The organism is Alkanindiges illinoisensis DSM 15370, from assembly GCF_000619845.1.
GTDB classification, from domain to species: Bacteria; Pseudomonadota; Gammaproteobacteria; order Pseudomonadales; family Moraxellaceae; genus Alkanindiges; species Alkanindiges illinoisensis.
In genome coordinates, this window is record NZ_KK211037.1 from 1 (window position 1) to 57,671 (window position 57,671).

General features: G+C 50.2%; 40 protein-coding genes and 1 pseudogene (1 of these 41 running past the window's edge). 30 read left to right on the plus strand and 11 right to left on the minus strand.

Going from position 1 to position 57,671, the window contains the following annotated elements:
• From Q337_RS19260 to serB, 4 genes and pseudogenes are all read right to left on the minus strand, one after another.
• Window positions 1-104 (minus strand): annotated as a pseudogene (locus tag Q337_RS19260) (biotin synthase BioB); the annotation flags it as partial.
• A gap of 6 nt (window positions 105-110) precedes the next feature.
• The gene (locus Q337_RS0114280; RefSeq protein WP_026472160.1) at window positions 111-599 is read right to left on the minus strand and encodes an SCP2 sterol-binding domain-containing protein; all 489 of its coding nucleotides are present in this window, start codon (window positions 597-599) and stop codon (window positions 111-113) included.
• Between the two features lie 297 nt (window positions 600-896).
• On the minus strand, window positions 897-1,226 hold the full coding sequence (gene aciT / locus Q337_RS0114285) for an AciT family ciprofloxacin tolerance protein (RefSeq protein ID WP_026472161.1): 330 nt from the start codon (window positions 1,224-1,226) through the stop codon (window positions 897-899).
• A gap of 624 nt (window positions 1,227-1,850) precedes the next feature.
• Window positions 1,851-3,065 carry a phosphoserine phosphatase SerB gene (serB, locus tag Q337_RS0114290; RefSeq protein ID WP_026472162.1) on the minus strand — a complete coding sequence of 405 codons (1,215 nt, stop codon included), beginning with the start codon at window positions 3,063-3,065 and terminating at the stop codon, window positions 1,851-1,853.
• Window positions 3,066-3,152: 87 nt separating this feature from the next.
• Here serB and Q337_RS17930 point away from each other — a divergent pair, with 87 nt between their 5' ends.
• Window positions 3,153-4,469: a hypothetical protein gene (locus Q337_RS17930; RefSeq protein WP_034280587.1), complete on the plus strand. Its 1,317-nt coding sequence runs from the start codon at window positions 3,153-3,155 to the stop codon at window positions 4,467-4,469.
• Between the two features lie 120 nt (window positions 4,470-4,589).
• Here the strand turns inward: Q337_RS17930 and Q337_RS0114300 are convergent, their stop codons facing one another.
• Complete coding sequence (locus Q337_RS0114300; RefSeq protein WP_026472163.1) at window positions 4,590-5,162, minus strand: TMEM165/GDT1 family protein; 573 nt, start codon at window positions 5,160-5,162, stop codon at window positions 4,590-4,592.
• 149 nt (window positions 5,163-5,311) lie between these two features.
• Between Q337_RS0114300 and Q337_RS0114305 the strand changes: the two genes are divergently transcribed.
• The 12 genes from Q337_RS0114305 (at window position 5,312) to Q337_RS0114365 (ending at window position 16,726) form a co-directional block, all read left to right on the plus strand.
• Window positions 5,312-5,575, plus strand: coding sequence for a hypothetical protein (locus Q337_RS0114305; RefSeq protein WP_026472164.1), 264 nt, complete (start codon window positions 5,312-5,314; stop codon window positions 5,573-5,575).
• A gap of 171 nt (window positions 5,576-5,746) precedes the next feature.
• Complete coding sequence (gene ribBA / locus Q337_RS0114310) at window positions 5,747-6,853, plus strand: bifunctional 3,4-dihydroxy-2-butanone-4-phosphate synthase/GTP cyclohydrolase II (RefSeq protein WP_026472165.1); 1,107 nt, start codon at window positions 5,747-5,749, stop codon at window positions 6,851-6,853.
• Window positions 6,854-7,251: 398 nt separating this feature from the next.
• Complete coding sequence (gene ribH / locus Q337_RS0114315; RefSeq protein WP_026472166.1) at window positions 7,252-7,722, plus strand: 6,7-dimethyl-8-ribityllumazine synthase; 471 nt, start codon at window positions 7,252-7,254, stop codon at window positions 7,720-7,722.
• Window positions 7,723-7,726: 4 nt separating this feature from the next.
• A complete protein-coding gene (nusB, locus tag Q337_RS17935) occupies window positions 7,727-8,185 on the plus strand; it encodes a transcription antitermination factor NusB (RefSeq protein WP_051526913.1) in 459 nt (152 codons plus the stop codon).
• 39 nt (window positions 8,186-8,224) lie between these two features.
• Window positions 8,225-8,581, plus strand: a complete 357-nt coding sequence (locus Q337_RS0114325; RefSeq protein ID WP_026472167.1) for a hypothetical protein — start codon at window positions 8,225-8,227, stop codon at window positions 8,579-8,581.
• 112 nt (window positions 8,582-8,693) lie between these two features.
• Window positions 8,694-9,635 (plus strand): thiamine-phosphate kinase, encoded by a 942-nt coding sequence (thiL, locus tag Q337_RS0114330; protein WP_026472168.1) that lies wholly within the window; start codon window positions 8,694-8,696, stop codon window positions 9,633-9,635.
• Window positions 9,628-10,161 carry a phosphatidylglycerophosphatase A family protein gene (locus Q337_RS0114335; protein ID WP_034280591.1) on the plus strand — a complete coding sequence of 178 codons (534 nt, stop codon included), beginning with the start codon at window positions 9,628-9,630 and terminating at the stop codon, window positions 10,159-10,161. Before thiL ends, Q337_RS0114335 begins: the two co-directional genes overlap by 8 nt.
• Window positions 10,162-10,197: 36 nt before the next feature.
• Window positions 10,198-11,562, plus strand: coding sequence for a bifunctional UDP-N-acetylglucosamine diphosphorylase/glucosamine-1-phosphate N-acetyltransferase GlmU (gene glmU, locus Q337_RS0114340; RefSeq protein ID WP_026472170.1), 1,365 nt, complete (start codon window positions 10,198-10,200; stop codon window positions 11,560-11,562).
• 12 nt (window positions 11,563-11,574) lie between these two features.
• On the plus strand, window positions 11,575-13,413 hold the full coding sequence (glmS, locus tag Q337_RS0114345) for a glutamine--fructose-6-phosphate transaminase (isomerizing) (protein WP_026472171.1): 1,839 nt from the start codon (window positions 11,575-11,577) through the stop codon (window positions 13,411-13,413).
• A 27-nt stretch (window positions 13,414-13,440) separates the two neighbouring features.
• Window positions 13,441-14,862, plus strand: coding sequence for a deoxyribodipyrimidine photo-lyase (gene phrB / locus Q337_RS0114350; RefSeq protein WP_026472172.1), 1,422 nt, complete (start codon window positions 13,441-13,443; stop codon window positions 14,860-14,862).
• Between the two features lie 173 nt (window positions 14,863-15,035).
• The gene (locus Q337_RS0114355; RefSeq protein WP_026472173.1) at window positions 15,036-15,788 is read left to right on the plus strand and encodes an FKBP-type peptidyl-prolyl cis-trans isomerase; all 753 of its coding nucleotides are present in this window, start codon (window positions 15,036-15,038) and stop codon (window positions 15,786-15,788) included.
• Window positions 15,789-15,988: 200 nt separating this feature from the next.
• Entirely contained in the window at window positions 15,989-16,726 is a 738-nt protein-coding gene (locus Q337_RS0114365) for an FKBP-type peptidyl-prolyl cis-trans isomerase (RefSeq protein WP_026472174.1), read from the plus strand.
• Between the two features lie 201 nt (window positions 16,727-16,927).
• Here the strand turns inward: Q337_RS0114365 and Q337_RS0114370 are convergent, their stop codons facing one another.
• Together Q337_RS0114370 and Q337_RS0114375 are read right to left on the minus strand one after the other, a co-directional pair.
• Window positions 16,928-17,806, minus strand: a complete 879-nt coding sequence (locus tag Q337_RS0114370) for an SDR family oxidoreductase (RefSeq protein WP_026472175.1) — start codon at window positions 17,804-17,806, stop codon at window positions 16,928-16,930.
• Between the two features lie 184 nt (window positions 17,807-17,990).
• Window positions 17,991-19,406, minus strand: a complete 1,416-nt coding sequence (locus Q337_RS0114375) for a dihydrolipoyl dehydrogenase (protein ID WP_026472176.1) — start codon at window positions 19,404-19,406, stop codon at window positions 17,991-17,993.
• A 268-nt stretch (window positions 19,407-19,674) separates the two neighbouring features.
• Between Q337_RS0114375 and Q337_RS0114380 the strand changes: the two genes are divergently transcribed.
• From Q337_RS0114380 to zupT, 4 genes are all read left to right on the plus strand, one after another.
• A complete protein-coding gene (locus Q337_RS0114380) occupies window positions 19,675-21,117 on the plus strand; it encodes an aldehyde dehydrogenase family protein (protein WP_026472177.1) in 1,443 nt (480 codons plus the stop codon).
• 219 nt (window positions 21,118-21,336) lie between these two features.
• Window positions 21,337-22,863 (plus strand): sodium-dependent transporter, encoded by a 1,527-nt coding sequence (locus Q337_RS17940; RefSeq protein ID WP_084494871.1) that lies wholly within the window; start codon window positions 21,337-21,339, stop codon window positions 22,861-22,863.
• The gene (locus Q337_RS18690) at window positions 22,860-22,961 is read left to right on the plus strand and encodes a methionine/alanine import family NSS transporter small subunit (protein ID WP_084494872.1); all 102 of its coding nucleotides are present in this window, start codon (window positions 22,860-22,862) and stop codon (window positions 22,959-22,961) included. The genes Q337_RS17940 and Q337_RS18690 overlap by 4 nt, the downstream gene beginning before the upstream one ends.
• A gap of 200 nt (window positions 22,962-23,161) precedes the next feature.
• Complete coding sequence (gene zupT / locus Q337_RS0114395) at window positions 23,162-23,971, plus strand: zinc transporter ZupT (RefSeq protein WP_026472178.1); 810 nt, start codon at window positions 23,162-23,164, stop codon at window positions 23,969-23,971.
• An 87-nt stretch (window positions 23,972-24,058) separates the two neighbouring features.
• On the opposite strand, the gene Q337_RS0114400 is transcribed toward zupT, so the two are convergent.
• Complete coding sequence (locus Q337_RS0114400) at window positions 24,059-24,238, minus strand: hypothetical protein (RefSeq protein WP_026472179.1); 180 nt, start codon at window positions 24,236-24,238, stop codon at window positions 24,059-24,061.
• 187 nt (window positions 24,239-24,425) lie between these two features.
• On the opposite strand from Q337_RS0114400, the gene fmt reads away from it, so the two are divergent.
• The 9 genes from fmt (at window position 24,426) to Q337_RS17945 (ending at window position 50,148) form a co-directional block, all read left to right on the plus strand.
• Complete coding sequence (gene fmt, locus Q337_RS0114405) at window positions 24,426-25,427, plus strand: methionyl-tRNA formyltransferase (protein WP_026472180.1); 1,002 nt, start codon at window positions 24,426-24,428, stop codon at window positions 25,425-25,427.
• 80 nt (window positions 25,428-25,507) lie between these two features.
• Window positions 25,508-26,791, plus strand: coding sequence for a 16S rRNA (cytosine(967)-C(5))-methyltransferase RsmB (gene rsmB / locus Q337_RS0114410; RefSeq protein WP_026472181.1), 1,284 nt, complete (start codon window positions 25,508-25,510; stop codon window positions 26,789-26,791).
• Window positions 26,792-27,342: 551 nt separating this feature from the next.
• Window positions 27,343-29,976, plus strand: a complete 2,634-nt coding sequence (locus Q337_RS0114415) for a DUF11 domain-containing protein (protein ID WP_026472182.1) — start codon at window positions 27,343-27,345, stop codon at window positions 29,974-29,976.
• Between the two features lie 27 nt (window positions 29,977-30,003).
• Window positions 30,004-32,700: a hypothetical protein gene (locus Q337_RS19045; protein ID WP_051526915.1), complete on the plus strand. Its 2,697-nt coding sequence runs from the start codon at window positions 30,004-30,006 to the stop codon at window positions 32,698-32,700.
• 4 nt (window positions 32,701-32,704) lie between these two features.
• Window positions 32,705-39,325, plus strand: coding sequence for a prealbumin-like fold domain-containing protein (locus tag Q337_RS0114425; RefSeq protein ID WP_169733773.1), 6,621 nt, complete (start codon window positions 32,705-32,707; stop codon window positions 39,323-39,325).
• Between the two features lie 373 nt (window positions 39,326-39,698).
• On the plus strand, window positions 39,699-40,145 hold the full coding sequence (locus Q337_RS0114430) for a hypothetical protein (protein ID WP_228133154.1): 447 nt from the start codon (window positions 39,699-39,701) through the stop codon (window positions 40,143-40,145).
• 34 nt (window positions 40,146-40,179) lie between these two features.
• Window positions 40,180-42,882, plus strand: coding sequence for a beta strand repeat-containing protein (locus Q337_RS0114435; RefSeq protein ID WP_026472186.1), 2,703 nt, complete (start codon window positions 40,180-40,182; stop codon window positions 42,880-42,882).
• A 104-nt stretch (window positions 42,883-42,986) separates the two neighbouring features.
• Window positions 42,987-49,013: an SdrD B-like domain-containing protein gene (locus Q337_RS0114440; protein ID WP_026472187.1), complete on the plus strand. Its 6,027-nt coding sequence runs from the start codon at window positions 42,987-42,989 to the stop codon at window positions 49,011-49,013.
• A complete protein-coding gene (locus Q337_RS17945) occupies window positions 49,000-50,148 on the plus strand; it encodes an OmpA family protein (protein WP_051526916.1) in 1,149 nt (382 codons plus the stop codon). Before Q337_RS0114440 ends, Q337_RS17945 begins: the two co-directional genes overlap by 14 nt.
• A gap of 149 nt (window positions 50,149-50,297) precedes the next feature.
• Here the strand turns inward: Q337_RS17945 and Q337_RS0114450 are convergent, their stop codons facing one another.
• Together Q337_RS0114450 and Q337_RS0114455 are read right to left on the minus strand one after the other, a co-directional pair.
• On the minus strand, window positions 50,298-50,810 hold the full coding sequence (locus Q337_RS0114450) for a hypothetical protein (RefSeq protein WP_026472188.1): 513 nt from the start codon (window positions 50,808-50,810) through the stop codon (window positions 50,298-50,300).
• Window positions 50,811-50,942: 132 nt separating this feature from the next.
• Complete coding sequence (locus Q337_RS0114455; RefSeq protein ID WP_026472189.1) at window positions 50,943-51,875, minus strand: LysR family transcriptional regulator; 933 nt, start codon at window positions 51,873-51,875, stop codon at window positions 50,943-50,945.
• Window positions 51,876-52,061: 186 nt separating this feature from the next.
• Between Q337_RS0114455 and ilvD the strand changes: the two genes are divergently transcribed.
• On the plus strand, window positions 52,062-53,768 hold the full coding sequence (gene ilvD / locus Q337_RS0114460; protein ID WP_026472190.1) for a dihydroxy-acid dehydratase: 1,707 nt from the start codon (window positions 52,062-52,064) through the stop codon (window positions 53,766-53,768).
• A 146-nt stretch (window positions 53,769-53,914) separates the two neighbouring features.
• Here ilvD and Q337_RS17950 read toward each other — a convergent pair whose 3' ends face one another.
• Window positions 53,915-55,036 carry a flavodoxin family protein gene (locus Q337_RS17950; protein WP_051526917.1) on the minus strand — a complete coding sequence of 374 codons (1,122 nt, stop codon included), beginning with the start codon at window positions 55,034-55,036 and terminating at the stop codon, window positions 53,915-53,917.
• Window positions 55,037-55,277: 241 nt separating this feature from the next.
• On the opposite strand from Q337_RS17950, the gene Q337_RS0114470 reads away from it, so the two are divergent.
• The 3 genes from Q337_RS0114470 to Q337_RS17955 all read left to right on the plus strand — a co-directional run.
• Window positions 55,278-56,582 (plus strand): hypothetical protein, encoded by a 1,305-nt coding sequence (locus Q337_RS0114470; RefSeq protein ID WP_026472191.1) that lies wholly within the window; start codon window positions 55,278-55,280, stop codon window positions 56,580-56,582.
• A 178-nt stretch (window positions 56,583-56,760) separates the two neighbouring features.
• On the plus strand, window positions 56,761-57,186 hold the full coding sequence (locus Q337_RS0114475; protein WP_026472192.1) for a MarR family winged helix-turn-helix transcriptional regulator: 426 nt from the start codon (window positions 56,761-56,763) through the stop codon (window positions 57,184-57,186).
• 4 nt (window positions 57,187-57,190) lie between these two features.
• Window positions 57,191-57,671, plus strand: the 5' portion of a protein-coding gene (locus Q337_RS17955; protein WP_051526918.1) for an alpha/beta hydrolase family protein. The gene runs 422 nt beyond the window's last position; the window shows 481 of its 903 coding nt (coding positions 1-481); it begins with the start codon at window positions 57,191-57,193; its stop codon lies beyond the right edge, outside the window.

Sequence of the window (57,671 nt, forward strand, 5' to 3'; positions counted from 1 at the left end):
TCAAAATGCTGGCGGTGCACAGTCTGGGCAGTAAACAGCAGGTCATTAAACGGCTGTCCATAAATCTGCGCCACTTCACCTCGTGTCCAGTCTGTGCGTTGCATGAAAACTTATCCTTTTAAAGCTGCTTTCTTGTCCATGATAAAACGCTGTGCCTGCTTGATTTTTTTCAGCACAGGTTTTGGAATGTTGGGGGCAATCAGCTTGGCCGCCTGGTTAAACCACATCAGTAAGGAAAAATCACCTTCCATCTGGATTTTGCCAGACTGCATGCCGGTCATAAATACAGTGGGATCACCTTTTAACAGGGTTTGTACTGCAAACAGGCTATCTTCAAAACGCAAGGTAAAATCCGGCTTGGCTGCTGTGCCTGATGCCATTTTGACGTGTTCATCCTGAATAATAAAATGGCGAGAAATACCATTTTTGCTTTCCAGCTGTAAGGTGAAGTTACGGCCATGCAGCAGTTCAATAAACTTGGGGCTGGTTTTGGACAGTTGCTGCATGCGCAGGCCTAAAGCCACCAGTAGCAGATCAAACGGATCGGTGCTGACATTAATCAGGGGTAACTTGATAACGGGAAGGGATGATAGATTCATGATTTAACTCTTGATATTTAAATTCTGGCAAATAGCTGATAATCACTATGGCTTGCATGCTAGCGCCTGTGGCTAGCCTTTGCAATGAATTGACAAGTCAAAAATGAAGCAAGCCAAATGAACCAGCAGGGTGCTTTATCATGCTATCAACCAAACCCGCAGGCTAGGTGATAAGTTTTTCATTTATGTTGTTTTTTTTAAGTCTATTTTTCTAACATTTCACTCAAAATAACTGGCTCATGCTGGCTTAACGGGGTCATTGGCCCATTGGCCACAGTTAAGCCAGCATGATTGATCTTAGTGACCTGACAGAGAGCCAAGGTCATCATCATACACTGGCGTATGTTCAATGCAGCGTTGCTGGGTTACCACAGACTGTTCATTGGTCGCAGCAAGCCAGGTGGCAAGCAATGCCAGTGCTGCACCTACGCCGGTCATATAACCCTGAAAATCGGTAAAACTAAACAGGTACTGGCTGCACACCCGGATAATTTCCAGGAAACACCAGAACAGCATTCCTGCCAGCATGAAGCCCAGCCAGCGGCGATACGGAGAAAAGAATATGATGATCATGCCCAAGGCCACCAGACCACCACCAATCATTGTGCTCATTTCACCATTTAACATGATGAACCCTCCTGTACGGGTGTGCGGGACACCGTAATCTAAGTTGTTGCACTATTGTGCAGCATGACATCACCACCAGACCCCATGTTGTGCTGCAACAATGCGTTTTCAGGTTTTGTTTATCTGTTTTTAAGTAGCGTTAATTTAATTAGCAGCTATTTTTTCAGTAACTCACCCTCATGACGTGGCAGGCTTCCCGGCGAATTATCATCTAATAATACAAGATGCCAGTTAAGGCAAAATGCCGGTAAAACCAGAAATGCTGCGTCATGGCGCTATTATGCGTAACTGCATAAATTTGAAAAGAGGTTAAAATGCCTATTGCGTCATGGAGTGACGCGTAGGCTAAATGTCATTACATTTTTACAGGCTTCAAAGCTTAAAAAAGCACTTATGTAACTGGATTTGCCTGTCATTACATTCACTGACCAGCAAAAAATTGCCAAAATATTTTTTTTAAGGGTGAAGCAGTCATTTGATTATTTTATTAGCAATGAGCACGTTACGCGATTTATGACAAAATATTAAAATGGATTGTAACCGTTCTGAAACCAATAAAAATATTGTGTAAAAAATAATCAGTTTCAGAACGTAAAAACCTTATAGTCTATGTAGATTAAAGGTTTACAAATCTTTATCACGAACGCCAAGCAGATATAATATTCCGTCTAGACCCACGCTGGAGATGGCCTGACGTGCATTTTCCCGTACTAATGGCTTGGCACGAAATGCTACCCCTAGTCCGGCAATGGACAGCATGGGCAAGTCATTGGCACCATCTCCTACGGCAATCACCTGTTGCAGGCTGATGCCATGCTTTTCGGCCAGTTCACGCAGTAATTCAGCCTTGCGGTTGCCATCCACCACCTGCCCAATCACTTCACCGGTGACAATGCCATCCACGACATCCAGCTGGTTGGCATACACTTCATCAATGCCTAGCTTGCGCTGTAGCATCTCAGCAAAATACTGGAAACCACCCGATAAAATCGCTGTGCGATAGCCCAGTGCCTTCAGCGTGGCAATCAGCCGTTCAGTGCCTTCAGTGATGGTCAGGCGTGCGGCAATTTTTTCCAGCACTTGGGTGTCCAGCCCTTTGAGCAATGCCACCCGTGCGGCAAAACTTTGCTTAAAGTCTAGCTCACCCTGCATTGCACGTTCGGTTATTTCAGCAACCTGTGGGCCAACCCCGGCTTCCAGCGCCAGCTCATCAATGACTTCCTGCTCAATTAAGGTAGAGTCCATGTCAAAGCACACCAGCCGACGGTTGCGGCGATAGGCATTGTCTTCCTGCACAGCAATATCAATCGACAGGTTAGTGCTCAGTTTCAGACAATCGGCACGCAGCGCCTGTGCATCCAGTAGCTGACCGCTTAAGCCAAATTCCACACAGGCCTTGCGATGCTGCTCGCTATCACTGTCATCCATGCCCAGACGGCCAGATAAACGGGTAACAGTTTCAATGTTGAAGCCATGCTGGGAAATAATTTGCGTAACAGCCTGCAAATGTGCCGCGGTCAATTCACGTGATAGCACTGTCACAATATATTTGGTTCTGCCGCCTTCTTTGACCCAGTGCTGGTATTCCTCAAAACTAATCGGTTTAAAGTACAAGGTCAGGCCAATTTCGTGTGCCAGCAACAGCATGTCTTTCATGGCCAGCGCGGCCTGAGTGGGCTGATCACTGGCCACCACAATGCCCAGCGTCAGTTGGTTATGGATGACCGCTTGTCCGACATCTAAAATATCCAATTGATGGGTGGTCAACACCTGCATCATTCGGTTAAATTGGTTAGGTTGATCAGGGCCTAAAAAAGAGATAAGAATTATTTCACGCATTAATCGTCTCAGGCTTGAGAAGCAAGTCGTGTAGAATCATAATCTATTTGTCATCCATTTGCCTGTTTACACAGTAGGAACTTTCACTTGAACGCGCCTCGCCAAGGGCTGTATGCCAGCCTGCTGATTATTAGTTTTGCCGTGCATGTCATCCTGATGGTGCATACGACCAACCACCAGCTGAGTCATACACGCGCCATTCAGGGCGATTTAATGACACGACAGCTGGCCGATGACAGCCTTGCCATGCTGGCACCAGTGGATACGGTGTCGCTGGCATTAATGGCCAATCGCTACACCAGCCGTCCCGATGTAGCATCCTTAAAAATCATGGCTGCGGATGGCCGGGTGCTGACCAGCAGTGGCAATGCGCCCACACGCTCAGGTGAGGTCTTTAAAAAGAAAGTCTTGCTGGATCAAAAGAGCATTGGGCAAATTGAACTCACGCTGATTCAGCCCAGCATTGGTGAAATGATTCGTACCCAGTGGCTACCTATATTGCTGTCATTAATCACGCATCTGTTACTGTGGCTATTGTATCGCGTGGTAGCGCGTCCAACCCGGCGCGAATATCTGGCGACACTGGCGCGTGAGCAGCAATTGCAGGAACAACTGCTAGCTTTAAAACTGCATGCAGAACAGGCACAGAAAAATGCAGTGATGGCACGGGCAATGGCCAATCCTGCTGAAATCCCGAAACCTGCTCAAGCCAGCTCTAGCAACGATGGCTCAACGACAGAAACACAGGACAGTGCATTTATCCTGCGGATTGGTTTTGTTGACCCCAAGCAATTGCTGGGCACTTTAAGTCCCGGCCTGGCGCGTCCGTATTTTAGTTTGTGCCAGACCTTGCTGGAACAGGCAATCCAGCAAAACCGCCAGCATTTTGATGCGCTAGGCGGCAAGCCGGTAGAATGTAAAATCGTACAGCCGTTTGGCGAAAGTGGCGCGATTGTGAGTGCATCAGGCAACAATCCGCAAAGTGCGCTATTTTTGGCCCAATTGGCGCAGTTGTTTAACTTGCTGACCGAAGTGGTGTATCGCCGCCACCGTGACATCAAGCGCTTTGCCTTGCATACCCGCACGGCGCTGGCTGAGCCGCAACACAACCAGCCTGCGCAGGCACTGGCACAAAGCCTGATTCATCAGGTTGATGCCAACCAGCTGGCCGTGCACTTAACCGATGATCAGGTGTTGAACCTGCAACAGTATTTCCAGCTATCCCCGTTTGATAGCCCAACCGATGCCCAAACCCGTGAAGCATTACTGGTCACGGCTATGAATGTTGAGGGAGCGCGGTTTGTCAGCAAAGCCCGTGAACGGATTCTGGCCGGAGATAAGCCCGCCAGTCGCCCAGTTGTACAGCAGCCCCAAACTGATGCCACAGCAGAACTGGAAGACTAACGGGCTAATTGCAACTACCTAGAACCAGGCTGCAATAACAATGAGTTTAAAAAAAGCCAGTTTCAAGTAGACTGGCTTTTTTAATGAATAGTCTGGACATGAGCAGACTAAAAACAGGCTTTAAGGTGATTTAAACAAAAACACACTGATGCCAATCAGCAGGAAAATCAGCGCGGCAATCCGGTGAATCAGGCTGATGGGCAGACGTCCCGCCAAACGGTCACCAATAAAAACAGCCGGTGCATTGGCAATCATCATGCCAAGTGTCGTGCCAGCCAGCACCAGCATTAGACTGTCAAAACGTGCAGCCAGTGCCACCGTGGCAATCTGGGTTTTATCACCAATTTCAGCCAGAAAAAACAGCACAAAAGTGGCGCCAAATACACCAAAGCGCTGCCAGCGGCCAATACTGTCTTCTTCATCATCCAGTTTGTCGGGAATCAGCATCCAGCCAGCCATGGCAATAAAGGAAATGCCCAGAATCCAGCGCAATACTTCGGCATTTAAAAAATCGGCAAGCCATGCTCCCAAGGCTGCAGCCAGGGCATGGTTAAACAGGGTGGCCAGTAAAATGGCAATCAGGATTGGCAGCGGCTGGCGATAGCGGGCAGCAAGCAATAAAGCAAGGAGCTGGGTCTTGTCGCCCATTTCTGCAAGCGCCACAAGGCCGGTAGAAATCAAAAAGGCATTCATGGTGAGGTTCCGGGCTGGCACAATAAACCAGTGATTTTATCTTTTGCCAGCCCAGACGTGCCGCACCAGTCCAGAATGATTGGACTAGCGTGAAACAAAGATAAAATCAAAGGTCTTGCCAGTCCTGCCGGATAATAGCTGTACGATGCTTGAGGCAAACATCTGCATTATTCCAGCAGCAGGATTACAGCCGCCATGCCAGTTCAGCCCAGATAGTGTGGCTGTTAAGCAAGTATGTTGACGACTGCCAGTGTGAACCTTTAAAAGGCCAACACTGCGGCTACTCCCCAGTGATGGCTCATTATAGAACAACCCAGACTGATAAAACAAATCAAGATGACCGGGAAAATGCAGCCAAAAACCGTAAGCGGTTTAAGCGCTATTATAAAATGCCTGTACATTTTGCAGCATAAAGGCGTTCAGACGCTGTGATGCTAACCAGTGCGTTAACATGAAAATAAGAATATGTCGACTAAAGTTGGGCAAAACAGCGAAAAAATCGGTAGAATAGCCCGCCAAACGTTTTTTTAATCCAGTGCAAGCCTTAACAATGCACCGGATAGTTTTTTATCAAGGTAAATTTCATGCAGCTCAACAGCGTTGAAGAGCTAATTGCCGACATCCGTGCCGGTCGTATGGTCATTCTAATGGATGACGAAGACCGTGAGAATGAAGGCGACCTCATCATGGCCGCCAGCCATGTGCGTCCGGAAGACATTAACTTCATGATCACGCATGCGCGCGGTCTGGTGTGTCTGACCTTAAGCAAGGAACGCTGCCAGCAGCTGGATTTACCGCTGATGGTGGAGCGCAATGGCGCCCAGCATGGCACCAATTTTACCCTGTCCATTGAAGCCGCTGAAGGTATATCCACTGGAATTTCGGCAGCCGAGCGGGCACGTACCGTACAGGCCGCGGTAGCCCCACTGGCCAAGCCAACGGATATTGTACAGCCGGGCCATATTTTTCCATTAATGGCGCAGCCAGGTGGCGTACTGCATCGGGCAGGTCACACTGAAGCAGGCTGTGATCTGGCGCGACTGGCGGGTCTTGAGCCAGCCTCGGTCATTTGTGAAATTATCAATGAAGATGGCGAGATGGCACGCCGTCCTGACCTTGAAGTGTTTGCGCAAAAACATGGCATCAAGATTGGCACCATTGCTGACCTGATTCATTACCGCATGACCAATGAGCAAACCATTGAGTGTCTGGATGAGCAGCAACTGGATACCGAATATGGCCAGTTCCGTTTGCGTCGCTACCGCGAATTAGGCAGTCCCGACATTCATGTTGCATTAATTAAAGGCAACCCGGCGGAAGGCGTGAGCACCGTACGCGTGCATGGCTTTAATCCGGTGCGTGATTTGCTGCATGTACAGCAGGAGACATCCGCATGGCATCTTGACAGCATTTTAAAAACCATTGCTGGCAGTGAGCGTGGTGTGCTGGTGTGGATTGGTCAGCCGGTACTGGAAGATTTGGGTACAGCACTGGCGAATATTGCTAAACAGGATGGCAAACCTTCTTCCAAGGCCTTGTCGCAGCAATACCGCACCATTGGTGTGGGTGCACAGATTTTGCGTGATGTTGGGGTGCAACAGATGCGCCTGCTGAGTTCACCACTGCGCTTTAATGCTCTGTCCGGTTTTGATCTGGAAGTGGTGGAGTATTTGGCACCTGAGCGAGGATAAGCAGCGATTGATAATCGCTGCCCGAGCGCAAGAGAAAATCTATGATTTTCTGTGAGGATAAATCGGAGCACTGTTCCGTCCGAGCGCAAGATGAGCAGCTGCGCTGCGAGTTTGAAGATAAAGCGGAGCGCTACGCCTTGCGACATATATGTCTCAGATGCTGCGAGTGATGAGAAACATATTTCGCAAGTGTGGTTTTCTGTCAGGCTAAAGCGCTGCCTTAAGGGCAATGCAGATGTTCTGCATTAAGTATCGTGAAGCCTTGCTTCACAGCATGCAGAGATAAATCATCTTGTTTCGTAACTTTACTTTCAATGCGCTTAAAGCGTGGAAAGTAAAGCCAGCTTGATCAGGCATTTACATTATTAACTGGTTATTAATCAATTTTGAGGTTAAACATGAGCATTCGTACTGTTGAAGGTCAGTTGCATCAGGGCAGTGAAGACCGTTATGCCATTCTGGTGGGCCGTTTTAACAGCTTTGTGGTCGAGCATTTGCTGGACGGCGCTGTAGATATGCTAAAACGACACGGCGTGAATGAAGCCAATATTACGATTGTGCGTGCACCAGGTGCCTGGGAATTGCCTGTTGTGGCCAAAAAGCTGGCCGCCAGTAGCCAGTATGATGCCATTATTGCGTTGGGCGCTGTTATCCGTGGCAGCACCCCGCATTTTGACTTTGTGGCTGGTGAATGTGCCAAGGGTCTGGGCGTGGTGGGTCTGGAATATAGTCTGCCGGTGATTAACGGCGTACTGACCACTGACAGCATTGAACAGGCGATTGAACGCTCAGGAACCAAAGCCGGTAACAAGGGCAGTGAAGCCGCAGTCACTGCCATTGAAATGGTTAATTTGCTCAAGGCGATTTAATGACATGAGTGAGCAGCAAGACAGCTTTAAGTATCCCACTACATTTGCTGCCAAACGCAAGGCACGTCGTTTTGCCTTGCAGGGCTTGTATGAATGGCAAATGACCCATAACCCGGTACATGAAATTGAAGCACGTACCCGTGCTGAAAATGCCATGCACAAGGTTGATATTGGCTATTACCACCAGTTGTTAACGCAGGTGATCCAGCATACTACAGCACTGGATGAGCTGATTAAGCCATTGATTGATCGTGACTTAAGTGCGCTGGATGGTGTGGAACTGGCCACCTTGCGTCTGGGTGCGTTTGAGCTGCGTGACCGGCTTGAAGTGCCTTACCGGGTTGTGATAGATGAAGCCATTGAACTGGCCAAGCATTTTGGTGCAACTGATAGTCACAAGTATGTGAATGGGGTACTGGATCGATTGGCTCAGCAGTTACGGGCTGCCGAGAAAAACCAGTAAAGGAAAGCCTGATTTTAAGGCATGATTTTGAGGCAGGATATGGGCAAACTTTCTCTTGAACCGTTAAGCAAAATCGACGGTTTTGTTGCAGCAGCCATGGTGGATTGTACCAGTGGTTTGACACTGTCCACGTTGGGTGGCGGTATTGACCTTGAGCTGGCAGCCGCTGGCAATACCGAGGTGGTACTGGCCAAACGCAAGGTGGCTGAAAACTTGCAACTGGATGATAACATTGAAGATATCCTGATTAGCCTGAGCAAGCAGTATCACCTGATCCGGCCGCTGGAACGCAATCAGCAACTGTTCTTGTATCTGGTGCTGGACCGGGCCAAGTCCAATCTGGCCATGGCGCGCCACGAGCTACGTATTTTTGAAAGAGAGCTTGAGTTCTCCTAAGTGCATTGACTAAAACCGTCAGCTCAGTCTTGGCGGTTTTTTTTATGGAAAAACAGGTTGTACCAGTAAAACAGGTCATGCCAATGTTGCTGCTGAAATTTATGTTCTGCCCATGAATGAATTTGCGTTAATCCAGCAGTATTTTAAGCACGCTGCTTTAGCCACATCAAATGACTCGGCCAGTAGCGTGGTGCTGGGCATTGGCGATGATGCTGCCCTCATCCAGCCGCCTTCTGGTCAGCAACTGGTCATTACCAGTGATACGCTGGTGGCCGGTCGGCATTTTCCGCAGGATACTCCCGCGCATGCGATTGGCTGGAAGGCAGCAGCGGTTAATTTATCAGATATTGCAGCCATGGGAGCACGACCGTTTGCCGTGCTGATGGCGATTAGTTTGCCTGAGGTTGATCCGGACTGGCTGGCTCAGTTTAGCCGTGGCTTTTTTGACTGCTGTGCGCCGCTGCAAGTGCAACTGATTGGCGGTGATACCACCAAAAGTGCTGTGCTTAGTATTACAGTGACTGCACTGGGCTGGGTGGAACAGGATAGGGCGATACGGCGTGATGGGGCAAGGCCCGGTGATCTGGTGGTGGTATCCAATACGCTGGGCGATGCAGTCTATGCGCTTCATCATCCCGGCAGTGAGTTGCAGGAGCGTCTGGATTATCCGCAGCCGCGTAACCTGCTAGGTATGGCCTTGCAGGGTTATGCCAGTAGCATGCTGGATGTCTCCGATGGGCTGGCGCAGGATCTGGGTCATATTCTGGCAGCCAGTCAGGTTGGCGCGCAGCTTCATCTGGAAAACCTGCCGTTGTCATCAACCTTACAGCAATTGCCGCGACAACAGGCATGGCAACTGGCGCTGACCGGCGGCGATGATTATGAACTGTGTTTTACCCTGTCGCCCGAACATTTTGATGCGTTTTGCCAGCAGTTTGCCGGACAGTTTCAGGTGCAGGTGATTGGACAAATTATTCAGGGTTCAGGTTTGACCTTGCAGTATCAGCAACAGCCTTATGAGATGAATTTGCAAGGATATCAGCATTTTGACTAAGCAGCCTGCGCAGAAAATTGCCATTGATTTTCGTCAGCTGTCCATACTGGACAAGATTTTATACAGTCTGGGGGTGGGATTTGGCTCTGGCCTGTCTCCCAAGGCACCGGGTACAGTAGCTTCATTTGTAGTGCTGTTTTTGGCGCCGCTATGGCTATGGCTTGGCATTAGCGCCACCATCATTAGCATTGTGTTAATGACCGTGCTGGGCGTCTGGATCTGTGACCGTACCGCCGACATTATGCAGGTGCATGATGATGCGCGTATTGTCTGGGATGAATTTGCGGGGCAAAGCATTGTATTGCTGCCACTGATGGTATTTCACCAGATGCACTGGCTGGGCATTTTAGTTGCCTTTGGCCTGTTTCGCCTGTTTGATATCTGGAAGCCGTGGCCAATCCGTTATGCCGACCATCAGCTGACTGGCGGTTTTGGCATCATGATTGACGATATTTTGGCAGGAATCATTGCGGCTGCGGTATTATACGCCGGTTTAATTGTGGTCACGGGCGATACCGCAATTTAATGATTTGGGACTAATAGGTTTAGGGTTTAAACAACAATGACATTATCGGTAATTATTCTGGCAGCAGGTAAGGGAACACGCATGAATTCGCGCCTGCCCAAGGTGTTACAGCCACTGGCCGGACAGCCATTATTGGGCCATGTGTTTGCACAGGCCACCCGTTTGGGGGCAGAACGGGTCATTACCGTGATTGGTCATGGCAGTGAGTATGTGAGAAACACGTTTAGCCAGCAAGCAGTAGACTGGGTAGAGCAAACCGAGCAACTCGGCACTGGCCATGCAGTACAGGTCACGCTACCAGTCTTGCCTGCCAGCGGTCAAAGCCTGATTCTATATGGTGATGTGCCATTGATTCGTGCCCAGACCCTAAAGCAATTGCAGGAAGCCGCAGCAGGCGGTATTGCCATGATGACCCTGACGGTAGCTAATCCTGCTGGTTATGGCCGCATTGTGCGCAAGGACGGCAAGATCCAGCGTATTGTGGAACACAAGGACGCCAGCGAACAGGAACGCCAGATTACTGAAATCAACACTGGTATTTACTGCGTTGACAATGCCTGTTTGCACCGCTGGTTGCCAAAGCTGTCCAATAATAATGTCCAGGGCGAATATTATTTAACCGATATTGTAGAAATGGCAGTGGCTGACGGGCTGGACATTGGCAGCGTCCAGCCGGAATATGAATTTGAAGTGGAAGGCGTGAATGACCGCCTGCAACTGGCAGCGCTTGAGCGCCGTTATCAGGCGTATCAGGCCGAGCAGTTACTCAAAGCCGGTGTCACCCTGAGTGATCCGGCGCGCTTTGACTTGCGGGGACAACTGAGCACTGGTCAGGATGTGCGCATTGATGTCAATGTAATCATTGAAGGTGAATGTGAACTGGCTGATGGCGTGCAAATTGGCGCGGGTTGTATCCTGAAAAATGCCAAAGTGGGTGCTGGCACAGTCATTCTACCGTATAGCATACTGGATGATGTAGTAGTGGGCAGTAACGCGCATATTGGTCCGTTTGCCCGCCTGCGTCCCGGCACGGCACTTGCAGATGACGTCCATGTGGGTAATTTTGTAGAAATCAAGAATTCACAAGTGGGTCAGGGCAGCAAAGCCAACCATCTGGCCTATATTGGCGATGCCCTGATTGGCACTGGCAGCAACATTGGCGCGGGCACCATTACCTGCAACTATGACGGTGCCAACAAGCACAAAACCATTATTGGCGATAAAGCCTTCATTGGCTCCAATTCATCACTGGTGGCGCCGGTACAGATTGGCAATGGAGCAACAGTGGGTGCAGGTTCAGTAGTTACCAAAGCAGTCCCGGATGAAACTCTGGCTGTTGCGCGCGGGCAGCAACGCAATATTGAAAATTATCAGCGTCCCGTTAAAAACCCGATTAAATAAAAGGTAAAAGCTATGTGTGGTATTGTTGGGGGAGTTGCAGAGCGTCATGTGGCCGCGGTGCTGATTGAAGGCTTAAAAAAGCTGGAATACCGGGGTTATGACTCTGCCGGGGTGGCTTTGCTGGAAAACGGGCAAATTAATCGTGCGCGTGAAGCAGGCAAAGTGGCGCTACTTGAAGCCAGTGTGAAGACATCAAAAATAGATGGCAACATTGGTATTGCACATACCCGCTGGGCTACCCATGGTAAGCCTACGCAGGACAATGCCCATCCGCATATGTCCGGTGATGTGGCTGTGGTGCATAACGGGATTATTGAAAATTATCAGGAGCTTAAAAACGAGCTTGAACAGGCTGGTTATGTGTTCAAGTCACAAACTGATAGCGAAGTGGTGGCGCATCTGGTGCATCAGGCACTGCAGCAGCACAATAACCTGCTCAAGGCAGTACAAACCATTGTGCCACGCCTGCATGGTGCCTATGCGCTGGGCATTATTGATGCCAAACATTCGGATGAATTGATTGCTGTCCGTCAGGGCTCACCTCTGGTGCTGGGCCTTGGCATTGGCGAGAATTTCATTGGTTCTGACCAGCTGGCGCTGCTGCCAGTGACCAACCGCTTTATTTATCTGGAAGAAGGCGACATTGTACGCCTGACCCGCAGCGATGTTGAAATTTACCATCAGGGCGAGCGGGTAAGCCGTGCGGTCAATGAACTGGATATTAGTGTCAGTAGCAGTGACAAGGGCGGTTTTAAGCACTATATGCTCAAGGAAATTTATGAGCAGCCGGATGCCATTCAGCATACTTTGTCAGTTGGGTTGGATCACAACCAGTTAAAAGATGATTTTTTAAGCAGTGGCACTGAGGTTTTGCCAGCCATTCAGCATGTGCAAATCATTGCCTGTGGCACCAGCTATCATGCCGGCATGGTGGCCAAATACTGGTGTGAGCAGCTGATTGGCTTGTCATGTCAGGTGGAAATTGCCAGTGAATTCCGCTATCGCAGTCCGGTAGTGCTGAATAACACCCTGTTCATTTATATTTCCCAGTCCGGTGAAACCGCAGACACACTGGCAGCCCTGCGCGACATTAAGAAACGTGCAGCCGCTACACAGAAAAATATCGTGTCGCTGGCACTGTGCAATGTGCCCACTTCATCACTGGTGCGTGAAACCGACCTGCATTTGCTGACCCAGGCCGGGCCAGAAATTGGTGTGGCTTCCACCAAGGCCTTTACCACCCAGCTGGCTGCCCTGATGCTACTGGTGTTAAAACTGGGCAAAATCAATGGCTCACTGACTGCTACACAGGAGCAGGAATTGGTGCAGGCGCTGTGGCAGACGCCCAAAATCATTAACCAGTGTCTGGCGCTGGACAAGGACATTGAAGCCATGTCACGCCAGTTTGTGGAAAAACGCCACACGTTATTTCTGGGCCGTGGCACGCAGTACCCGATTGCACTGGAAGGCGCGCTCAAGCTAAAAGAAATTTCCTATATTCATGCCGAAGGCTATGCAGCGGGTGAATTAAAGCATGGCCCGCTGGCACTGGTGGATAATGACATGCCAGTCGTGGTACTGGCTGCCAATGACTACATGCTGGACAAGCTCAAATCCAACATGCAGGAAGTGCAGGCGCGCGGTGGCGAGCTATTTGTATTTGCCGATGAACATAGCGGTATTGCCAATAGTGACCGTCAGCATGTGGTGTATATTCCAACCGCCAATGCCTGGATTGCGCCAATTGTGTATAGCGTGCCTGTACAATTGCTGTCTTACCATGTGGCAGTGTTGCGCGGTACTGATGTAGACCAGCCGCGTAACCTGGCCAAGAGTGTGACTGTCGAGTAATACCATGATAAATCTGGATTAAACAGCATGCACCTGCACTGGTTTCGAAGCGACCTGCGTATTCACGACAATACTGCACTGGACGCGGCAGCCAGTCAGGGGCCAGTGCTTGCCCTGTACATCATTACGCCCAAGCAGTGGCAACAGCATGATGACGCCGCCTGCAAGGTTGACTTGTGGCGGCATCAACTCATTGAGTTATCGGCAGATTTGAAGCGTTTAAATATCCCGTTGCTGATTCGCCATTGTGACTGGTGGCAGGAGATTCCCGGTGTGTTACTGGAGATTTGTCAGCAGTACCAGGTTGAGCATGTGCATTGTAATGCCGAATATGCGGTGAATGAACGGCTGCGTGATACCGCAGTTCAGCAGTGTCTACAGCAACAGCAGATTGGTTTTAGCAGTTATCTGGATCAGTTGCTGTTTGAGCCGGGCAGTATCACTACCAAAAGCGGTGGTTATTTCAAGGTGTTTGGCCAGTTTAAGCGGGTGTGTCAGCAAGTCCTGTATGACCAGCTTCCGCAAATACTGTCCGCACCTGAGCCACAGGCAAAGTTACCCATTCAAAGCGACCCTGTCCCACAACAGATTGCCGGTTTTCAGCCGGTTGAGCCGCACATTGTGCAATGCTGGCCAGCTGGTGAAGCCCACGGCTGGCAACGGCTGGATGATTTTGCTGACGAAGCCATCAGCGATTATGCCGGGCAGCGTGATTTTCCGGCTTTAAGCGGCACCAGCCAGTTATCACCGTACCTGAGCGCAGGGATTATTTCAATTCGGCAATGCCTGCATGCGGCACTAAAGGCGGCCAAAGGCGAGCTGTTTGGCCCAGATGAAGGGATTAATACCTGGATTACCCAGTTGTTATGGCGCGAGTTTTACCAGCATATTCTGGTGGGCTTTCCACAGGTCAGCCGTCATCAGCCCTTTAAGCCGCACACTGCAAAACTGGCATGGCGGCAGGCACCCGATGACTTGCAACGCTGGCAGCAGGGCCAAACCGGTTTTCCCCTGATTGATGCTGCCATGCGCCAGCTGCAACAAACCGGCTGGATGCACAACCGCCTGCGCATGATTGTGGCCATGTTTTTAAGCAAGAACCTGCTGATTGACTGGCGACTGGGCGAGCAATGGTTTATGCAACATCTAATTGACGGTGATCTGGCAGCCAACAATGGTGGCTGGCAATGGAGTGCATCGACAGGCACAGACAGCGTGCCGTATTTCCGTATTTTTAACCCCGTGACCCAGTCACAAAAAATTGATCCGGATGGCACATTTATTCGCCAGTGGCTGCCGGAACTTGCGTATCTGGACAATAAATCCATTCATGCCCCACATTTATCGCGTAGTGTAAAAGCCGGAACACTGGATTATCCGGCGCCGATGGTTGATCTGGCAACAAGCCGTGACCGGGCCATTGCTGCATTTGCTGCCTTAAAAAATTAGGACAAGTCAGGATTTAACAAAAAATTTGCGCAAAATCATGGCAACTACTTGGCAAGGCAGATAAAAGCGCTAATCTATGCTCACGTTAGGGTAATGAAAACTGCTGGCCAGTGTGATAAAAAGAGCATGTCATGCACAGCAGGCACAATGATTGTATCAATGATGGAATTTTTATGAGTAAAGCGCTTCCCGTTGTTCTTGCAGCTATCATCATCGGTGGCGCATTAACTCCGGTTTATCTGGCCAAACAGGCCACTCCGGGTCAGCATGCCAAGACTGGTCAGACCAGCAATGCTGCCACCAGTAATATCCAGAAAATCAGCTATGCGCTGGGCTATCAGGTGAGCAGCCAGACGCCACCGGAAATGGACACCGAGCTGTTTGCTGAAGGCATGCGCGATGGTCAGGCCAAAAAAACGCCGCGTTTTACCGAACAGGAAATTAATCAGGCATTAATGGCCTATCAGCAGGAAGTGCAAAAGCAGCAGCAACAGCACCTGCAGCAACAACAACAGCAGCAACAGGCAACTGCCAATAGCGCCACTCAGGCAGGTGAGGCCTTTCTGGCAGCCAATGCCAAGAAGCCGGGAGTAATCACCACAGCCAGCGGCCTGCAATATCAGGTTATCAAGGAAGGCACCGGTGCGACGCCCACGGCATCGTCCGAAGTTAAAGTTGACTATGAAGGTAAGCTGATTGATGGCACGGTGTTTGACAGCTCCATCAAGCGTGGCGAACCGCTGACCTTTGGTTTAAGCCAGGTGATTCCGGGCTGGACTGAAGGCCTGCAACTGATGAAAGAAGGTGCCCATTACCGTTTCTTTATTCCAGCCAGTCTGGGCTATGGTGAAACCGGTGCAGGTGAAGCCATTCCGCCTAACAGTACCCTGATTTTTGATGTGACCCTGATTAAGGTAAATCCTTAAACAGGTAAGTCGTAACCATCCGGCAGCAGCGTTGGCTTTAAGCCAGTTACTGCCGGGTTGGTTGGGATTATGTTTACTGTCATTTTATTGTTTTGCTGTATTAACACCTTTTTATCAGTCATTTGCCAAGTCAGTGGCAACTAACCTGCAAGACACATCAGTAACTGCCTCAGGTTAATGAAAGTAATGGAATTGAAATCATGAAAAAAATTGTTTTGGGACTAACCTGCGGTGTATTGAGCCTGTATGGCGCAGCTTATGCAGCACCTGCCAAAAGCACAAAGAAAGCCAGTAGCAGCCCGGCCAGCAGCATTAATGAAAATAGCTCTGAACTGCAAAAAGTGGGCTATAGCTTTGGCTATATCATGGGCAAAAGCAACACCGAAGCCGTCAAGGATCTGGACGTGAATACCTTCATTCAGGGCTTCCGTGATGGCTATGCCGGCAAGCCTGCTGGCTTAAGTGAAGAGCAAATGAAAGCAGCCTTACTGGAATACAAGCACAACCAGGAAGCGCAAGACATGAAAGTCTTTGAGCAGCAGGGCAAGGTAAATAGCGACGCGGGTGCCAAGTTTCTGGCGGAAAATGCTAAAAAACCCGGTATCACTACCACGGCTAGCGGACTACAGTATGAAGTGATCAAACAGGGCACGGGCAAGCGCCCAACCGCCAAGGCCAAGGTGACTGTGCATTATGAAGGCAAACTGATTGATGGCACCGTGTTTGACAGCTCGATTGACCGCGGTGAGCCAATTACTTTCCCGCTGGATCAGGTGATTGCAGGCTGGACCGAAGGCCTGCAACTGATGCAGGAAGGCGCCAAATACCGTTTCTTTATTCCAGCCAAGCTGGGCTATGGTGAAACCGGTGCAGGCAATACCATTGGGCCAAACAGCACGCTGATTTTTGATGTTGAATTACTAAAAGTCGAAGAATAAGGCGTAATGGCAACTGTTTAATACTTAAAAAGCCACGTGCTTTTTAAGTATTAAAAAAGCTGAAAACCGGATTAAAAGTTTTCAGCTTTTTTTATGGCATATTGAATTTGCTAAGGGCTTCGATGAAAACCCCTACTGATCAGACAGCGTGTCAAACTGGCTTTTTAGCAACCAGGCTTTTGCAGTTTGAGCACAGCCAGCCTAGCCATTAACAATCGATCCGCCATTTACATGAATCACCTGACCAGTAATATAACTGGCATCATCCGACGCCAGAAATAAATAGGCAGGTGCAACTTCACTCGGCTGCCCCATGCGTCCCATTGGCGTGTCCTTGCCAAACTTTTCCACTTCCTCGGCATCAAAACTGCTGGGGATGAGTGGCGTCCAGATTGGCCCCGGTGCAACGCCATTAACCCGGATACCGCGTTTTTGCTTCATCAGGTTGCTGGACAGGCTGCGGGTAAAGGTGGTAATCGCCCCCTTGGTGGATGCATAGTCAATCAGCTCGTCATGGCCCTGATAGCTGGTAATACTGGTGGTGTTGATGATGCTGTCGCCTTCATTTAAGTGCGGCAATACAGCACGAGTGGTATTAAACATGCCAATGATGTTGGTTTTAAAGGTTTTTTCCAGTTGTTCATCATCAATATCGGTAATATCTTTTTGCGGATATTGCACCCCAGCGTTATTCACCAGAATATTGATTTTGCCAAATTGCTGAATCACCTGTTGCACTGCTTTTTTTACACCCTCATGGTCACCCACATCCTGCTGAATAATCAGGCAACGGCGGCCTTCATGTTCTACCAGTTTTTTGGTTTGTTCGGCATCGTCATTTTCATCCAGATAAATAATGGCCACATCAGCACCTTCACGGGCAAACAGCACGGCTGTCGAGCGGCCGATGCCACTGTCACCGCCACTGATCAGCGCGACCTTGCCATCCAGTTTTCCGCTACCCTTATGGCTGGCCTTGATAATTTCCGGCGCCGGATACATGGCATCCTGATCGCCCGGCTGATGGGTTTGTTCCTGTGCCGGTGCACCGTTGGGATAGTGATCAACGTTATTGCTCATTGAAATGCTCCTCATGGGTTTAATTGTTATTTACCCTAACAACAGGACGTGTAGCGTTCATTAAAGCCTGAGTGCACTTTTGGTAAGAGCATTGCAGCCCTTTGTAAGTCTTTGGGATTTATCTTTGGCCAGGTTTTTTAAAAGGATGCGCTGAACAGCATTTCAATTTTTAGTAATGAATCTCCTACGGCGCCAGTTCCGGCAATTGTGCACGTAGGCGCACCAGCGCTGTACGCAGTCCTTCTTCCAGTACCGGGTGGTAAAACGGCATGGCCAGTAACTGCTCGATAGTCAGGCCCTGCTGGATGGACCACGCCAGCAAATGCGCCAGATGTTCGGCATCATTGACCAGCAGTTCTGCACCCAGGAGCTTATGGCTTTGCGGACAGCCATACAGTTGAAGGGCTCCTTCGTTTTTATCCTGAATGGTGGCGCGGCCTTGGGTGCGATACGACACTTCGGCACAGGCAAACGGAGTGTTGGCACGGGTTAATGCCTGATGCGACTGGCCTGCCGTAGCCATTTGCGGCTGACTAAAAACAATACTCAGTCCGGTATAAGGTTCAAATGGCTTGATCTCCGGGTAATGCGCAGCGTTAATGCCGGCAATCCGGCCCGCATTGGCTGCTTCATGCTGCAGCGCTTGCGTGGTGGATACATCCCCGGCAATAAAAATGGGCAGGTTATCAAGCTGCATGGTCAGCGGATGCTGGACAGCGCCTTTGATGCCCTGATATCTGGCATCAATATTGTCCAGACCCAGCGTATTGAGACTGCTTTCACGGCCAATGGCAGCCAGCAGGTATTCGGCTTTAGCCTGCCCGCTATGCTGGTTGAGCTGGCCCGGCAGGCTGCGATGATAATGCAGTACTACCTGATCTGCCTCAAGGTACACCTGCTCAATGCTGCTGTTATCAATATAATTAAGTTCCCGAGTGAGCAATGCAGTGGCCAGCTTGCGCAAGTCAGGATTGCTCAGGCCGCCAATATTATTGCCTTTACCCATGAGAGTCACTTCAACCCCCAGCCGGGCCAGTGCCTGTGCCAGCTCAATGCCAATTGCCCCGCTACCGACCACAATCATGCTTTTGGGCAGGGCCGGAAGGTTAAAAATGGTATCGCTGGTGAGCAGTTTGTGCTTGAGTGCCTGTTGCCATTGCGGATCAACACGCGGGATAGACCCCGTGGCAATAATGCTGGCTTTGGTGTAAATGGTGTCCTCACCCACCTTAAGCGTGGTGGCATCGATAAAATGCGCCTTGCCCTGTTTTTTGTGCTCGGCAGGCCACTGATCGACCACAGCCTGCGCATGACCAGTAAAGTAGTCCCGCAAGTGTTGTACGCGCTGCATGACTGCTTTGGCATCAATGCGGGTTTGGTTAGCAATACCAAATTCACTGGCATGCTGGCTGGCCTGTGCATACTTGGCCGCTTCAATTAATAACTTGCTGGGCATACAGCCCACACGCGCACAGGTGGTATCCCAGGGGCCAGCATTCACAACCAGCACATTGCTAGTCTGTTTGACCACCTGGTTGTATGCCGACTGTCCGGCAGTGCCTGCCCCAATAATGACCACATCGTAGCTATGCTGGCTCATGCGCGTGTTATTCCTGAAAAGCTGAGAATCATGCGGGTAATATAGCGAACAATACCCGTTCTGGCAGGTTTCACCGGCAAAAATTAATAAAAGCTAAACATTGGAAGCCAATGAAACAACAGAGTTTATGCTGAATACAGCAGTTTACAATGGCTTAAACAGGATGCCGGATTTCCTCTACAATCAACGCACACACAGCAGTTTGTTTGCTGCTTAAAAAACGCTATGCTGTGCTACTGAGTAAACACCGTGCTATCAAGGACCGCAAATGAGCCAGCCATTTCAACTTAAAGCCCAGTATCCCCTGTATCTGGCTAACCAGCCCGTCGAAACGACATCATGGCTGGAGGTGACTGACAAATTTAGCGGCAAGGTGGCAAGCCGTGTGGCACAGGCCGATACCCAGACCTTAGATCAGGCGATAGCTGCAGCAGTCAATGCCGAGCAGGCCATGGCTGCATTAAAGCCTTATCAAAAACAAAAAATCCTGCAACATTGTGTGCAGCGCTTTAAAGAACGCAGTGATGAGCTGGCGCAGATTCTGGTGATTGAAGGCGGCAAGCCGATAGGGTCAGCCAAAGCCGAAGTTTTACGCCTGATCAGTACCTTTCAGCTGGCCGCCGATGCGGTCACGCAAATGGATCAGGGTGTGGTGATGCCACTGGCGGTGACCGAAGCCGCAGCCAGTTATCGCGGCATGGTGCAGCGTGTGCCAGTGGGTGCGGTATCCCTGATTAGCCCGTTTAATTTTCCCTTAAATTTAACTGCGCATAAAATTGCCCCAGCCATTGTGGCAGGTTGTCCGTTTGTCCTAAAGCCAGCCAGCCTGACGCCTATTAGCGCCATTATTATTGGCGAAGTGCTGGCAGAAACCGACTTGCCAGCAGGTGCATTTTCCATCATGCCGTGCCACCGCGATGCCGCTGATATCATGGTCACCGATGACCGCTTTAAGCTGCTGAGTTTTACTGGTTCGGATCAGGTGGGCTGGGACATGAAAGCGCGTTCTGGCCGCAAGAAAGTGGTGCTGGAGCTGGGTGGCAATGCTGCGGTGATGCTGGAAGAAGATGCCAATGTGGACAAGGCACTGGACCGCCTGATTGCGGGTAGCTTTGGGCAGGCTGGGCAGGTGTGCATTAGCGTGCAGCGTATTCTGGCCCATGAAAAAATTTATGATGAACTCAAAACCAAGTTTGTGGCACGTGCCAAAGCCTTAAAAGCGGCTAATCCGGCGTTAACTGACACGGTGGTTGGGCCAATGATCAAGGAAAAAGAAGCCGTACGGCTAAAAGGCTGGATTGATGCAGCAGTGAATGAAGGCGCAAGTTTGCTCACGGGTGGTGAAATTAGTGGGGTCATGCTGGAAGCCACCGTGCTAGAAAATGTTCATTCAGAATCCGATGTGTACCAGCATGAAGCCTTTGGCCCCGTGGTGATTCTGGAAAAATACAGTGATTTTGATGAAGGCATCGCACGGATTAACCAGAGCCGTTTTGGCTTGCAGGCCGGGGTTTATACCAACGATTTGAACAAAATGTTTAAGGCATGGGATAACCTGCATGTGGGTGGCGTGATTATCAATGACGTACCGACTTTCCGGGTGGACAACATGCCGTATGGTGGTGTCAAGGACAGTGGACTGGGCCGTGAAGGCATTCATGCGGCAGTGCTGGACATGACCGAAGAACGGGTGCTGGTGATCAAGCAGTAAGCCACTTGCTGCCAGTAAATCCAACGCCATGGCAAGATGAATTGTCCTGGCGAAAAAGCCTGTTTCAGGGTGGTCATAGCACAAATCACCACTATGAGATATACGACCAAATAACGATGAACGCCCGGGGCAGTTTTTTTGCCGAGGGGCTACAGGGCAGCAATGGGGTTTTAGGTATAATTCCTCGCTTATTGATGATATCCGGCAAGGACGTTTAGCATGTCACACGTGCGTGAAAACTGGTCAGCGCGCTCAGGCTTTATTTTTGCAGCCGTAGGTTCTGCAGTGGGTCTGGGCAATATCTGGCGCTTTCCTTATGTTGCCTATGAAAATGGCGGTGGTGCATTTTTGCTGCCTTACCTGATTGCACTGCTCACTGCAGGCCTGCCTTTGCTATTTCTGGATTATATTGTAGGGCACCGCTACCGGCGCTCGCCACCACTGGCCTATCAGCAAATTACCCCAAAAGCCGAATCACTGGGCTGGTGGCAGGTGATGGTATGCCTGTTTATTGGCATGTATTACGCCAGTGTGCTGGCCTGGGCAGCCAGCTATGTGTATTTTTCCTTTGGGCAAAAATGGCAGGGCAATCCCGAACAGTTTTTTATGCAGGATTACCTGCAAAGCAATGGCGGTAGCAGTTTAAGCTTTGAGATTATTCCGCATTTGTTTTTTCCGATTGTGGGCATGTGGGCGCTGGTGCTATTGATCTTGTATCTGGGGGTCAAGCGTGGGGTAGAGCTGTCCAACAAGATTTTTATTCCGCTGCTGATTGTGCTGTTTATGATTCTGGTGGTGCAGGCGGTGCGCCTGCCGGGCGCGGTGGAAGGTTTAAATGCTTTTTTTACCCCAAACTGGCAAGCCATGACGGATTACAAGGTGTGGCTGGCCGCGTACGGACACATCTTTTTTTCCTTGTCAGTCGGCTTTGGCATCATGGTGACTTATGCCTCTTATCTGGGCAAGAAAGCCAACCTGACTGGCGCTGGGCTGGTGGTGGGACTGGCCAATTCCTCATTTGAAATTCTGGCTGGCATTGGTGTGTTTTCAGCACTGGGCTTTATGGCACATGCACAAGGTGTTCCGGTTAAGGACGTAGTGAGTGGCGGAATTGGTCTGGCCTTTATTGCCTTCCCGCAACTGATCAGTAGCCTGGGCAGTAGCGGTGACTGGTTTGGTTTCCTATTTTTTAGCTGCTTGGTGGTGGCTGGAGTAACCTCACTGGTGAGCGTGATGGAAGTGCCGATTAGTGCCTTTCAGGATAAGACCGGTTGCAGCCGGCAAAAGGCCGTGCTGGGTATTGGGGGTGGCACCGCACTGTTGTCGATCTTGTTGTTTTCTACTGCCAATGCGATTTCGCTGGTGGATATTGTTGATCACTTTATCAACAATATTGGCATTGTACTGGGGGCCTTGCTGTCCATTACGCTGGTAACGTGGCTGATGCGCCGCAAGCTGGATGACTATACCGAACACAGCAACCAGATTTCCAGTATCAAGCTGGGCAAGCTCTGGCAGTTGCTACTGATCATCGTTACGCCCTTAAGCCTGCTGATTGCACTGGGCCTGACCATACATGAACTGCTAAACAGCGGCTATGGCAATTATCCGGGCTGGCTGGTGATGCTGTTTGGCTGGGGCAGTTTATTGTGCTGTCTGGCTGGGGCATTTTTATTGAAATATTTGCCGCGTAGCCCGGCAGCGCCAGACGCTAAACCTGATCCACACACCGGAGAACAGTCATGAATAGCAGCGCTGTATTTATGATGATACTGTCTATTGTGCTGCTGTGGGGTGGCTTGCTGGCGGCAATTATTCATTTAACCCGTCATCCTGATGAGTAAGCCCGTTTTTAACGGGTCAGCATAAATCAGACTGGTAGATTATCCCCCTGATTCACCCCCAAGGCATTGTCCAGCAAAAGCAGCACAACCGGACACGTGGAGGCACGAGACACCCAGACAACACATCCCTAATCAACTGAACTTGAAGTTTTAGGCTCTCAGGTTCATGGTGACGATACAGCATGTCTGGAATATATCTCATGCCTGAAATTGCAGCATCCACCTTAATCATTGCCTTTGCGGTCACACTGGCGGCCGGACTTGCCACTGTGGTTGGCAGCGGTCTGGTACTGGCCAGTAAAAAGCCCAGTCCGCGCCTGCTGGCATTTGGGCTGGCCTTTGCGGGTGGTGCGATGGTGTATGTGTCGCTGTCGGAAATCCTGAACAAATCCATTGCCGCATTTAACAATGTTTATGGTGAGCGGCTGGGTTTTACCTATGGCACACTGGCATTTCTGGCAGGAGTCTTTGCCATTGTGCTGCTGGATCATGTGATCCCCAATCCGCATCAGGCACTGGAAACCAGCGATCCTTTATATCAACAGCACAATACGGCTTATATCAAGCGGGTTGGCCTGCTCACGGCAGTGGCCATTACCCTGCATAATTTTCCAGAAGGACTGGCCACGTTTTTTTCCATGTTGGACAGTCCTGGTATTGGTGCGCCGCTGGCAGCAGCCATTGCCATTCATAATATTCCTGAAGGCATTGCCATTGCCGTGCCGGTTTATTTTGCGACCCGCAACAAATGGTATGCCGTGGGAGCAAGCCTGATTTCCGGGCTGGCCGAGCCACTGGGTGCGCTAATTGGTTATGCCTTACTGGCCCCGTATTTATCGCAAACGGTATTTGGTACGGTGTTTGGCATGATTGCCGGCGTGATGGTGTTTTTGGCACTGGATGAATTGTTGCCCGCCGCCAAGCGCTATGCACAGGGTCATGAAACCGTGTATGGACTGGTGAGTGGCATGGCAGTATTGGCGTTGAGCCTGATTTTATTTAAATGGTAGACACGATGCTTGCCAGTTATCGCAAACAAGGCAGCGTTAGCCTCTGGCTGCTAACCCTGCCTGAAGTGTGCTTATACAAATCGGCTTCTAGTCAGTCTGGGTTTTATAATACCCATAAGCGCCCATAGCCATAATCATGAGTACAATTCCGTAGTGATTCCAGAAATCACGCTCACGACTGGATAACGGATAAATGGCCTGATATTTTTCCTTAACGTCTGTTTCCAGCTCGGCGACGAAAAGATCAGCCTTTTTGATGCCCATCATTTCGCAGTTCCACGACCAGATATCGGCCCCAAAAAGGCCCCAGCTTAAACCCGTCGCCCGTAATGATTAATTGATTAAGTTTTATGTAGCGAAAAACATTTTCCGGTTTGAAATCTGGCATTCGCCAGTTTCTGTCAGGAGTCGGCTATAATAGGCCATTCATTAAGCATGATCCCAGAATATACCCGTGAAGCTGATTTTTGCCGGAACTCCCGAATTTGCCGCTACCGCATTGCAAGCCCTGATTGAAGCAGGCCATGAGATTGTGGCGGTATACACCCAGCCGGATCGTCCTGCCGGGCGTGGCCAGAAGCTGACTCCCTCGGCAGTTAAATCACTGGCGCTGCAACATGGCTTGCCAGTGCACCAGCCCTTAAGCCTAAAAAGCAGCAGTGAGGAAGGAGTGGCAGCCCAAGCCCAGCTTAAGGACTATGCGGCAGATGTCATGGTGGTGGCAGCCTACGGCCTAATTTTGCCCAAGGCTGTGCTGGACATTCCACGTTTTGGCTGCCTCAATATCCATGCCTCACTATTGCCACGCTGGCGTGGTGCGGCGCCAATTCACCGTGCCTTATTGGCAGGTGATGTACAAACCGGTATTACCATCATGCAAATGGATGTGGGGCTGGACACGGGCGATATGCTGTATAAAAGCAGTTGTCCGATTGCCACCACAGAAACCAGCAGCAGCCTGCATGACAAGCTGGCACAACAGGGCGGTCAGGCCATTACCACGGTTTTAGCCAGTCTGCAAACCTTGCAGGATTATCAGGCCCGGCGTGAACAGCAGGACGAAGCGCAAGCTACCTATGCGCAAAAACTGGTAAAAGCAGAAGCCCAGATTAACTGGCAACTGCCTGCGTCCGAGCTTGACCGCCAGATTCGCGCCTATCAGCCGTGGCCAGTGTCATTTTGCACGCTGTATAGTGGCAGTGAGAGTGGCAGTGGTAATGAGAATAACAGGGGCGATGCACAGGTTTTACGGATCTGGTCAGCCCGGTTGAGTGATGCACAAAGTGAGCAGCCAGCGGGCACGATCATTCAGGTAGACAAGCATGGGGTGCAGGTGGCGTGTGGCAACCGTACGGTATTACAACTCACCAGCCTGCAATGGCCGGGCGGCAAGGCGCTAAATAACGTACAAATCTTACAGGCCCAAAAAATTCAGGCCGGGCAGGTGCTGCAATGAATCCATTCAAACAAAACCAGCTACAAGCCAGAACAGCACTACAGCATAAAAAGCCACAGCCTAAAAAAGCACAGACTCAAATGGTACGCCTGAACCTGCGTGCCCGGGTCATTGTATTGTTGCAGCAGGTGAGTGAAGGACAGTCGCTTAACCAGATTCTGCCGCAAGCGCTGGAACAAACCCCGGTTAAGGACAAGGGTTTGTTAAACGAACTGGTGATGGGCACACTGCGCCACTGGTTTGCACTAGATGCCCAGATTCAGCCCATGCTGGCCAAGCCCTTAAGTGACAGCCGGGTACATATTGCCCTGCTGCTGGGCCTGTACCAGTTATTGCAAACCCGCATTCCGGCGCATGCCGCCATTAGTGAAACGGTTGAAGCCATCAAGCAGCTTCGGCTGGATAAGGCCAGTGGTCTGGTCAATGCACTGTTACGCCGTGCTACCCGTGAAATGGAAAGCATTCACGCTAGTTTTACCCAGCATCATGGCTTGCCAAAATGGCTATATCAACAACTAAAAAAAGACTGGCCACAACAGGCTAATGACATTAGCCAGACCTTGCGGCAAACAGCGCCACTAACCTTGCGCATCAATAGCCGCCAGCGGTCACGCAGTGGCTATTTGCAGGCGCTTGAGCAGCAGAACATTGCGGCAACGCCCTGCCAGTTGTCCAGCGATGGGATTGTGCTACAGCAGGCGGTGCAGGTGACAGAATTGCCCGGGTTTGCTGAAGGCTGGTTTTCGGTACAGGATGAGCATGCCCAGCTTTGTGCGACTTTTTTGGGCAGTTTAAATGATCAGCGTGTGCTGGATGCCTGTGCCGCGCCGGGTGGCAAAACCGCACATCTGCTGGAAAAAAATAGTCCGGCCTTACTGGTGGCACTGGACAATGATGAAAAGCGCCTGAGCCGGGTACATGAAAACCTCAATCGTTTGCAACTGGCTGGCCCACAGGTCAACGTCATTACTGCGGATGCTGCCATATGGCAAGCGGACACCCTGTTTGACCATATCTTGCTGGATGCGCCCTGTACGGCCACAGGCGTGATTCGTCGTCACCCGGATATTCGCCTGCTACGCCAGCCTGGTGATGTACAGCAAACCGTACAGTTACAGGCAAAACTGCTGGATCACTTGTGGCAACAATTAAACGTGGGCGGTAGCTTGCTGTATGTCACCTGTTCCATTTTAAAGCAGGAAAACCAGCAGCAAATGCTGGCATTTATGGCACGCCATCCTGATGCCCGGTTGCAGCTGCTCACTATTGAAGGCGCAATAGCACAGGAGGCCGGAATTCAATTGTTACCGCAACCGCAGGGCGGCGACGGTTTTTATTTTTGTGCTTTAAGCAAAACTGCTTGAATTGAAGATAAAGGGCTACTGCGCTGTGGTCCTTTTATGCACAAATAAATTTATTTTAGGGACTGATTAACTGACAGGTCATCAGTTTTTAAGCCAGCCGATATTTAACCCGTCAGTTAAATAAAATATAAGTTTAAAAATATCTCCTCTGCATCGCATTATCCACACCCAAAGGCCCGGTTTTTAACTCCTAAACTTAACAAGATCACCAAAGCTATTGAAAAAGCAAAATTTTTTACTGAAAAAATTTGTTGATAAATTGATCAATCAGGCAGCATACTGCATGCTGATAGTGTAATAACAAATTTAACCCATTTAAACAAAAAATAACGAAGCGTTACCTATCTGTTGTATTGGTTATTTTATCGTAAAAGCATGTATCCCAATTGATAAAATTAAGTGGATCAAATAAAGTTTATCCTGACACAAATGTTGCTCGTAATTTGCAATAGTTCACATTTTTCGTGAGGCGATCTCACCACCCTTAATAAACTGGAATGAGGTAAGGCATGCGCAGGCCTTGGCATCTTAAAACACGGGTTAGCACAACAATGATAAAAACGACTGGGCTAACCGGCCTCCTGTTACTGATCACTCAGGCAGCTCAAGCTCTGCCGGTTCCCGGTAGCCAGATTACCAATATTGCCAGTGGTGATTATGTTGATGAACAGGGCAATGTACAGGTTATCAATTCCAATCCGGTATCGCTGACCATCCAGAAAGTCTATGCACTCACCCTGCAACAAAACCAGCAGCAGGTTGCAACTCTGGGTGCCCCGGTGGCTTTTCCGCATTTACTCACCAATACCGGGAACAGTGCGGACCAGTATTTGCTGACTCTGACCCAGCTGAGTTCAGCCTTTAATATGATGGGCCTGTCGATCTATGCCGACCGCAATCAGGATGGCGTTGCAGATGACAATGTCAACCTGAACAACACGCAGGTGAGTCTGGAATCCGGTGAGTCACTGGCCGTGGTGGTGGTGGGTTCAGTCCCGGTCAATAGCACCGCCGCCAGCCAGTCCAGCATTAGCCTGCAAGCTACCAGCCAGCAAAATCCGGCCTTAAACCAGCTGGTCACCGATGTGGTCACTGTGGTGGACCAGGCGGTGATTAATGTCACCAAGTCACAAAGCATTAGTAGTGGCAGCAATGGTGCCATTATTACTTATACCTTTACCTATACCAATACCGGAACTGCGGCCGGGCGTTTGTCCTTAACTGACCTGCTAAATGCCTCACTGCAATATCAGACTAACAGTGCGGTTTGGTCTAGCGGTACCACCTTAACCGATGCCGATGACAATGAAGGCAGCGTAAATGCCAACAATACGGGCATTAGTTATAAACTAGTGGGCAGTAGCCAGATTGAGTTTGGGCTGGACAGTATTGCGCCGTTAACCAGTGGTTCGGTAAGCTTTAAGGCAGTGGTTCGTAGTACGGCCGACAAGAAAATCCCCAATACCGGAAACTATAGCCAGTATAACGGCAGTAATACTACGCCAGTAAAAACCACCACCACCAATACTGTGGTGTTTACCCGTCAGGACCAGCTGGGTGTGGTACTTAACAACACCTCACTGTCCAGCAGCAATAACGGCAATCCGGCCAGCAGCCCGGACAACCTGATTGTTAAAAACGGCGTGGTGGCCGGACAAGAAGTCAGCTTTGACAACTATGTCTGGAATACTGGCAATACCAGTGATACCTATAATTTAAGCTACTCGGCCAGCAACCTACCTGCCTGTGCACAAGTACAGTTTTTTGCCGCTGATGGCAGAAGTCCGCTAAACGACAGCAATGGTGACGGACTGGTGGATACCGGTGCGCTGGCCAGTGGTCAGGCGCGCCTGATCAAGGTGGTGGTGATTACCACGCCCACCTGTAGCAGCAATAATGTAATCAATATTGATGTGCAGGCGCGTTCTGCCACCAATAGCACGGTGTCTGATCCGGTGCGCAACCAGATCAACCAGATTGCCACTCAGGGCGCTACCGATTTGTCCAATGCCAATGGCAGCGGTACTGGCGTTGGTAACATTGACAACAATGGCAGTGCATGGCTGGCCAAGTCTGTAGTGGCAGGTCAAAGCACTGCCTTTCCACTGGTAATTAACAACACAGGCACCAATAGCAACAATTACAACCTGATTGTCTCGGCCAGTGCCATTAGCCTGAATACGCTAAATACAGCCAGTAGTCTGCCCACAGGCTGGGATGTCAAGTTTTATAATGGGGACGCCAGTTGCAGCACGCTGGGCCAGCAAATTGTTAATTCTGGCACTATAGCCGCTGGAACCAGCAAGACCTACTGTGCGGTGGTGACTGCCCCTGTTAATGCGTCACAAACGGCATTGCCACTGTGGTTTGCTATTGCTTCGCCAGTCAACGGGCAGGGTGATGTCATCAAGGATCAGGTTAATTTGCCGCAGGCACGCCGTCTTGAGCTAACCAATGACCAGCAGGGTCAGGTACGTGCAGGCGGCACCACAGTTTATTTGCACACCCTGAAAAATACTGGTGCAGTGACAGAAGGCCAGAATACCGGTGATGTGCTGCTAAGCCTGCAAGCCTTGAATGTCAATGATGGCTTTAGCTATACCTTATATTTTGATGCCAACAATAATGGGGTGCTGGACAGTACCGATCCCATTGCCAGCGACCTGCATACCATTGCAGCCAGTGGTTTAAGCCCGGATCAGGCGGTGCAGTTGCTGGTTAAGGTACAGGCCCCCGCTACGGCCACTAATGGCATCCGCAGTCAGGTACAGATTGTGGTGACGCCAACCGGGCAGGTTACCGGCTTAAGTGCCAGCAGTGTGCAAAATACCGATAGCACCACCGTCAATCCCAACCAGTTACGGCTGACCAAGTCACAATCCAAAAATGAACTGTGTGCCAGCAGCAATTTTACCAGTCTGACTTACAGCACCAGTGGCGTTCAGGTCAAACCCAACCAGTGTGTGGTGTACCGCCTGACCGTGCGTAATGAGGGCGCTGAAGCAGTGGATGCCGTGGTGATTCAGGATATGGTTCCGGTATATACCACCCTGCTGACGCCACCGGGCGTGAGTGTCAGTCAGGGCAGCGTGACCGTCACCAATGGCCAGATTGCCGGTAACGTGGGCACATTGTTGCCGCAGCAGGAAGCTTCGCTGTATTTCTCCATCCGGGTTAATCCTTAAGGCGCTAGAGATTAAAGGTAATTAAACATGATCACTTGTAATACTAGAGCGACTTTTGGTTCCAGACGGTTTTTATGGGCACAACTGGGTCTGCTGGCGTTAAGCATTGGTAGCCTGTTTTGCCACGATGCACATGCTGCACCGCTGGCTGGCACGATTATCAGCAACATGGCTATTGGTGAATATAAGGAAGAAGGCTCAAGCGTGGTGCAAACCAGCCGCTCCAACCTGGTTCAAACCACCATTATTCCGGTTTATACCTTTACCCTGACCGCCAACCGTAGCGTGCAAGCCACTGCGGGCCAGCGGGTATTTTTCTCGCATGAACTGAGCAATACCGGCAACAGCACGGATCGCTACAATTTAACTGCTGCCAACCTGACTGGTGATAATTTTGATTACAGCAGTATTGTGGTGTATCTGGATGCCAATCGTGATGGCATTCCTGATGGCAGTGCAATTAGCAGTTATAGCCTGGCCGCTGGTGAATCAATAGGTTTGCTGGTTGGTGCCACCATTCCAGCCGGTAGCAGCAATGCGGCAACTGGTGATGTCCAGCTCACCGCCACCTCACAAACCAGCAGCCAGTCCCAGCAAAATACCGACCGCAGTACGGTGAGCAATCAAGCCGTGATTCTGGTGCGCAAGTCATTTTCAGTCAGCACCGTTAATCAAAACCAGATTGTGACGGTGCGGCTGGATTATGAAAATCCCGGCGTGGTGGCCAGCGGGCAGGTTAGCATCAGTGATACCCTTAACGCTGCACAACTCTCCTATGTGAATGATGGCACTGAAAACTGGAATGGCCAGATTGTTGATCCTGCTACTGGTAGCAATGATCCAACAGGGATTAATTATTATTTAAATGGCAATACTATCAATGCGGTATTAACCAGTGTCCCGGCAGGTAGTTCCGGTTTTATCCAGTTTAAGGTTAAGGTGAACCAAGTATTACCCGGCCGTATTCCCAACACGGTGCAGGTGAGCTATGACCACGACAACAGTGCGGCCACCACCGATATTAGCACAAACAGTAACACGGCAATTTTAACCATTAATCCCAGTTATGGCGTGGAAATCAATGGCATTTCTACCAGTGCCAGCAGTGCTGCAGCCGATAATCTGGTAACAGCCCCTGCGGTCAGCTCCGGTGGCGAGCTGCTGTTTAGGAACTATGTGTGGAACACCGGCAATAGTGAAGACCGTTTTAATCTAAGCTTTACCAATGACAATTTCCCAACCCCGCATCAGGTGGAATTCTACCGTGCCGATGGCGTGACGCCGTTGCTGGACAGCAATGGCGACGGCATTACGGATACCGGACTGTTACAGGCGGGTGAAAAACTGGAAATTGTGGTCAGGTTACGCACCCCAACCACCTTTGCAGCCAGCGCTACCACCAGCTATAGCCTGTTTCCAAAAGCGCAATCGCTGGGCAACAGCAGCAAAACCGATACCGTAGAAGATCGCGGCAGTATCATCATTACCGATGCCAGCCGACTGGTGGATTTAACCAACAGCCCGGAAACCAGCAACAACGGAACGGGCAATAGCAGTATCAAGAATGCAGGCAATCCATGGAAAACCCTCACCGGGAGCTCATCGGGCACGGTAATTTTTCCATTGTCAGTCAAGCATATGGGGACGCCCACAGCGTATGCCTTGAGCGCCGATGCCGATGGCAATTTTACTACCGTGGACTTGCCGCAGGGTGTGGCTGCCATTCGCTTTTACCAGTCAACCAGTAATAGCTGTACTACGCTGGGCAGTGAAATCCAGCAAACCCGCCTGCTGGCTGATGGTGAAAGCCAGTTGTACTGCGCGGTCGTGACATTAAAGGCTGATGTAGCCACTGCCAGCAATATTCCCGTGTATTTCAAGGTGGCATCCAGCACTTATGTAAGCAGTAATAACGCCAGCAATCCCGGCTTTGATACCCTGATGAATGCCATTAATATCAGCAGCCTGAATAGCACTGGCAGCGTGGTGCTAACACCGGATCTGCGCGGACAGATTGCCCCGAATGGCACGATTGTGTATAGCCATAACCTGATTAATAACGCTGCAACAGCACTTAATGGTAACTATTATCTGGCCATTAGCAACGACCAGCCCGGTTTTGAAACTACCCTGTATTATGACCTCAACAACAATGGCCAGCTTGACAGCACAGACCTGCTGATTAATGGCACCTACAACATTAATGGCAGCATGATTGCCGCAGGTGCCCAGTTGCGGATTTTCGCCAAGGTACAGAACACGGGTTACAGCGGGGTAGGGGTGGTCAATACCACCAATATCATCATGCGTGATGGCAGTAACAACACCATTGATTCGGTCACTGACATTACCACCATTAGTGCCACCCAGATTCGCCTGTCAAAACTGCAAGCCAAGGATAATAACTGTGATGGCGTGGCTGAGGGCAGCTATACCGCTGCCACCTTAACCATTGGCCGCAATGCTAATGGTTCCGGCCAGTGTGTGCTGTACCGTGTGACCGTACAAAATCAGGGTGCACTCAATATTGGCGCATTCAACTTCCGGGATACCACACCGGCTGCTACCGTAATGGTGATTGCGCCAGTGTGTAGCAGTTGCACTGCAAATACCATTAGCGCGCCTGCCATTGGCCAGTCCGGCAGTATCAGCGGCACCGTTCCAGCAGTTGCCAGCGGCGCAAGCCATGTCTTTGAATTCGGGGTGCGCTATGCCGGCCAATAAGTTTATGTCTAAAAATTTAGAAGGGTGCAACCGCATGCCAGCCCAGCCTGTAACCGCCAGTCAAACTGGTCAGACTACTAAAGCGCCAGCCACTTCCCATAGGTTGCTGTCGGTATGGCTAAAAACAGCCATGCTCGTCTTGCTGGGTGCAAGTTCCGGGCTGTATGCGGCACCGCCAACCATGGAGTTATTTACCGCAGGTGGCAGCACCACCGCAACTGGGCCTAGCACATCAGCACAAACCAATACCTATGCCTTTAACCCGGATAACCCATCAGGGACAACGGCATCCAGTACCTATTATCCCAAGACAGCGGTTACCTATACCATTGAAAACCAGCAATACACTGGGACGCTGGCAAATACCGGTCTGGTGTTTGGTGGTGATGGTGACAATATCTATATTCCTTTAAGTGGACAGGGCTCACCAGCCGCTACAGATTTTACCTCCAGCCGTTTAAATGCAACACCCGGTACTGGTATTGATATCAATAATAACTATGGCACCCGCTTCTTATTAAGGGCAGGCAGACTTGATAATAATAGTACGCATAATACAAGTACTGTAAATGGTGGCTTAGGCCATTATTTTGGCGATATTGTGGTGGCCTGGAACCGGCCGGTTTTTAATCCTATTATTAATATTTCTGGCTTGGGCGGAACATCAAGTAATTTGGGTTTTGCAGCACAATTCCAGCTAAGCAGTCCGCCAACAGGCACAACCATTAGCCGGCTCTCTGGCCGTAATATGGGTGTGTCAGGTTTTAATATTACCAATACCGCTGCTGATATTGGTGCAACCGCCAGTGCTGGAGGTTCTAGCGGCAGTATTCAGGTTTTAAACGATAACCCGATTACTACCTTGCGCTTTAGGGTGTATGTCCGCAGTGATAGCACTACCAATAGTACAGACTGGGGCAGTACTACTGCCGCCGATGCCTTTGTATTTAGTGCTTCCAGTGTGGATTCTACCGTTGGTGATTTATACGTTAGCAAAACCAATAACACGACATCTGTCGTGCAGGGTGGCAGTACAACTTATACCGTACGTGTGACCAATGCCGGGCCAAGTACTATTGCAACACCTATTTTAAAAGACAGTAGTAGCACAGGATTGACTGCAACGGCAGTGGGCTGTAGTAGTGCCAGTGGTAACAAGTGTACCACCACACCCACCTTAGCCAGTTTAAACAGTGGCATTACCATTGCCTCACTGGCCAGTGGCGAATTTTATGAAATTCTGGTGACATCCAATGTTACGGCTAGCAGTGGCAACGTCACCAATACGGCCACGGTTGAATTACCTAACTTTGCCTCCTCAACAGGTGAAAGCTGTGTGACGTCTAATGGCATTACCCGTAGTTATAATCAAACGACAGGGACTTGTACCACTACCGATACCGACAGCGTAACACCTGCGACCAACTTGGCTATTACCAAAACTGGAACAACTTCTGTCAAGGCAGGCCAGCCAGTTAGCTATACCATTAAGGTCTGGAACAAGGGACCTGCAGCAGTCACTGATGCGGTAATGACCGATAATGTGCCGGCCAATATTTCCGGGCCAATTCTAACCTGTGTGGCCAGTGGCACGGCAACCTGCGGTACATTCAATACCCATGTTGCAGGCAGCAATGCCCGTAGCGCAACAGGGATTAGTCTACCTGTGGATAGCACGGGCAATACCAGTTATGTGACCTATACGGTCACAGGTTTGGCTTATCAAACCGGAACATTTACCAATACAGCAACCATTAGCTCAGCTTCTGTGCCAGAAACTGACAGTTCAGACAATAGTGCTTCCAAAAGCACAACCATAACTGTGGATGCGCCTGTCACCAGTGGCACTGCATCCAATCAATGTAGTGCGGCACAGGCAGTGAACATTCTCACGCCAACAGCATTTACGGTATTTGACGGTGATGGCACTGGTGCCAGTTTTACCGGAACGCTGGCGGCAACAGTCAATAATACCGGAACAGTCTATGGCACCGGCACCAATGGCGCGATTGTGTTGAGTGGCAAGTTGTCATGGTCTTATGGTTCACCCATCGTAACTGGCTCAACGCTAAGTATTAGAGTTAATGGCGTTGACTATGCTGTTCTAACCACGCCTGGAGCTTCCAGCAACGGGTCAGCCAGTTCCAATGCAGGCACTGCTACCCTAACTGCTTTAAACGGTGCTTCGGTAACGCCAGCAACCTTAACTATTGATAATACCTATACCAGTTATACTGGCCGTGCTACCTTTACACTGACCCTGCCTACCGGAGTAACTTCCATTACCAGTGCGCAGGCGGTTTATCAAAATAATAATCCACGCACACCAACTGGCAGTACCGGTGATGACTTTGGGGTATCGCTGGATTCAGCACTGCAATGTCAAAAGCCGATTGTTAAAATTGCCAAGATTTCCAATGGCGGTGTAGGCACATTTGGTTTTACTGGCTTAAGCAACCTGAGCAATGCCAGTGGTACAGCCGTTACTACCGATAGTGTAAGCACCACCACAGCAGGCACGGCTGTCACCTCTGCGCAGGTGAACTACGCCACAGCCAACAGCACAGCAGTAGGAATCACTGAAAGTGCAGTGTCCGGTTATAACCTGACAGCAGCCAGCTGTACTGATGCCAATAGCGCTGTTACCAGCAATACCGGGAGTTTTGGTAGCCTGTCCGGCAACACCTTAACCATTCCCGCTGCCAATGTGAAATACGGTGCTAACCTAACCTGTACTTTTAACAATACCAAACAGCGTAACCTGACCTTGCGAAAAATCTGGGTCAATGCACGCATCAATGATGCAGCGACCATCACGGCAACAGGCCTAAACAGCTTTGTCTCCACAGCCAATACAGCCAGTGAAACCGATACTGCCAGTGCACAAGCAGTAACTGTGGGCAGTACAGTAACTCTGGGTGAAAATATTTCTACCGGCGCAGGCTATTATAATGCGGTACTAAGTTGTACACGCGATAGTGACAATGCAGCCGTTAGTATAACTGGCAACAACCTGATCATGCCGGATGCTGATGTCACCTGTGGTTATACCAATAGTCGCAAGTCTGCCAGCCTGACCCTGCAAAAAATCTGGGCCAATGCCAAGCTTAATGATGCGGCAACCATTACCGCAACTGGCCTGACCAGCTTGTCGGCTGTTGCCAATACTGCTAGCGAAACTGATGTAGCAGCAGGCCAGACGGTCTATGCCGGTGACAGCATTACACTGGGTGAAACATTCACTACAGGCAGTATCAGCAACTACACCAGTAGTCTGGCGTGTACAGGTAATGCCACCGCGCTCACAGGCTCTACCCTGACGGTAAATCCTGCTGACACAGCCATTACCTGTAGTTATACCAATAGCCGGATTGCCCAGCAGTTAAGCCTGTCCAAGCAATGGCAAAATGCAGTGAACGGGCATACTGCAACAGCTACCACCACAGGCGGCACCAATAATGCAACGTTTAGCTCAACCTCAACAGGTAATAACAGCACTAACGGTAGTGCAGTCACGATGTATGCCGGAGATGTGGTTACCTTGCCAACTGAAACCCTTGGCGGTGGCGCCAGTGCTGCACAATACAACAGTACACTGGCCTGTAGCGGTGGCACCACCTTGGCCAGTGGCGCAGTGGCACGAAGCATTACCATTAGCAACAGCACCACAGCAACCGTGTGTACTTACACCAATGCGCGCAAGTCTGCCACATTAACCCTAAGTAAAATCTGGTCTGCAGGCAGTATTGCGGGCAACACAGCTACTGTTACAAGTAGTGGTTTTGGCAACAATGCAACCTCTGGAACTTCCACTGCAACCACAGCAGGTAATACCACAACCGGCACTAGCGTTACCGTATATGCCGGCGAAAGCGGTACCATTAGTGAAACTTTTGGTACAGGCAATGCCAGTAACTACAGTGCTACGCTGGCCTGTAGTGGCAACAGCACTGCGCTCAGTGGCAATACCCTGAGCATTAATCCGGCTGACACGGCCATTAGCTGTAGCTATACCAACACTGTTGCTGGCACAGATCTTGCCATTGACAAGACTGGAACCAGTAGCGTGACGCAAGGCAACAATGTCAGCTATAGCATCAAGGTCTGGAATAAAGGGCCGGGTGCAGCCAGCAGCAGCACGTTCACTGACACCGTACCCAGTGCCCTGACCAATGTAAGCTGGAGCTGTAGTGCCAGTGGTAGCGCTGTTTGTGGTACAGCCAGTGGTAGTGGCAACAGCATTAGCGTGGCAACAGGCACACTGCCAGTTAATGCCAGCAGTACGGCACCAACCAGTGGCAGCTACCTGACCTTTACGGTAAATGGAACAGCCAGTAGCTCGGGTAATATTACCAACACGGCCACCATTGCCGTGACTTCAGGTGCTGATCCGGTCAGCAGCAATAACAGTAGCAGTGCCAGCACTACAATTAGTACGCCGGCGGCGATCATTGCCGACACACCGCAAAAAGAAGCACGGTTTGTCATTACTCCTGATCTGCCCACCATTTATCGCGGGCAGTCTGGCACCCAGCTGATTAGCATTACCAACCAGGGACCGGATGATGCCAGCGGGACTGTGGCTGTTTTCAAACCGCGAACCCAGACTGGGGTTACGGTCACCAGCGTCAAGATTGTCAATGGTGCCAACTGTAGCCTGTCTTCCGGGGAGTGGTCATGCCCGGTGGGTAGCATTGCCAATGGCGGCAGTTTCCAGCTGCAAGTAGGTTATGACACCACGGCATCCTCTACACTCGGTACTGCTATTCAGGCCGATATCCGGGTAGGGAGTAATGAATTCAACCCGGGTAGTGGGGTCGGTGAATCACTTTATAACGTCTGGGGAAGTACCAACCCTAATGGCAATAGCCAGTTTAATGAAATCCGTCCTAATGGTGCATTTGCGCTGAGTTATGGCACTGCAAATGGCAGTGAAAATGTTAATCTGTCAACTGTATGGTTACCCACTCAGGTTAATCCTACAGGTGCTTATCTGACCCAGGCAGCTATTGGCGGCAATAACAGTGTCTTTGGCCCTTCAGGCACTTATAATCCAATGATTAGCCGCATCATTACCAGCTTAAACACCGACACAGCCAAATCACAGACCCTGCTGGCACTGGATCCTGCTACTCAGGCAGGTGATAACCGCCGGGTATGGCAACTAATTACAGGTATTTATGTGCCTGCCAACAGTACAGCTTCATTATGTATCGGTAATGCTGGCAGTCAGCTGGATGACGGCGCTTACATCATGCTTAATGGTAGTCAGGTCGGGACAGATGGCAAATGGAGCTCAAGCCCGTTCATTCAAACCAGTGTGCCTTTAAATACAGGCTACAACCGGATTACTTACCGTATAGCAAATCGCAATACCCCAGGTAGCAATGAAGATTATGCGCAAGGTCTGTATGGCGAAATCGGCTTGTCAATCAATGGTGGTGCCTGTACCGCAGCTAGTCTGGATGCAACAGCACGGCTACAAATCCCAGCCAGCATCAACATTGTTGAAAAGCAGGTTGTCAACATTAGCGGGCAAGTATTTGAAGACAACAGTGGCAGCACCGCAGTCAACAGCAATGCTTACAATGGGGTTAAAAATATCGGTGAAGCAGGAATTACAGGCAGCTCAGTCAGCATTACCAACTGTAATAGCACGACTGTTGCCACTACCAAAACTGATGCCAATGGTGAGTATAGCTTTAGCCTGTCACCTACTGATTTGCCAGCAGGCAGTTTCTGTATTGCCCAAACCAACCTAACCGGTTATTCCTCAGTTAGCGGCACGACGGGTTATAGCCGTGCCACCGACCGAATTACAGTGAGCAATACCGGTGCTAGCAGCTATAGCAACCACAATTTCGGGGATGCACGCTTAACTGCATTGCTCAGTGAAGATGGCCAGCAAACCATTACTGCCGGCGGCGTGGCTGATTATCCGCATCGCCTGACGGCTCAAAGTGTGCTGACCATCAACAGCCTGAACCAGACCCCCTCACAGCAACCCGCCAACAGTACCGACCAGAACTGGCAAGCCGTGGTGTACCGCGACAGCAACTGTAATGGCAAGGTAGATAGTGGAGAAAGCCTGTTTAGCCAAAGCCTGCCCCTAAGCCTGAAAAATGCGGAAGAAGCTTGTCTGGTACAGCGGGTTTATGCGCCGGCAACCGCCAGCATGGGCGCGCAGCATCTGGGTCAATTGCAGGCCAGCTTTAGCGTGACGCTTGCTGACAATAGCCAGATTACAGGCAGCACCCTGCAACGTCAGGACACCACGTTACTGGGCAGTGCAGGTTTAACCATGCAAAAAGGCGTGCGCAGTGTGGCCAGCTGTCCATCCACAGCCGCAGATACTGGCAGCTTTGGCGTGCAGAATCAGGTGCAAAATGGGGGGTATCTGGAATATGAAATTACCTACCGCAATAACACCACCAAAAACCTGATTGATGTCAGCATTAAGGATAGTGTGCCTACTGGAACAGTTTACAAGACTGCCTCCTGTACGAGCACGCCGTCTGGTAGCTGTAATGCCAGTCATACAAATGGCGCATTGCTGTGGCAGACTGGCGGCACCCTGTTGCCAAACCAGCAAGGGAAAGTCCGGTTTTGTGTTCAGGTACCTTAATAGAGCCTATATGCGAACCAACATAATTATAGCTCTATATCTTTAGTCTTAGAGGACTTGAAAATTTATTAAAAGAACTGACGAATTTGCCCCAAATTGGGGCAAATTCAACCGATGAGTAATCAAAATAAGCCGCTTATCTGTATATTATTTGTGTAGTTAAGTAACAGTAGAAATTTTTTTGTTAAAAAGATATATTAGTTCGTAATATTGTGACGGATGCAACATTTTGTTGCATATTAAAGACTTTTTTATCAATAAAGCGCTAGGTTCCTAAGGTAGCAGGTGTTTTTTGTTATCGTAATGCTTAGCCTTGGGAGTAGTTATGCGTGCATTGAGTTACATTGCAACAACAATAGCAGCAATTGCATTCATGTCTGGCACAGCACAGGCTGAGGCGCCAGCGGGCAAGCCACCAGTGTCAGTTGAGCTGTCTGCCTACCAGATTACGCTGAATCAAAAAGGCGAATCATCAGCCAAGCTCGTCAAGCAGGCCAAGCCAAACGACATCATTGAATATCGTGCTACCTATACCAACAATACCGCAAAAAATGTGAAAGGACTGGTAGCCACCCTGCCTATCCCTGCGGACACCCAGTTTTTAGCAAAATCAACACCAGCACAGGCTCAAGCCAGCACTGACGGGGTGAATTTTGCTGCGATGCCATTAAAACGTAAAACAGGCTCGCAAACCGTAAATGTACCTTTGCAAGAGTATCGTGCATTACGCTGGACCATTGCTGAACTTCCTGCTGGAAAATCCATCACTGTGACAGCTCAAACCCGTGTCAACAGCACTATTGGTGCCGTTGGTCAGTAATTTACCCGTCTAACAAACAACTAGGGGCAACAAGATGTCAAAGCACATCGCATTACCGCGCTTAAATCAACTGGCTGCGTCCATTGCAGTGGTTGTCGGGGGTCTGGCGCTTGTACCTGCAGCACATGCTGCAGCACCAGCAGCAGGAACCAACATCAGTAATATTGCAACTGCAAGCTATACCGATGCAACCAATACACCACGTACTGTGACTTCCAATGAAGTAAAAACCACTGTACTGCAGGTTGCCAGCTTCACTTTAACGGCTGATCAAACCACTACAGCAAATCCAAATGGACAGGTGAGCCTGGCACATACCCTGACCAATACGGGTAATGGTGCTGATACATTCAAGGTTGATCTGGCCAACGTTGGTGGGGATGACTACAACTTCAGCAATATTCATGTATATCTGGATGCCGACAAGAATGGCGTACCGGATAATAGCACTGACATTAATGGCACGACGATTAGCGTCGGCGCAGGCCAGTCTGTTGGGTTGATTGTGGTTGGTACGACATTAAATACTGCAACCAATGGTCAGGCTGGTAAATTACTGGTTTCTGCCACCAACGTATTTACTGCAACCGCAGCAGGTGGCAGCAATACCGCAACTACCGCCAATAATACGGATACCGTTAATATTGTTGCCGGTGCAGTCATTCAGGTGACTAAATCTGCCAACGTGACCAGCGTAAACCCAACTGGAACTAATCTCCAGCGTACCGTTGAATATACCCTGACCTATAAAAACACCGGTAATGCGACAGCAACCAACGTTACTTTAAAAGACGTTCTGCCAGCCAACGTGGCTTATGTTGTCGGTTCTGGTGTATGGAGTGGTTCTGCCACCCCCCGTACCGATGCTACAGCTGATGAAGCAGGCGCCGCATACGATTTCACCAGCAATACTGTGAATTTTGTTTTAGGTAGTGTTGCACCAAACACCACTGGTACTTTGAAATTTAAAGTTGTGGTTAATGCCAATACACCAGCAGGTTCGATTGCCAACACCGCAACCTTTGACCCGGATGGCCCAGGTACTGGTACTCCAGAACAGCCAACCAACACCACCATTGTAACCGTCAACTCCCTGTACGTCGGTACAATCAACGACTCGCAAACTGATGCCTATGCCGATGCTGATAAAGTAGCGGGTACTGCTGCAAAAGATGACGTGATCAGTGCAACCACGCAACAGGGCGTAGCCGTTAACTTCGGTAACAACGGTGGCGAGAAGATCTGGATTCACAACACGGGCAACGTATCAGAAACCTACAACATTGCCGTGAATAAAGCTGGCTTACCAGCCGGTAGTATTGTTGAGCTGTTAAAAGCAGACGGTGTAACACCACTGACTGATACCAACAGTGATCCAGTTGTGGATTCTGGCCCGGTTGCTGCCGGTTCTGCCCAGCAGATCGTGGCACGTGTAACGCTGCCAAGCACCTACACTGGCCCTGCACCAGTTAGCGCAATCCTGACCATTACGCCTGTATCCAATAACACTGCAACTGATACCGTGACGCTGACCATTAGCAGTATTACTGCATCCAAAGTGGATCTGAGCAATGGCAAAGGTGACAAGGACGGCGTTAAGAACGATACACCAAATGCAGGTGAAGGCGCCTATGTTGCTGGTGACATCATTGACACCAAGACAACCAACCCGGCAACACCAGTAACGTTCCCGCTGGCTGTAACCAATTTTGGCAGTACTTCTGACAACTTTAACATCAGCTCAGACCTGCCAACTGGCTGGACTGTGAAGTACTATACTTCTGATGCTACTGGCAACTGCTCTACCAACCAGGTCACCAACACAGGCAACATTGCTGTAAATGGTACTGCTTATCTGTGTGCGGTAGTGACTTCACCAGCCAATGCAACCCCAGCTGATAGCCGTGACATCGTATTTGCAGTGACTTCTTCAGGTACTGGTTTAACTGATTCGATCAAAGACCGTATTACCATTAACGAAGTACGCAACCTGTCATTCACCCCAGATCGTACTGGTCAAATCGCCCCAGGTGGCACAGTTACTTACATCCATACCCTGATCAACAACGGTAACGTGACTGAAGGTGCTGGTGCCAACACCCTGCCATTTGCAATTACACATGCTGGCAATCTGGGCGCAACCACTTCTATATATGTTGACCTGAACAATAACGGTCTGGCTGAAAATACAGAACTGGTTACGGGTACTGACTTAACTGCATTGCTGGCCACTGGTACAGCAAATGGTGCCGGTCTGCAACCCGGTGAATCTGTTACCATTCTGGTAAAAGTAGAAGCACCGAGCAACGCAACTGCAGGTCAGGCTGATACTTCAACTGTGACCATTACACCAACTGCTGGTGCTGTGGTTCATATTGATGATACCAGTACTGTCAACATTGGTCAGGTACGTTTGACCAAGCAACAGGCAGCCGATGCCAACTGTGATGGAACCCCAGAAGGTTCTTATACTCAAAACGCCATTCAGGCCAAGCCAGGTACTTGTATCAGCTATCAGATTACTGCAGCAAACGACGGTAATGCCGGTGTTAGCAATGTAGTGATCAGCGACGCGGTACCTGTATATACCACGCTGCAACCAGCACCAGCACCTGCCCTGACACCAGCGGCCAAAGGTAGTGTGACGGTTAATGGTAGTGCACTGGCCAGCAGCGCGTTTACTCTGGCGCCAACTGAGTCTGTAAACCTTAACTTTACTGTGAAAATCAATAACTAATTTCTGGTTATTGACCTCATAGTCTTTAAGTTTGTTGTTTTTAATGGAAGCCGGTCTAGTACCGGCTTCCATCCGAATTAAAACTTTATTCAAGGTATATTGCTGTGTTGCGACATACGAAAAATAACGCATACCAAGCGACATTCTTACTTTCTACACTTGCAGCGTCTATTGTGATGGCTCAGCAGGGTTACGCGGTAACACCCGTAATTCCAGTGGCTGGTGTGGCAATCAAGAATACAGCATACGCCACCTATCTTTCGCCAGAAGGCCAAACCCGTAATACCGAATCCAATACCGTTCAGGTTGAAGTAGCAGCCCTGTACGCCATTTCGCTCACCCAGCCTGCAACCCAGGAAATAGAAGCCGGTGCCCGCGTGGTGTGGCTCAACACCCTGACCAATACCAGCAATACCCAGGCCAGCATTAATATTGAAAAACTGGTAGCCAGTGGCTTAAGCAATATCAAGATTTATGTTGATAAAAACAAGAATGGTGAGTTTGACGCCAGTGATGAAGTCCTGAGCGGTTCCATTGTACTGGATCGCCTACAATCCATTAATCTGTGGGTGGTGGCAACAGCATCAGCTAACCTGCAGGATAAGCAGCAATTAAACCTGCCCATCAAGGCTGTTGTGGTTGAAGACCCGAATGTCACTGCCACAGCAACCGACAGTCTGGTGGCTTACCTGCCAGAACTTACCGCCAGCAAAACGGTTGATCAGGAAACCTTTACGCCCGGTAGTGGCAAAAGTTATGACCTGAACTACACCCTGACCCTGGAAAACAAAGGCTCACAGGCCATTCGTCCAACCCGTGTATTTATTGACGGACAGGCGCAGGACATGGTGGTGATGATAGATTCACTGCCGGCCAACACCATTTATAAAAGTGCCCAAAGCAATAATCCCAATGCGCTGATCCTGTTTAAAACCGGTGACAACAGCTATACCCGCCAGCAGCCGGCTGACCTCAAAAGCATTAATGATGTCGTGGTGGCCTATCCTGCCATTGAAGCGCACAGCGTTGAACGGGTGCAGCTTAGTGTTAGCATGAACAACAATATTGCCAGCACCACTTTAAATAACCAGTTTGCGGTCAAATACCAACTGGCCACCGGTGAAAAAACCACCCTGTCTAATATTGCCAAAACCGTGGTATCCGGCAAGTCTGCCATTAGTAATAACACCGGCAATTACAACCAGATTCTGGCTACTGGTAGCCTAAACAAGCCCTTGTATATTTCTGCCGACAGTGCGGTGTGCAATGCCAGCCGCGCTATCAGCGATCAGGTAAAAATCCGGGTTAAATCCACAGTTACCGGAGATGTGGTTGAAGTGATTGGTGTGGAAACTGCACCCAACAGCGGCCTGTTTCACTACCAGCTGGCCACGGTTGAAAGCACCACGGCCAATCCGAATGACCAAATTCTGCAAACAGTCAAGCGGGACAAGGTGCTGGTTAGTCTGGTGAACTGTCTGGATGCCAGCGGCAACCCGACAGCAACCATTAATGATGTCAACACCAATGTGCTGATTGACCCATACGGTATTGTATTTGATGCCAAGACTGGCAAGCCGGTTGTTGGTGCCAAAGTGACCCTGATGGATGCCAGTGGCAATCCGGTAGGCAACAATGTGGCCTTTAATGTGAATGCTGAAACTGGCGAGCTGATTTCCATTCCTGCCACGCAGCTCACCAATGAACTGGGTGAGTTTATTTATCCGCAGGTGATTGCTGGTAACTATAGCCTGCAAGTGGACACGTCCACCATTCCCGGTTCAACCAAGTACACCTTTGTCAGTGACAAAACCGTTTATCCCAGTTTTTCTAGTGATAAAGCCGTTCATCCGCAGTGGTCGTATGGCGGCAACTTTGCCCTGAATAATGGCGACCCGGCGTTAAATATTGATATTCCAGTTGATCCGGTACTGTCCACGCCAACCTCACCGCTGTTTGTGAAGAAAACCGCCACTCACACCACTGCCGAGCTGGGTGATTTTGAAGAATACACCGTGACCGTGGCCAACCGTGGCGAAACGGTAGCGCAGGAGGTGTCCATTAAGGATACCCTGCCACGCGGCTTTATTTATGTGGCGGGCACGGCGCGGGTTAATGGCGTTAAGGTGAGTGATCCGCTGGGTGGCAAAGGCCCGTATCTGACCCTGGGCTTGGGTAATTTGGATGCCAATAAAGAAGTTAAAATCCAGTACCGTGTGCAGATTGGTCCCAATGCCTTGAATGGCGATGGTATTAATCGCGTACGCGCGCGCGATGCCAGCGGCGTGGAATCCAACGAAGCTTCGGCCAAAATTGAAGTCACGCCCGGCGTACTGATGTCGGATGCATTTATTGTGGGCAAGGTCTTTATGGACTGTAACCGCAATGGCATGCAGGATGTGGGTGAGCGCGGTGTGCCCGGTATCCGCCTGTTCATGGAAGATGGCAGCTATGTCATCACTGACCGTGAAGGCAAATATGACTTTTATGGCGTGAGCGCCAAAACCCATGTGTTAAAGCTGGATCGCAGCACCCTGCCGGGCAATGCTGAAATGGTATTGCTGGGCAACCGTAATGCCGGTGATGCCGGTAGCCGTTTTGTTGACCTCAAGCGTGGCGAACTGCACCGTGCCGATTTTGCCATTGCGGATGGCGCAGGCACCTGTACCCAGCCGCTGGTTGAACAGGTTGACAAGCGCAAGGAAAAGATTGAAGAACAAAACCTCAATCTGGAACAGGTACTGCGTGCCGACCTGTCATTAGACCCGCTGCGTTATAGCGTGGGCGATGTGCGCAGCCAGCCAGCCAGTGGCTGTATCAGTGCGCAGGGCGTTACTGCCAACTGTAATATTGAGCTGTCCAAAGACCAGATTAAAGAGCTGCGTGCGGCACAAATTGAACCCGTCAAGGCACCAGTACTGGTTGATCTTGAGCAGGCACTGGCTGAAGCCAATAGCAATCAACTGGCCATTTTAAACTTAAAAGACGGGCAAACCCTGCCGTATGCACAAACCACCGTTCAGGTGAAAGGCGTGGCTGGTGCAATGATTGAGCTATGGGTCAATGGCCAGCACATTGATGACAAGCGCATTGGCAAAAAAGCCATTCTGCCGGATTTCCAGATTGCCGGTTTTGACTATATTGGTGTAGACCTCAAGCCGGGCAGTAACCAGATTGAAGTGCGCCAGCTGGACAGCATGGGTAACCTGCGTGAACAGCAAAAGATTCAGGTGATTGCTCCGGATCAAATGAGCAAGCTGGCCTTGAGTGCACCCAGGCAGGAAGCACAGGCTAACGGTTCTGATGTGTTCAGTGCTGTGCTGAAAATTGTCGATCACAATGGCACCATGGTGGCCAGCCGTACCCCGATTACGCTGGAAAGCACCATTGGCAAGGTTGAGATCAAAGACCTGGATCCTGCTCAGCCCGGCATTCAGGTGTTTGTGGAAGGCGGCACGCTGCTGGTGCCAATTACTGCACCCAGTGAGGCGGGCGAAGGCACCTTAAACGTCACCAGTGGCATTTATAATGCCAACCTGCCAGTGCGCTTCCTGCCGGCACTGCGTCCAATGATTGCCGCCGGTATTGTCGAAGGGGCGATTTCCTTCCAGAAATTTGATCCCAAGCAACTGAGTCAGGTGAACCGCAACGATGGCTTTGAAGAAGAGCTCAACGACATTGCATCCAGTAATGGCGGCAAAACCAACACCACGGGTCGTGCGGCATTATTTTTAAAAGGTAAGGTAAAAGGCGAATACCTGCTGACGCTGGCTTATGACTCCGACAAGGACAAAGACCAGCGCCTGTTCCGTGATATCCGTCCTGATGAATATTATCCGGTATATGGTGATGCCGCCGCCAAGGGCTTTGATGCGCAATCCACCAGCAAACTATATGTGCGGGTCGACAAGGGCCGTTCCTATGTTATGTATGGTGATTACGTTACCCGCACCGACAATGATGACGGCTTGTCTTTAGGCCAGTACAACCGCTCTTTGACTGGCGCGCGCACCAGCATTGAAACCGATCGCACCAAAATCACTGGCTTTGTGGCGCAAACCAATGCCACCCAGATTACCAACGAACAGCGTGGCTTGGGCATTACCGGCCCGTATTCACTGGGTCAGGTCAGCAGCGATGATGTGCTGCGCAATAGTGAAAAAGTGGAAGTGATTGTGCGTGACCGCAATAATCCGGGTCTGATCATTTCCCAGCGTACACTGGCGCGGTTTACCGACTATGAAGTGGATACCTTCAGCAACAGTATTTATTTAAAAGAAGCCGTTTCCAGCGTTGATAGCAACTTAAATCCGGTTTACCTGCGTATTACTGTAGAAGCCGATCAGGGCGGTGAAGAATATACCGTGGGCGGGGTGTCCGGCTCGGTAAAAGTCACCAGCAAGGTGCAAGTGGGGGGGTCTTACGTCAAGAGTGATGACCCGCTCACTGATGAGCAACTGGCCAGTGTCAATACCGTTATCAAGCTGAATGACCGTGCTAAGCTGGTGGCTGAAGTGGCCCGTAGTGAAAACACCATTGATCCAGCCAACAGCTTATCAAACATTAATGCCAGCACATCGGCCACGGGTGAGCAGTCCGGCACTGCTGGCCGCATTGAGCTGGATTACAGCATCAACAATATTGAATTGCGTGCTTACCACAATCAGGCCGACAGCGGTTTTTACAACACGGCTTCACCAATTACTGCCGGACGCAAGGAAAGTGGTATTAAGGCACAGGCACGGGTGGAAAAACTGGGCTTAACCCGTTTTGAAGCCATTCGTACCGAAGACCAGGCCAATCAGGGCGTGCGTCAGGGCATTTCCGCCAGTGTGGAACGTGCCTTGAACCGCCTGATGTCACTGGAACTAGGTGTGCGCTATTACGAAGAAACCGTGAGCGCTGCTAGTGCCACCAGCCAGCAGGTAACCCCGTATGATGGCACCACAGTACGCGCCAAGCTAAACAGTGCGCTGCCCTGGGAAGGCTCCAATGCCTTTATTGAATACGAGCAGGATATCAGTGATGCGGATCGCCGGATTTTTGCGCTGGGTGGCAATTACCAGATTAGTCCAAAAGCCCGCCTGTATGCCCGTCAGGAAATTATTTCCAGCATCAATGGCCTGTATGAACTAAACGATACCCAGCGCCGCAACACCACCGTGGTGGGGATTGACAGCAATTACAGTCAGGATGGTTCGGTGTTTAGTGAATACCGGGTACGTGATGGCATCAGTGCGCGTGAAGCCGAAGCGGCGATTGGAACCCGCAACCGCTGGCAAGTGGCCAAAGGAATTTATGCCAACACCAGTCTGGAAAAAGTCAAGGCGATTGCTGGTACTGACAACCAGTCACTGGACAGCACGGCAGCCTCGGTTGGTCTGGAATACCTGACCAATCCGGACTGGAAAGGGGTAGCGCGTTTGGAAATGCGCTGGGCTGATCAGTCTGACACCTTGCTCAATACACTGGGTCTGGCTTACAAGCTCACCGATGATGTCACCCTGTTGACCAAAAACGTGTTTAGCCAGATTGACAACAAGGGCGATACCACCGGCGATCGTGTAATTGACCGCTTTCAGGTTGGTGCAGCCTACCGTGACTTTGACCAGAACCGCTTTGATGCGCTGACCAAGCTGGAATACCGTTATGAAAATGACGAAACCAACCTGTCCAGCCCATATCTGCGCAATGTGTATATTTTGTCCAACCATGCCAACTTTCACCCGAATCGCAAAACCACGCTGTCTGGTCAGTATGCAGTGAAGTATGTCAAGGCAGACTTTGAAGGCATCAAGTCCACAGGTGCTACCCAGTTGCTGAGTGGCCGTGCCATGTATGACATCAGCGAGCGCTGGGATGCAGGCATTAATGCCGGCCTGCTGTGGAGCGATGCCAGCGAAGGCCGTCGCCTGCTGCTGGGCGGTGAAGTCGGCTATTTGTTGGCCGCCAATTTATGGCTGTCTGCCGGTTATAACTTCTCCGGCTACAAGGACAAGGATCTGGCAGATAGCAGCACCACTATTCAGGGGCCTTATTTACGCTTCCGCTTCAAGTTTGATGAAGACCTGCTGAACTTTGATCACAGCAATGTCAACAAATCGCAGGAGCCAGACGATGCAGGCCATTAAGTTAAAACTGGCGCTGGCAGCCTGTCTGGTCAGCGGTTTGGCATTGGCCATGCCTGCCATGAGCCAGCCTGTAGCCAATCAGTCTGATAACCCGCTGGAACAAAATAGCGTGGCGGCGTTACAACAGCGGGTTCAGCCATTTTTGCAAAGTAATGATGTGCTAACTCAGTACCATGCCCAAAAAGCGCAAATGTGGCTGACTTATGCGGCCAACCAACACAGTGAGGGCAGCTCCACGGCGGCTGAACAGCAGGCACAGGCGCAAGCCTTACAACTCATTGAACAGTTGGAACAACAGCAGCCTGTTTCTACTACCACGCCAGTGATTCAGGCTTCCAAAGTCATGCGCCGCGATTTATGGGTCAATGCCGAGTTGCTTAAACAGCAAGCAGGTTTTGACTGTGCAGCCACTGAAATTGCACAGGCGGAAGTCATGCTGGTGTGGGCTGCTGCCGAACATTGTGAGCTGGGCTGGCGACATTCGCGGGAGCTGTTTGCGGCGGCTGAGCGCTTGATTGACAAGGCCAATTATCAGGCAGCCAATTGCCATGCTACGGCGCAATCACTGGCCGCCCAGCCCTTACCAGCATGGAACAAGGCTAATTATCCCAGTCTTGAGCAGTTAAATGGCCCTGAAAAAGGCTGTCATGGTGTGGTTGGCCCATGGCCATTGGTGAGTGCCACAACAGTTGCGCCAGTAGTTTCCCAGCCTGTTAATCCAGTAGCTGAACCAGCAACGCAGGACGTTCTACCCAACGTGGTACATTTTGCGCTGGATCAGGCCAGCTTGTCGCAAGCCTCACAGCAGGTGCTGGGTGATATTGCCACCGTGCTGGGCAAAAATAGCAATTATTCACTGACCCTGTATGGCTATACCGATGCCCGCGGCAGTCAGGCTTATAATCTGGACTTAAGTCAGCGCCGTGCCAAAACCGTTGAAAACTTTTTAATTCAGCAGGGCGTGGATGCCAGCCGGATTGCCACGGTGGCTGCCGGTGAGCAGCAATTGATCAGCGATCCAAAAGCGGTTGTGGGTCATGCCTTAAGTCGCCGGGTAGTGCTGGTGTATGCCAGCCCGGATGGACAGGAAATTAAAACCACATCCCAGACCAGTGACTTACAGCCTGAACATTAATTCAGGCTGTTTTTTTGCCTTCAATCTTTTAGTTCAATTTTCTGGCTTGAAATTCTGATAGCTTGTCCAGTTGTTCTCACAATTGAAAATCAGGCACGTTTCTTATTGTTTTAATGTGCCTGAATTTTTAACTTTTTCTTTTAATAGCTTTACTTGCATGCCCTGGCTTGCTGAATTACCTGTAATGCAGCCAGTTGCTGGTTAAGTTCAACCACATTTTGTGGTGCTGCGGTAGAAGTATTGGCCGCCAATGAGTTGGCTTGCTGCGCCATTTGTCCTGCTTGCTGCACCGCCCGGACATCCACCCCTGCCAGTGCACCCACTGAGGCAAATAGTCCGCCAGCCTTGCCCAGCATGCCTGCGGTTTTGCTCACCTGATTTTCCTGCGGTACGGCCTGTAACTGCTGCGCCAGTGTATTTGTCAGGCTGTTGCTCATGGCCTGCAAGCTGGCACAATCCAGCGCGGCATAGCTTTGCATCAGTTGTGAATGGTCAGCAGCCAGTTGCGCCGGGGCAGGCGTTACCACTGGAACATTGGCACTATTGCCACGCACTGTATTAACCGCCTGATTGACCTTGCTCAAGGTATCCAGCAATCCGGCATGTGCCGTGGTTGAGCCTGCCAGCACGAGCGTCATGGCAGCAAGAAAAGACTTATTCATCGAGTTCATCCTGAACGGTTGGGTTACAAGAATGGTACGGCGCTGCCAGAAAATTGCTATCCCCTGAATAGGGGAGAAACTCGCACGCACTATTAATTTTTATAAATTTTGCCAGCAAGCGCGCCAAAGTCTTTACAGGAAATTTGGATTCCCTTCACGGATTTGTATTGCCAGTTGAAGCAAATTGCGTGCTGAAGGTGGGGCATTGTGCGTGTGTAAAACCAGTCCTGTTTCCATCATTGGCGCGTCTCCACATAAGGCCTTATAAACAACGCCAGTCCGCTGCAAAGTCCGCATTGAATCAGGCACCAGGGCAAAACCCATTCCCGCAGAGATCAGTCCAATCATCGTTTGCATCTGGATGGCCTGCTGACCGAGCAAGGGTTCGATGCCAAGCTGTGCATAATATCCAATGATGAGATCGTGCAGGGCTGGTGAACTTTCGCGGGGAAAAAGGATTAAGGGTAAATGTGCCATATCACGCAGATTGACGGTGTCACTATCGCCAATTTTATTTTTTTCATTAAGCCATGTCTGCGGTAGCGCAATGATCAGCGGTTCAGAGGATATCGGGTGATAATCAAGGTTTGGCGGAAAATCCCGATGGGTCGGGGCAATCACTAGTCCAATATCAATCTCATGGTTTAACAGGGCCTGCACCTGAAGGTTGCTTGTGGCTTCTTTTAAGGTGATTTCAACATCAGGAAAAGCCATTGAAAAACGGCTGACCAATTCTGGCAAGAGTCCATAGACAGTACTACTGACAAAGCTTAAATGAAGCGTTCCAATTTCGCCGCGCGCTAATCGTTGGGCAACTTGCGGTAAAGCCTCGGTCTGGTCCAGAATTTGACGGACATGCGGTAACCATAATGCCCCAACCGGGGTTAGGCTGACACTACGGTTGGTACGGTTGAATAAGACAATGCCTAACTCTTGTTCCAGTGCCTGAATACTTTGACTTAAAGGCGGCTGTGTCATATGTAGACGTGCCGCCGCCCGCCCGAAATGCAGCTCTTCCGCCACTACAACGAAGTGTCTAAGCGATCTTAGTGTTGCTGTAGTCATATATTTTTAGACCTATTCTGATATGTTTAATATATTTTACTCGATACAAGGCAGCAGGTATGCTGTTTATAAGATGTTATGCCTTTCCCTTAATCCGCTTAAGGCATAGAATTATCCCCAATTTGTAAAACATGCTACCCACGCTATTGGCGCAGGCACATCCCAAGCACAGACTAGGAACATCCCATGAGTAATGACAGCAATAACAATCAGAACAACCTTAATCTACGCAAGCATTCATCACAGGTGGTCGATGGCGTGGAATGCGCCCCGGCCCGTGCCATGCTACGTGCGGTAGGCTTTACTGATGAAGATTTCAAAAAACCACAGGTGGGCATTGCATCCACCTGGGCCAATGTCACGCCGTGCAACATGCACATTGACGGCCTGGCGCGCAATGCTGAAAGTGGTGTTAATGCAGCAGGCGGCAAGGGTGTCATTTTTAACACCATTACCATTTCCGACGGCATTGCCAATGGCACCGAAGGCATGAAGTATTCCATGGTATCGCGTGAAATTATTGCCGATTCGATTGAAGCTGTCGCCGGCTGTGAAGGCTTTGATGCACTGGTTGCCATTGGTGGCTGCGACAAAAATATGCCGGGCTGTATCATGGGCCTGGCGCGCCTTAACCGTCCGTCCATTTTTGTGTATGGTGGTTCCATTCAGCCGGGCAAGGGCCATACCGATGTAATTTCCGTATTTGAAGCCGTTGGCCAGCATGCCAAGGGCGAGCTGAATGAAATTCAGGTCAAGCAAATTGAAGAAGTGGCCATTCCGGGGCCAGGTTCCTGCGGCGGCATGTATACCGCCAATACCATGGCGTCTGCTATTGAAGCGCTGGGCATGAGCCTGCCGGGTTCCAGTGCGCAGGATGCCGTGTCACAGGAAAAACAGGATGATTGTACCCGTGCCGGTGAAGCTGTGTTAAATCTGCTGCGTCTGGACATTAAACCCAGCGACATTATGACCAAGGCTGCGTTTGAAAACTCCATTAAAGTAGTGATTGCGCTGGGTGGCTCTACCAATGCCGTGCTGCATTTAATTGCCATGGCGCGCACCATGGATGTGGACTTGAGCCTTGATGACTTTGTGCGTGTGGGCAAGGAAACCCCAATGCTGGCGGACGTGCGTCCATCCGGCAAATACATGATGAGTGAGCTGGTGGCGATTGGCGGAATTCAGCCTTTAATGAAGCGCATGCTGGATGCCGGCATGCTGGATGGTTCTTGTTTAACCGTAACCGGTAAAACGCTGGCCGAAAATCTGGCAGATGTGCAGGACTATCCAAGCGACCAGCAAATCATCATGCCGTTTGATGCGCCGATCAAAAAAGATTCCCATTTGGTGATCTTAAAGGGCAACCTGGCCTCAGAAGGCTCGGTGGCCAAGATTACCGGCAAGGAAGGCTTGCGCTTTGAAGGCCCTGCGCGCGTATTTGAAGGCGAAGAAGGCGCGATGGCGGGTATTTTAAATGGTGAAGTGCAAGCCGGTGAAGTCGTAGTGATTCGCGGCGAAGGCCCGAAAGGCGGCCCCGGCATGCGTGAAATGCTCAAACCCACCTCGGCCATTATGGGCAAGGGGCTGGGTCAGTCGGTGGCACTGATTACTGATGGCCGTTTCAGTGGTGGTAGCCATGGTTTTGTGGTGGGTCATGTCACCCCGGAAGCCTTTGAAGGCGGGCTAATTGGCCTGGTCAATACCGGTGATCGTATTAGCATTGATGCAGAGACCCGTGAAATTACCCTGCATGTGGATGAGGCGGAACTGGCCACCCGTCGTGCCAACTGGACGCGTCCGGCGCCTAAATATACCCGTGGCGTACTGGCTAAATATGCCCGTCTGGTGTCCAGTGCATCAACTGGTGCATTAACGGATGTTAATCTGGACTAAATTGTCCTAAAGGTCTGGTGCTAAGCGGCCATTCCCAAAATGCCCTGTTGGATTGATGCTGACAGGGCATTTTTTTAGCTTAAGGTAAGATTTATGAGCAGAGCTTACGAAACTGGCTTTGCTAGACTAACTTTACGAAAGCGCTTTTACTTGAGCCGCACAGTTTTAACTTGTTGTGCAGGTTCCAGATCAATCCCCTGACGCAATTGCCCGATGGTCACCTGCAAGGCTTCGGCAACCATCACCGCTTCATTCTGTACCGCCTGATCACGATCCAGCGCTTCATGGCTTTCAGCATAGGATTCATAATAACCAATATAGCGGTCCAGCCGGCCCTTAAAACCAGCTGCAATAAAGCCCATCCAGTCCAATTGATCGCACAGGTTACGCCGTTGCGCTTCAACCCCTGCCACATCGCCGTGTACGATGACGGCATAGGCGCGGCCTGCCAGATGTTTGGGATAATCCCAGCCAGCCAGTTCAATCTGTTTGGCCTCAATGGCTTTTTTGCCATGCGTGCTGGTGGGATCAGGATTACCGCCATCGAGGCACACTAGCCGGTCCATCAGGTTTTTTAACCCACCCGGCGACTGATACCAGTAGGTTGGCGATACAATCAATAATCCATGTGCCGCTGCCAGTTTGGTATAAATTTCATTCATCCAGTCGCCGGTCTGGTTGAGCGAATGATTGGGATAGCAGCTACAGGGAAAATGGCACAGCGGCATGGCAGTTGCTACGCAGCCCTTGCAGGGGTGAATATTCAGGCCGTATTCGGAAGTCAGGCGGCTTAAATCAATCACCTCGCACACGGTTCCCTCACGTTCAAGCTGTGCTTTGGCAATATTGGCCAGCCGCCAGCTTTTGCTGACTTCACCGGGGCAGGTGTCATCATTACGATGGCTGGCAATAATAATCAGTACCTGATCTGGCGTGCTGCGATCCTGCTGGGTTTGCTTGGCGGTTTCAATGGCAGCTTTGGCATCCAGCCATTCCACAGCAATTTCATAATCCGGGTCAGCATAGCCTTCACCTGCCGCACGGGTAATTGGGGCTTTGCGGCCATCCTGATAATTTTTCCAGGCAATGTCTTCCAGTAGGGCAATTTGGGTTTTGGCCTGCTCAAAGCGGGGGTCAGCAAAGGACTGGCGAAAGCGCTGGCCAAAGGTAGCCCGATCCAGATGACCGGAGCCTTGACCAGTACGGGGAACAGGCGTGGCGCGGACTGTTGTACTTGAGGATTTGGCAGGTGAATCAGGTAATGACATAACAGGTTCAATCAAGTAAAGAGATTATTGTTATCACAATCTGAAAACTGCCGGGTTACCAGCCACGTCCGGTAAGAAATTGTTGTGGTTAATCAATACATTTCCAACTGAATAGTGAACCAGTGCTTTGCCTTGTTAGTTTTTTCATCAGGTTTTTGCACACAGTAAACTTGCGTCCTTGCCATTAGTATTCTAGATTGATAACCCTTAACAACTCCTGTGTGATTGCAAGGAAATATTCATGTCGCTGGCGCGAAGGTGGTTAGACCCGATCCGTTCCCGATGGTTTTTCAACCGGCCTTACCGGCAACGGCACCTGTCCTCACGCAATGGCATTACGGTTTACCTGCGGTTTGATGATGTCTACAGTTATCTGTTGGTGCAGCTTTTGCCGCAACTGGAAGAACTGCTGATTCCGCGCTTAAAACCACTGAAGATTGTCATTTGCACACAGGCCAGCCCACCGCCCAATCATTTAAGTGCCGCTGCCTGGCAGCAGTATATGCTGGATGATGCCACTGTACTGGCTGCCCAGCACCGCTTTGTCTTTGAAGTTAGTGAAACAGTTCGCGCCAGTTTGCCCAGCCCGGCACTTATTCAGCAAGCCACCACTGTTTTAAAAACTTCGCCTTTGCGCGGCATGGATTACCTGCATTTGTTGCAGGATATTTTTCACATGCTGTGGCAAAACCAGCAAGGCAAGCTCAATACCCTGCATTACATGGCCACGCGGCGCCCATCTCTGGCGTCTACCAGCAATGCAGCGCCTGATTTAGCTGCTATCCGCTTTGTGGATGAACCGATTGCCAGCGGATTTTTATTATTTGGCGGGCGGCATTACCGTGCCATTGATGATTTTTTACGCCTGACCCGGCGCCTAAAACAACAAAAATTACTGAATAACGAGCCAATTTTTTTAATCAACCATATTGAATGGGGCGAGCATCTGGTCAATGACCCGGAAAACCTCAATGAAATACAGGCGCTGCATGCCCGACTGGACATTTATCTGGCGCTGGAAGACCCGGTGAGCTGGCTGATTCTGGCCTATATCAAGCGCGAGCTGGTGGATTATTATAATCTCACGCTAAGGGTGCATCCGTTGCCGTATCAGGGACGTGATGACTTTGACTGGGGCCTGATTGCGCGTTTATCACGGCGTACCGAGGTCAGCATTGCGCCATTTTGCCGTCCAACGCAGGCGGCTACCCTGAATCTGGCGCGCATCCTGTATAGCGTGGATGAGGAACAGCGCAGTGAAGTCCTGCTGGATTTGCTTAAATGTGTCTGGTGCAAGGGGCTGGATGCCAGTTTTGCACCGCATGTCCAGCGCTTAATGACAATGGCACTTGAGCAGCAGCAACTGATTGATTTACCAGAAACCGAAGCCTGGCTGGCGTCCAATCAGGCCACCTGTGAGGATTATCAGCAGCCGGATTTGCCAGTAATGGTATTACAAATTGGCGAACAACAGCAGGTGTTTAACAGCCTGTACCGGGTCTGGCGTATTGAAAGCCTGCTGGCTGAGGCACTGGAAGAACATTAAACCCAGAATGAATTGCCTGAATTTCAAGTTAAAATTGTTATACCCAGCCCACCTGATACTGGGTTCTTTATATTGAAATACTGAACGCAGCAGTCAACAAACATTTTTGATCGTTTATTGCAGCATTATCCTAAATCTTTTAAATTGGTTCGCATGTGAAATAAATAGTACCGCCAAGATGCGTCAGCAACCGTTTTTCATCTTTCTGCTAAACAGTAGCCAGCGCCGTTTGCAACGCTGGATTGAGTCACACCGGCAGCCGGACTTTCAGGTGTCAGCTGCACAGGCCGGGGTATTGTTTGTGCTGGAAAAACAGGATGGCGCACTGGCTGGTGATATTGCCCAGACACTGGATCTGGTGCCGTCAGCCGTGTCTGGCCTGATTGACCGCATGCAGCGGCAACAACTACTGGAACGCAAAAAATGCCCTCAAGATGGCCGCGCTACCCGCTTGTGGCTGACGCCCTTGGGCAAAGACCAGCTGACGTTATTCAAGACCCAGCTTGCGGCACTTAATCTGCGGCTCACACAAGGGTTTACCAGCGATGAGCTGGCTATTGTTGAACGCTGGTTAAACCATATCCGACAGGAATTTCAGGACTAATTCAATGAACAAACCTATTACTCCTCAAACTGTCCATATCATTGCTGAAGATGGCTATGCCTTGTCTGGCCATTTTTTTAAGGCAGAGGACTCACAGCAAAAACAACCTGTCCTGTTGTGTCCGGCAACCGGTATTTTGCAGCAGTTTTATTTCAGGTTTTGTGAGTGGTTAAGCCAGCAAGGTCATGCGGTGCTGGTGTTTGATTTTCGCGGCATTGGCCAGTCACTGCATGAGCCGGTGAAATACAGTAACGCGCGTATTCAGGACTGGGGGCAGCTGGATATTCCTGCCGCACTGGACTGGCTCACCCTGCATACTGGTCAGCCGCAAGTGATTTTAATTGGCCATAGCGCTGGCGGTCAGCTTACCGGGCTGGTGCGCAACCACCAGAAAATTGCACAGGTGATTGCTATTGCTGGCTCGACAGGCCATGTCAAAGGCTTAACCGGTAAAACCAAATGGCTGGCACCTGTGTTGTTTAATG

Excerpts from the sequence above, each read along its gene's own strand:
- Q337_RS0114280 (WP_026472160.1), bottom strand. The coding sequence starts at position 599 with ATGAATCTATCATCCCTTCCCGTTATCAAGTTACCCCTGATTAATGTC.
- aciT (WP_026472161.1), bottom strand. The coding sequence starts at position 1,226 with ATGTTAAATGGTGAAATGAGCACAATGATTGGTGGTGGTCTGGTGGCC.
- serB (WP_026472162.1), bottom strand. The coding sequence starts at position 3,065 with ATGCGTGAAATAATTCTTATCTCTTTTTTAGGCCCTGATCAACCTAAC.
- Q337_RS0114300 (WP_026472163.1), bottom strand. The coding sequence starts at position 5,162 with ATGAATGCCTTTTTGATTTCTACCGGCCTTGTGGCGCTTGCAGAAATG.
- ribBA (WP_026472165.1), top strand. The coding sequence starts at position 5,747 with ATGCAGCTCAACAGCGTTGAAGAGCTAATTGCCGACATCCGTGCCGGT.
- ribH (WP_026472166.1), top strand. The coding sequence starts at position 7,252 with ATGAGCATTCGTACTGTTGAAGGTCAGTTGCATCAGGGCAGTGAAGAC.
- nusB (WP_051526913.1), top strand. The coding sequence starts at position 7,727 with ATGAGTGAGCAGCAAGACAGCTTTAAGTATCCCACTACATTTGCTGCC.
- Q337_RS0114325 (WP_026472167.1), top strand. The coding sequence starts at position 8,225 with ATGGGCAAACTTTCTCTTGAACCGTTAAGCAAAATCGACGGTTTTGTT.
- thiL (WP_026472168.1), top strand. The coding sequence starts at position 8,694 with ATGAATGAATTTGCGTTAATCCAGCAGTATTTTAAGCACGCTGCTTTA.
- glmU (WP_026472170.1), top strand. The coding sequence starts at position 10,198 with ATGACATTATCGGTAATTATTCTGGCAGCAGGTAAGGGAACACGCATG.
- glmS (WP_026472171.1), top strand. The coding sequence starts at position 11,575 with ATGTGTGGTATTGTTGGGGGAGTTGCAGAGCGTCATGTGGCCGCGGTG.
- phrB (WP_026472172.1), top strand. The coding sequence starts at position 13,441 with ATGCACCTGCACTGGTTTCGAAGCGACCTGCGTATTCACGACAATACT.
- Q337_RS0114355 (WP_026472173.1), top strand. The coding sequence starts at position 15,036 with ATGAGTAAAGCGCTTCCCGTTGTTCTTGCAGCTATCATCATCGGTGGC.
- Q337_RS0114365 (WP_026472174.1), top strand. The coding sequence starts at position 15,989 with ATGAAAAAAATTGTTTTGGGACTAACCTGCGGTGTATTGAGCCTGTAT.
- Q337_RS0114370 (WP_026472175.1), bottom strand. The coding sequence starts at position 17,806 with ATGAGCAATAACGTTGATCACTATCCCAACGGTGCACCGGCACAGGAA.
- Q337_RS0114375 (WP_026472176.1), bottom strand. The coding sequence starts at position 19,406 with ATGAGCCAGCATAGCTACGATGTGGTCATTATTGGGGCAGGCACTGCC.
- Q337_RS0114380 (WP_026472177.1), top strand. The coding sequence starts at position 19,675 with ATGAGCCAGCCATTTCAACTTAAAGCCCAGTATCCCCTGTATCTGGCT.
- Q337_RS17940 (WP_084494871.1), top strand. The coding sequence starts at position 21,337 with ATGTCACACGTGCGTGAAAACTGGTCAGCGCGCTCAGGCTTTATTTTT.
- Q337_RS18690 (WP_084494872.1), top strand. The coding sequence starts at position 22,860 with ATGAATAGCAGCGCTGTATTTATGATGATACTGTCTATTGTGCTGCTG.
- zupT (WP_026472178.1), top strand. The coding sequence starts at position 23,162 with ATGCCTGAAATTGCAGCATCCACCTTAATCATTGCCTTTGCGGTCACA.
- Q337_RS0114400 (WP_026472179.1), bottom strand. The coding sequence starts at position 24,238 with ATGATGGGCATCAAAAAGGCTGATCTTTTCGTCGCCGAGCTGGAAACA.
- rsmB (WP_026472181.1), top strand. The coding sequence starts at position 25,508 with ATGGTACGCCTGAACCTGCGTGCCCGGGTCATTGTATTGTTGCAGCAG.
- Q337_RS0114415 (WP_026472182.1), top strand. The coding sequence starts at position 27,343 with ATGATAAAAACGACTGGGCTAACCGGCCTCCTGTTACTGATCACTCAG.
- Q337_RS19045 (WP_051526915.1), top strand. The coding sequence starts at position 30,004 with ATGATCACTTGTAATACTAGAGCGACTTTTGGTTCCAGACGGTTTTTA.
- Q337_RS0114425 (WP_169733773.1), top strand. The coding sequence starts at position 32,705 with ATGTCTAAAAATTTAGAAGGGTGCAACCGCATGCCAGCCCAGCCTGTA.
- Q337_RS0114430 (WP_228133154.1), top strand. The coding sequence starts at position 39,699 with ATGTCTGGCACAGCACAGGCTGAGGCGCCAGCGGGCAAGCCACCAGTG.
- Q337_RS0114435 (WP_026472186.1), top strand. The coding sequence starts at position 40,180 with ATGTCAAAGCACATCGCATTACCGCGCTTAAATCAACTGGCTGCGTCC.
- Q337_RS17945 (WP_051526916.1), top strand. The coding sequence starts at position 49,000 with ATGCAGGCCATTAAGTTAAAACTGGCGCTGGCAGCCTGTCTGGTCAGC.
- Q337_RS0114450 (WP_026472188.1), bottom strand. The coding sequence starts at position 50,810 with ATGAATAAGTCTTTTCTTGCTGCCATGACGCTCGTGCTGGCAGGCTCA.
- Q337_RS0114455 (WP_026472189.1), bottom strand. The coding sequence starts at position 51,875 with ATGACTACAGCAACACTAAGATCGCTTAGACACTTCGTTGTAGTGGCG.
- ilvD (WP_026472190.1), top strand. The coding sequence starts at position 52,062 with ATGAGTAATGACAGCAATAACAATCAGAACAACCTTAATCTACGCAAG.
- Q337_RS17950 (WP_051526917.1), bottom strand. The coding sequence starts at position 55,036 with ATGTCATTACCTGATTCACCTGCCAAATCCTCAAGTACAACAGTCCGC.
- Q337_RS0114470 (WP_026472191.1), top strand. The coding sequence starts at position 55,278 with ATGTCGCTGGCGCGAAGGTGGTTAGACCCGATCCGTTCCCGATGGTTT.
- Q337_RS0114475 (WP_026472192.1), top strand. The coding sequence starts at position 56,761 with ATGCGTCAGCAACCGTTTTTCATCTTTCTGCTAAACAGTAGCCAGCGC.